The sequence below is a fragment of the Aquihabitans sp. McL0605 genome, from assembly GCF_049993875.1.
Lineage (GTDB): Bacteria > Actinomycetota > Acidimicrobiia > Acidimicrobiales > Iamiaceae > Aquihabitans.
This window is the reverse complement of the sequence record NZ_CP188252.1, coordinates 1650404-1707860: the sequence shown is the minus strand read 5'-3', so window position 1 is coordinate 1707860 and position 57457 is coordinate 1650404. Positions and strand designations below refer to the sequence as shown.

Sequence of the window (57457 nt, the reverse complement as noted above, 5' to 3'; positions counted from 1 at the left end):
TCATGGTCGCCGGCAGCTTCGGCATCGTCACGGTGGTGGGCCGCACGGGCGACAACGCCCACGAGCTGTCGCACTACGAGGGCCTCGCCAAGCGGTCCCCGCTGGTGGCCTTCTCGTTCCTGATCTTCCTGCTGGCCCAGGCCGGCGTGCCGCTCACCTCGGGCTTCCTGGCGAAGTTCGGGGTCATCGGGGCGGCGGTCGACGCCCACTCGTACTGGCTGGCGCTCATCGCGATGATCAGCTCGGTCATCTCGGCCTTCGTCTACCTGCGCATCGTGCTGGCGATGTACGACCGCGACACCGAGCCCAAGGGCTCGAAGATCCCCGTCCCGGTCGGCGCCCGCATCGCCATCTTGATCGCCCTCCTCGTCACCATCGGGGTCGGCCTGGTCCCCGAGCCGCTGATGCACGCCACCCGCACGGCGGTCGTCCTCACCGAGCCGCGGCCGGCTCCGGCGGTCGCCGCCAACCAGGTCTCCGCCGGGGGCTGACCCGCGGGTTCGCCGCTCGGCTCCGGCCGGCGGCTCCACGCAGCCGCTCGCGCCCTTGCCGGGTGCGCGCTCCGGCGCGCCCCGGCGACCGTCGGCCAGGGACGGCGACGGGGGCCGTCGTCAGCTCGCGAGCGCTGGCGGAGGGAATCCTTCGTCGATCCGTCATCCACGGGCCCGATCCGGGTTGGAGATGGGCCAGGCAGACCATGGCACCACCCCCGCCCCCTCCTCTGCACTCCGGATGTTGACGATGCCGCAACCGCCTGATCCCCAGGGCTCCCACCGTCGGCCGCGCCTGCGGCGGCGGGGCCGCCCGGCCCCGCCCGTGGGCGCCGCCCCGCTCGCGTCGAGGCTGACCCCCGGGCGGGCCCGGACCGTCCGCGTCATCCCCCCGGAGCCCGACGTGTCGATGGGCCACGCCAGCTGGGCCACGGCCGAGGTGCGTTCGCAGCTCGCCTCGTACCTGGCCCGCCACGCCGATGCGCACGGCTCGTTCTCCGGCCGGCTCGTGTTCGTCCAGGTCGACCACCTGGCCGAGGTCAACCGCGACCTCGGGCGGGCGGCGGGGGATCAGGTCCTCCTCCGGTTGGAGGAGCGCCTCCGGGCGAGCGTCGACGACCGCCTCGCGGTGGCCCACCTCGGTGGCGGCCTGTTCGTGGCGGTCGAGCCGTCCGCGCTCCCCGCGGCCCGAGACCTGCGCAGCGTCCTCGAACGGAACCTGCGCCACCCCACCGCCATCGACGGTGCGGTGGTCGCCCTCGTGGGATCGGTCCTCGAGGTGATCCTTACCAGCGCGCGGGTCGCCAGCGAGGTGGAGGCGCGCGCCGTGCTCGACGGGGCGGAGAACCGCGCTCGCCACGGTGCGGCCCTCGAGCCGGTCGAGGGCGTCACGAGCATCGAGTACGGCCTCCTGGTCCCCGCCATGGAAGCGCTGGAGCGCGCGGTCGGCACCGGAGAGATCGTCGCCCACTACCAGCCCATCGTGGAGCTGAGCACCGGTCGGGTGGTCGGTGCCGAGGCGCTCGCTCGATGGCCCTCTGCCCCCACGGGCATCGATGGCCCCGAAGACTTCCTGCTCCTCGCCAGCGCCGGTGGGCTGGAGACCCAGCTCACCGATCAGCTCCTCGACCAGGTGTGCCGAGACGCGGCGCTCGTGCAGCAGACCGCACCGGGCACCTGGTTCACGCTCAACCTGAGCGCCAACGAGGCCACCAGCCCGGACCTGGCCGACCGCATCGACGCTGCGATGCGGCGTCACGCAGTCGGGCGGGAGCACCTCGTCCTGGAGATCTCCGAGCGCATCGTCCCCGACCCCGTCACGTGCCGGGCGCTCGATCGGCTGCGAGAGCTCGACCTGCGCCTCGCCATCGACGACTTCGGAACCGGCTGGTCCAGCTTCGGCCAGATGACCTCGCTCTCGGTCGACCTGGTCAAGCTGGACCGGTCCCTCGTGTCCATCACCAGCCCCCACGCCACCGCCGATGGATCCCTCATCACCGCCGTGGCCTCCATGGCCCGGGCCCTCGGCATGCGGGTCGTCGCCGAGGGCGTCGAGACCGAAGACGACGCCGTGCACGCCCGGCTCGCCGAGATCGATTACGCCCAGGGCTTCCTCTGGGGCAAGGCGGTCCCGTTCGCCGACCTGGTGGTCGCGCTGTCGGAGCAGCCCGCATGAAGCGCCGCCGTCCGGCTCGTCGGTACCGCCAGGACGAAGCCGCGGTCCCGGCACCGACCGCGGGGGCCGATGGGCGCCGGGTGGCCGACCTCGACGACCTGCGCCACCAGCACGCCTCGTTCCGGGCGTGGCGCGGCCACGAGCTCGACCTGTTCGGTGCTCCCGCCGACGAGATCACGGTCGTCGAGGGGCTGCAAGCCGACCGGATCATCGACGCAGCCAACGTCGAAGCCCGTCGCATCCTGGCCGAGGCCCGGCGTCACGCCACCGTCCTCCTGGCCTCGCCGGACGCGGCGGCCGAGTCACCGTGGCACGGTCTCGGCGACCACATCGAGCGGGTGCTCGGCGATGCCGACGATCGGGCCCGCCACCTGGCCACCTCCACCGACGCCCAGGTCGCCGTGGCCCTGGAGCGGCTGGCCGCCGAGCGCCGGCGGCTCGACCAGTACCGCCGTCGCCTGGCCGAGGTCGCCCACCTCCTCCTGGCCGACGTGGCCGGTGGTCCCGATCTGCGGGGCGACCTCGATCGCCTCGACCCCACGCGGGTCGCTGGTCGCCCGATCACTGCCCCCGACGCGGCACCGTCTCCCTCCACGGCCGCCCCTTCCGTCATCGATCTCCGCGGCTGCGATCGGTGGCCCGGCCCCTGACCGACCCCTGGACCAGCGCGAGGACGTGTCGCCCCCCGACCCGAGGCCTCGTGAGCGGTGTCTACGATCCGGTCGTGGTCGATCGGCGTGACGTCAGGTGGTGCGGCGTCGCGGTCGTCGCCGTAGGAGCGGCCGTGGCCGTCGGCCTCCGGCGCCGCACCCGTCGTGACCGAGCCCCCATCCCGGGTCGCCCATCGAACCTCGTCGGGCGCTACGGCCCCCTCGCGGGTGGGGCCGTGCGGGTGGGGAGCGGGCTCGCCGCCGACAGCGCGCGCAAGCTGTTCGCGGATGCCGAGCGGCGCGACGCGATCGATCAGGAGCGGATGCTGCAGTCGGTCGAGCAGGTAGCCGTGATGCTGGGCGACATGAAGGGTGCCCTGATGAAGCTCGGCCAGCTGGCGAGCTTCCTCGATCCCAACATGGCGCCGAAGTACCGGGACCTGCTCCAGCGGCTCCAGCACGACGTCCCTCCCATGGCGCCCGCGCTGGCCGAGGCGACCGTGGAGCAGGAGCTCGGGGCGCCGCTCGCCGAGCTGTTCGCCGAGTGGGACCCCATGCCCATCGCCGCGGCCTCGATCGGTCAGGTGCACCGCGCCTTGACCCACGATGGGCGAGCGCTGGCGGTGAAGGTCCAGTACCCCGGCGTGGACGACGCCATCCGCACCGACCTGGCTGCGGCCGAGATCTTCGGCCTCGGCCTCCGGAAGATGTTCCCGGGTGTGAACGCGAAGGAGCTGCTGGCCGAGGTCCGCGAGCGGATCACCGAGGAGCTCGACTACCGGATGGAGGCCGACAACCAGGAGCGGTTCGCCGCTGCGTACGAGGGGCACCCCCACATCCACGTGCCGCGGGTGCACCGGGACCTCTCCACCGCTCGGGTGCTCTCGACCGACCTGGCGACCGGTCACCGCTTCTCGGAGCTGGCGAGCTGGAGCCAGCACGAGCGCGACCTGGCGGGCGAGACCATCTACCGGTTCGTCCTCGGGAGCCTGGACCGGCTCTACGAGTTCAACGGCGACCCGCACCCCGGCAACTACCTCTTCCACGGGGGCGGCCGGGTGACGTTCCTCGACTACGGGATGGTGAAGCGCTTCGAGCCGGACGAGCTCGCTCCGTTCACCGCCATGGTCAAGATGTTCGTGGTCGACCGGGACCTCGTGGGCTTCCGGCGAGCCGTCGAGGAGGCCGGGTTCCTGCCTCCGGACGCCGACCTGACCGACGACGAGATCGCCGACTACTTCGCCCACTTCTACGAGTACCTCTCCCAGGACGGTCCGTTCACCTTCACCCGTGACTACGCCCAGGAATCGCTGCGCCGCTACTTCCTGTCCAGCGCGGACCACCGGTCGCTGGTGGCGGTGGGAGACGTGCCCAAGGACCTCGTCATCCTCCAGCGGATCCAGCTGGGGCTGACCGCGCTCCTCGGCGATCTCAACGCCACGGCGAACTGGGTCGGGCTGTCGCACGAGTGGTGGCCGTGGATGGAGGGCGAGGCCGAACCGACGACGCCGCTGTCGATCGCCGACCACGAGTGGCGGGTCGCGAGAGGGGCTGCCCGGCTGCTGGTCGACGGCGCTCCCCGTCCCTTTGGCCCCTCGTGAGGCACATCACTAAGGTTCGAACTCGTGTCGGAGTTCTATCGCAACTACCTCACCGTCGCGGTCTTCGCAGGGATCGCGTTCGGCCTGCTCGCGGTGGTCCTCAGCCTCGGCAAGCTCATCCGTCCGGTCCGTCCGCAGGCCGACAAGTACATGAGCTACGAGTCCGGTGTCGACCCCGTCGGCGACGGCTGGGCCCAGAGCCCGATCCGGTACTACGTGTTCGCCCTGCTCTTCGTCCTGTTCGACGTCGAAGCGGTCTTCATCTTCCCGTGGGCGACGCGGCTCGAGGCGTACGGCTGGTTCGGCGCCATCGAGATGATCACCTTCATCCTCCTGCTCGCACTCGGGCTCCTCTACGCATGGCGAAAGAAGGTCCTGCAGTGGATCTGACCGAGCGAATCGTCCCGGTGACCTGATGGGCCTCGTCGAGAGCGGCAAGCTCCCCAAGCCGCTCACCTCCCTCCTGAACACGTCCCGCAAGTACTCCCTCTGGATCTTCCAGTGGGGCCTGGCCTGCTGCGCCATCGAGATGGGCGCCGCCCTGGGCTCGCCCCGGTACGACGTCATGCGCCTCGGCGTGATCCCGCTGCCCGCCAGCCCCCGCCAGGCCGACCTGGTCTGCATCTCCGGCACGGTCACCGACAAGATGGTCCCGGCCATCCGCCGCCTCTACGACCAGATGCCCGATCCCAAGTACGTGATCTCGATGGGCTCGTGCGCCAACTGCGGCGGCCCCTACTGGGACAGCTACTCGGTCACCAAGGGCATCGACCAGATCATCCCCGTCGACGTCTACGTGCCGGGCTGCCCGCCGCGGCCCGAAGCCCTGCTCGAGGGCATCGTCCTGCTGCAGGAGCGCATCGGCAAGGAAGACATGGCGACGCGCTGGAAGGGTGATCCCATTGTCGTCAGCTGACACGGTGGAAGAGACCCCGCCCGAGGCGCCCGTCGATGAGGCGCGTGCGGAGATCGTCGCCAAGCTCACCGAAGAGCTCGGCGCTGCGGTGCTGCAGAGCCACATCCGCGTCGGCGACGACCTCTGGGTCCGCGTGGCCCGGGATGCCTGGCGCGAGGCCGGCATCGTCGTGCGCGACGCCCTCGGCTTCCGCGCCTTCGAGTTCCTGTCGGCCATCGACTGGCTGCCCAGCCCGTTCGGCAAGGGCGAGGATTCGCCCACCGATGTCCGCGCCGAGCCGAGCACCGAGATCGTCACCGGCTACGCCGGGGGCGACACGCGGTTCCAGGTGATCGCCAGGGCCCAGTCCTACAGCCACAAGCTGGGGATCAACCTCAAGGTCGACCTCCCCGACGACGACCTCACGCTGCCCACGTGGCTCCCGGTGTTCGCCGGCGTCAACTGGCACGAGCGCGAGGTCCACGAGATGTTCGGCATCACGTTCACCGGGCACCCCTACCTGCTCAACCTCTACCTGCCCGGCGAGTTCGAGGGGTACCCGCTCCGCAAGGACTTCCCGCTGCTGGCCCGCCACGTCAAGCCCTGGCCGGGCATCGTCGACGTCGAGCCCATGCCGGCCGGCGATGACGAGGCCGAGCCCGAAGCTGCGGCAGAAGGGGAGGAGAGCTCATGACGGCGATCTCCGACCGTCAGAAGCTGGCCTACGCCAACGCGCAGGCCGCCGACGGGCGCATCAACCTCGAGTTCGAGACCGATGAGGGCATGACCCTCAACATGGGCCCCCAGCACCCCGCCACCCACGGCACGCTGCGCATCGTCGTCAAGCTCGACGGCGAGCAGGTCATCAAGTGCGAGCCGATCATGGGCTACATGCACCGGGGCTACGAGAAGCTCACCGAGGTGCGCACGTACCCGCAGGTCACCACGCTGGTCAACCGCATCGACTGGCTGGGCAGCTTCGCCAACGAGGTGCCGTTCATCCTGGCCGCCGAGAAGCTGATGGACGTCGAGGCCCCGCCCCGCGCCCAGTGGATCCGGACCATCCTCTTCGAGCTCTCCCGCATCGCCAACATCTCGCTGTTCGTCGGCGACATGGCCTTGCACATCGGCGCCATCACGGCGGCCTTCTACGCCTTCCGCGACCGGGAGTACGTGCTCAACCAGATCGAGGCGGCCACCGGTGGCCGCTTCCACCCCAACTTCGACCGCATCGGCGGCCTGAAGGACGATCTGCCCGCCGGCTGGATCGCCGACACCAAGGCGTCGATGTCCAAGCTCCGCGACTTCTGCGACCAGATGGAGACGCTGGTCGAGGGCAACGAGATCTTCCAGGCCCGCACCCGCGGCATCGGCGTCATCCCCGCCGACGTCGCCTTGGCCTACGGCCTGTCGGGCGCCAACCTCCGCGCCTCGGGCGTCGACTGGGACCTGCGCCGCGACCAGCCGGTCGGCCTGGCCTGGAACGAGGTCGACTGGAAGGTCTGGACCCACCCCGACGGCGACTCGTTCGCCCGCTTCTGGGTGCGCCTCCAGGAGATCCGCGAGGCCACCAAGATCGTCGACCAGCTGTGCGACGGACTGCCCAGCGGTGCGATCATGGCCAAGGTGCCGCGCATCATCAAGGTGCCCGAAGGCGAAGCCTGGGTGGCCACCGAGAACCCGCTCGGCGAGATGGGCTACTACGTGGTGTCCAAGGGCGACCTCGGCCCCTTCCGGGTCAAGATCCGCACCGCGTCGTTCAACAACGTGGCCGTGATCCCCTGGGTCACCCGCGGCGTGTACGTGCCCGACGTGGTCACGATCCTCGCCTCCCTGTACTTCATCCTCGGAGACATCGACCGGTGATCGCACCCGTGCTGGGCATCGAACTGAACTACTGGCAGGAGACCCTCCTGCGCAGCCTCGGCATCCTCGCCGTCGTGCTGCTCCCCGCCGGCACCTTCGTGTACCTGTTCCTGTTCAAGATGGTCTCGTTCATGCAGAGCCGTCTCGGGCCCATGGAAGCCGGGCCGTTCGGGTCCATGCAGCTGCTCGCCGAGGTCGGCAAGTTCCTCCAGAAGGAGGACATCGTCCCCGAGCGGGCCGACGCCAAGCTGTTCAAGCTGGCGCCCTACCTGGTGGTCAGCACCGTGCTGCTCGTCTACCTGGCGGTGCCGTTCGGGCCGCAGATGACCTTCGTGACCAACTTCAACGGGGGCATCTTCTACGTGCTCGCGGTGTCGTCGATCTCTGCGCTCGGCGTGCTGCTCGCCGGCTGGAGCTCCGCCAACAAGTACTCCCTCATCGGTGGCCTGCGGGCCGCCGGTCAGCTCATCGCCTACGAGCTGCCCATGGTCCTCGCCGTCATCGGCGTGGTCATCCAGGCCGGCACGATGAACATGTCGGGCATCGTGGCCGCCCAGGCCAACGGCTCGATCTTCGGGTTCGACGGCCTCGGCAACCCGTACTTCTTCACCCAGATCATCGGCTTCGGCATCTTCCTGATCGCCGTGCAGGCCGAGCTGGGCCAGACCCCGTTCGACATGCCGATCGCCGAGTCCGAGCTGGTCACCGGCTACATCACCGAGTACTCGGGCATGCGGTTCCTGCTCTTCTTCATCGGCGAGTTCGCCTCCGCCGGTGCCTTCGCCGCCGTCGCCGCCACCTTGTTCATGGGCGGCTGGGCCGTGCCCAGCGCCTGGGCCGACCTCGACAGCGCGTGGTTCAACCTGCTCGGTCCGCTGATCATGCTCGGCAAGATGATGCTCATCGGCGGGCTCATCTTCTTCGTGCGGTTCACCTTCCCCCGCTTCCGTGAGGACCAGCTCCAGAAGCTGGCGTGGACCGTGCTGATCCCGATCTCGCTGTTCAACATCCTGCTCACCACCATCTTGAAGGTTGCGTTCTGATGGCCGGCATCCCGAAGCCCAAGCTCCCGGGCCTGATCAAGGGCATGGGCGTCACCTTCTCGGAGATGACCCAGACCATCTGGCCGGGCGAAGGCGCCAAGCGGTTCATGCAGCCGCCGTCGCCCGCCAAGGGTGCGGCCACCGTGCAGTACCCGCGGGAGAAGGAGTCGCCGGCGCCTCGGGCCCGCGGCGTCATCGCCCTCAAGGAAGAGAACTGCACCGTCTGCATGCTGTGCGCCCGTAGCTGCCCCGACTGGTGCATCTACATCGAAGGCCACAAGGAGAAGGCACCGCCTCGCCGCCCCGGCGGCAAGGAGCGCACCGTCTCCGCGCTCGACCGCTTCGACATCGACTACGCGCTGTGCATGTACTGCGGCATCTGCGTCGAGGTCTGCCCGTTCGAGGCCCTGTTCTGGAGCCCCGAGTTCGAGTACTCCGAGCCCCGCATCGCCGACCTGCTCCACGACAAGGAGCGCCTCGGTGAGTGGATGGAGACCGTCCCCGACTTCGAGGCCTACGAAGCCGGCTCCGCCGCCAAGGTGAAGAAGGTTCCCCGGTGAACCTCCTGCTCCTCGCCACCCAGAACGCCGATGCGCCCGTGCTCGTGGCGCAGAACATCGCCTTCGGCATCATCGCCACGCTGATGATCGTCTCGGCCATCCGCGTGGTCACCGCATCCAACGTGGTGCACGCCGCCGCCTTCTTGGTGGTGGTGCTCGCCGGCGTGGCCGCCCTGTTCATCCTGCTGGGCGCCGAGTTCGTCGCCATCACGCAGGTGCTCGTCTACATCGGCGCCATCGTGGTCCTGTTCCTCTTCGGCATCATGCTCACCCGTGCGCCCATGGAGGGCGGCGAGAAGGTGTCGCGCGACAACTGGCTGCTCGGCGCCGGCAGCGGCCTCGTGCTGCTCGCCCTGCTCGGCTACACGCTGTGGGACGGGTTCGGGAAGGACAAGATCCCCTCCACCCTCCTGCCCACCGACACCGGGAAGCTGTCCGACGCCATCTTCGGCACCTACCTGATCCCCTTCGAAGTGGTCTCCCTGCTCCTGCTGGCCGCGCTCGTGGGCGCCATCGTGATCGCTCGGAGGGACTGACCCGTGTTCCTCAACCAGTTCCTCCTCCTCGCCGCGGCCCTGTTCTGCATCGGCGTGTACGGCGTGGTGTCCCGCAAGAACGGTGTGATGGTGCTCATGTCCATCGAGCTGATCCTCAACGCGGTGAACATCAACCTCGTCGCCTTCAGCGCCATGACCGGCGCCCTCTCGGGCCAGGTCTTCGCCCTGTTCATCATCGCGGTGGCCGCCGCCGAGGTGGGCATCGGGCTCGCCATCGTGCTGGCCATCTTCCGCAACTACCGCACGGTTGACCTTGACCAGGTCGACCTCATGAAGGGCTGACGCGCTGTGCTGACCCATGTGTGGATCATCCCGCTCATCCCCGCGCTGTCGTTCGTCCTCATCTTGGCGTTCGGCAAGAAGCTGCCCCACAAGGGCTCCGAGATCGGCATCGCCTCGGTCGCCATCTGCTTCGTGCTGGCCCTCACCGTCGGCATCGGCTGGATCAACCGGGTCAACCACCCGCCCGAGGCCGCCAACCCGGCCGCCCTCGAGCACGTGGCCGACGGCACCGGCGCCGATGTGTCCGTGACCGAAGAGGGGCACGTGACCAAGTCGGTCGAGGCCACCGAGGCGGGCGCCAAGGGCGAAGCGACCACCACCGAGGAGCACGAGTCGGTCACCCCGCCGGTCGAGCGCAGCGTCACCTGGTTCGAGACCGGGCCGCTCAAGGTCGAAGCGGGCACCCTCATCGACGGCCTCAGCGCCCTGATGCTCGTGGTGGTCACGCTCATCTCCCTGCTGGTCCACGTCTTCTCCACCGACTACGTCGGCGGCGATCGGCGCGAGACCCACTACTTCGCCTTCTTGAGCCTGTTCACCGCGGCGATGCTCTTCTACGTCATCTCCTCGAACACGCTGCAGATGCTCGTGGGCTGGGAGCTGGTGGGCCTCTGCTCGTTCGCGCTCATCGGGCACTGGTGGGAGGAGCAGGACAACTCCGACGCCGCCCTCAAGGCCTTCCTCACCAACCGCGTGGGCGACATCGGCCTGCTCATCGGCGTGAGCATCCTGTTCTTCTTCGCCGGGCACTCGTTCAACACGCTGCGGATCAACACCCTCGCCAACGCCGCCAACCTCAGCCAGGACCCGCACCACGCGCACTTCTTGCTGCTCGTGGCCTCGCTGTGCTTGATGACCGCCGTCATGAGCAAGTCGGGTCAGTTCATCCTGCACACGTGGTTGCCCGACGCCATGGCCGGCCCCACGCCGGTCTCGGCGCTCATCCACGCCGCCACCATGGTGGTCGCCGGCGTGTTCCTCATCGCCCGCCTCTACGGGGTGTTCTTCAACGGCTTCTCGATCGGCACCGCCAACATCAACGTGATGGCGGTCATCGGTGCCGTCACCGTGGTGTTCGGCGCCCTGCTCGCCTTCGTCCAGAGCGACATCAAGAAGGTGCTGGCGTACTCCACGATCAGCCAGCTCGGCTACATGGTCATGGCCCTCGGCGTGGGCGCCTGGACCGCCGGCATCTTCCACCTCTTCACCCACGCCATCTTCAAGGCCTGCCTCTTCCTCGGCTCCGGCTCGCTGGCCCACCACATCCACTCCTTCGACATGAAGAAGGACATGGGCGGGCTGCGCAAGAAGATGCCGAAGACCTTCTGGACGTTCGTGATCGGCACGGCTGCGCTCATCGGCCTGTTCCCGTTCGCCGGGTTCTGGTCCAAGGACGAGATCCTCGCCGGTTCCAGCGGCCTCGGCGGCCAGGGCGGCTACAAGCTGATGGTGGTCATGGGCCTCATCGGCGCCCTCTGCACCGCCGGCTACATGACCCGGGCCATCTGGTACGTGTTCTACGGGGAGTCGCGCGGGGCCTCGGCCACCCACGACATGCACGAGAACGGTCCGCGGATCACCGTCCCACTGATCATCTTGGCGGCGGGCGCGTGCGTCGTCGGCCTCTTCAACCTGCCGCACACGGGCATCTTCAGCCACCTGCCCGAGAGCTGGACGCTGCGCTTCGAGCACTACGTCCAGCCCACCGGGGCCTACTTCCCGAGCGCCGACATCTTCTTCCGGACGCCCAAGTTCACGCTGTGGATCGCCATCGCCTCCACGGTCATCGCGCTGGTCGTCATCTTCCTCACGTACCAGTGGTACTGGAACGACAAGGGCCCGCACGGCATCACCGAGCGCAACCGGTTCGCCCGCGCCGGCTACCGCGTGCTGGAGAACAAGTACTACCTGGACTGGCTCTACACCGACGTCATCGTCGGGTTCGTCAAGGGACCGCTCGCCAGGGCCACCAACTGGGTCAACCAGAACGTCATCGATGGCGTGGTCAACCAGGTCGGCAAGTCGGCCCGGGTGGCCGGCGGCTTCGTCTACAACCGGATCGATCAGGGCGTGGTCGACACCGTGGTGAAGGGCTCCGGCATGGCTGCCGAGGGCTCGGGCTCCGTGCTGCGCAAGACGCAGAACGGCAAGGTCCAGTGGTACGCCGCATACCTGTTCTTGGGGGCCACCATCCTGGCCGCCATCTTCGTAGTGATCGCTAGTTGAGGACGAGGGAGTCGAAACCGTGAAGGACCTGCTCAACGGCTGGGGAATCACCACCGCCGTGTTCCTGCCCCTGGTGGGAGCGCTGGTGTTGCTGGCGATCCCCAAGTCGGAGGAGACCCTGCACAAGGTGGTGGCCCTGGTCACCAGCCTGGCCGTGTTCGTGGTCGGCGTCGCACTGCTGTGGGACTTCGACTACGACCACACGGCCGTGCTGCAGTACGGACAGAACAAGTCGTGGATCGAGATGATCAACGCTCGATACATCGTGGGCCTCGACGGCATCTCCTTGCCGCTGATCGCCCTCACGATGCTGGTCGTCCCCCTCGTCATCATCTATTCGTGGGACCACTTCCCCGAGCCCCACAACCCGAAGGCGTTCCTGGCGCTGATCCTCCTGCTCGAGACGGGCATGATCGGCACCTTCGTGGCGCAGGACCTGCTCCTGTTCTTCGTCTTCTTCGAGCTCGTCCTGCTCCCGATGTACTTCATGATCGGTGTGTGGGGCGGCGAGCAGCGCAAGTACGCCTCGCTCAAGTTCTTCCTCTACACGGCGTTCGGCTCGGCCCTCATGATCGTGTCGATCCTGGCCGTCTACTTCCTGTCGCCCACGGTGCACGTCGCCGGCCAGGGCATGATGCACACCTTCTCGATCATCGAGCTGAGCCACTGGCACGGCGCCGGCCTGGCCAAGGCCACGGCCCTGCTGGTGTTCGGTGGCTTCTTCATGGGCTTCGGCATCAAGGTGCCGATGTTCCCGTTCCACACCTGGCTGCCCGACGCCCACACCCAGGCGCCCACCCAGGGCTCGGTCATCCTGGCCGCCGTGCTCCTGAAGCTCGGCACCTACGGCTTCGTGCGCATCGCCATCCCGATCCTGCCGGTCGGCGCCAAGTCGTGGGCCCCGGTCATCGGCCTGCTGGCGGTCATCGGCATCATCTACGGCGCCTTGGGCTGTCTCGCCCAGACCGACATGAAGCGGCTGATCGCCTTCTCGTCGGTGGCCCACATGGGCTACGTGATGCTCGGCATCTCCACGCTGACGTCGTTCGGCATCAACGCCGCCATCTTCGGCATGGTCGCCCACGGCCTCATCACCGGCATGTTGTTCTTCCTCGCCGGTTCGGTGAAGGACCGGTTCCACACTCTCGAGATCAAGCGCCTCGGCGGCCTGCTGCTGCAGGCGCCGCGGATGGGCTGGCTGCTCGGCTTCAGCGTCATGGCCTCGCTCGGCCTCCCCGGCCTCGCCGGGTTCTGGGGCGAGTTCCCGGCCATCCTCTCCGCCTACCAGCCCGGTGCCGGGCTCAGCGAAGAGCTCTTCCGGGTGTTCATGGTGGTCGCCGCCATCGGCACGGTGTTCGCCGCCGGCTACCTCCTCTGGCTGCTCCAGCGGGTGGCCTTCGGCACGCCCACCGAGGAGTTCGAGGGTGAGCACATCCACGACATGCACCTCACCGACTACATCGCCTGGTCGCCCATGGTCATCCTCATCGTCGTGCTCGGCATCTTCCCGGGCCTGATCTTCAAGGTCACCAACCAGGCCGTGATCCACAGCCTCATCCACCTGCCGGGGAGCTGAGGGTGCTCGCAACCGTCCTCGCCACCGCTGCGCCGGCCTTCGCCCGGCCTGCCATCGACTGGCATGCGCTCGCGCCCGAGCTGATCCTCGTCGGCACCATCGTGGTGTGCCTGCTCGTCGATCTGTTCACGACGGAGCAGAGCCGGTGGACGGCCTCGTCGCTCGCCGGCATCGGCCTGCTGGCGGCGCTGATCCCGGTGGCCACCCTCGCCCACGACAACACCGATCGGGTGCTGTTCGGCGGTGCGTTCGTGGTCGACGACTTCTCGCTGGTCGTCACCGGCCTCTTCCTGGTGGCCGGCTACCTCACCATCTTGCTGTCCACCAACGCCATCGCCGAAGGCGACTACGCCGAGGGCGAGTACTACCTGCTGGTGGTGTCGGCCGTGTTCGGCATGGTCATCATGGCGTCGGCCCGAGACCTGATCTCGATCTTCATCGCCCTCGAGATGCTGTCCATCCCGGCGTACCTGCTGGCCGGCTGGCGCAAGCGCACGCGCACCGGCAACGAGGCCGGCATGAAGTACTACCTGATGGGCGTGTTCGCCTCGGCGGTCATGCTCTACGGCATGTCGCTGATCTTCGGCGGCACCGGCACCACCCTGCTCAGCGAGATCGGCCGCCAGCTCCACGGATCGTTCGGCGAGGAGCCCGTCGCGGTGCTCGGCATCGTGTTCGTGCTGATCGGCTTCGCGTTCAAGATCTCGGCGGTCCCGTTCCACAACTGGGCCCCCGACACCTACGAGGGCGCGCCCACCCCGGTCACCGCCTTCTTGTCGGTGGCCTCCAAGGCGGCCGGCTTCGTCGCCATCTTGTCGCTGGTGTTCGTCGGGTTCTACGGCATGGCCGACACCATCCGCCCGCTGATGTTCATCCTCGCCGTCCTCACCATGACGGTGGGCAACGTCATCGCCCTGCGCCAGACCAACATCGTGCGGCTGTTCGCCTACTCGTCGGTGGCCCAGGCCGGGTTCATCCTGGCCCCGCTCGCCGTCTTCGGATCCGGTGACGGCGCTGCCGATGTGCTGCGCACCAACAACCAGGTGCTCACCTCGGTGCTCACCTACCTGCTGATCTACGCCATCGTGAACCTCGGCGCCTTCGCCGTGATCATCACGGTCAGCCGTCGCACCGGCACCGGCGAGATCAAGTCGTGGGGCGGCCTGTGGACCTATGCCCCCGGGCTCGCCGTCTCGATGGCGGCGTTCCTGTTCGCCCTGGCCGGGATCCCGCCGGCGGTCGGCTGGTTCGCCAAGTTCCAGTCGTTCACCGCCGTCGTCCAGCCGGGCACCACGCTCGGCTACACGATGGGTGTGGTCATGGCGATCAACTCCGTGATCGCGCTGGCGTACTACCTCAACGTGGTCCGGGTGATGTTCATGGACGACGTGCCCGACGGCGACGTGACGCCCATCAAGGTGCCCACCCCGCTGGGTGCGGTCGTGGCGATCGCCCTGGTGGCCACCCTCGTGGTCGGCGTGTTCCCCGGCATCGTCGGCGACATCGCCCACGGGGCCAACTTCGCCCTCGCCGGTCGCTGACCTGAACCATGCGGCCCCTCGAGCGGCTGCTCGTGGAGCACATCGCAGCGCACGGCCCCATCGGGTTCGATGAGTTCCAGGCCAACGCCCTCTACGCGCCGGGCCAGGGGTTCTACGTGGCGGGCGGCGGGGCCGGTCGCCGGCGCGACTTCCTGACCAGCCCCGAGGTGGGGCCGCTCTTCGGCGCGGTGCTGGCCCGGGCCCTCGATGCCTGGTGGGACGAGCTGGGCCGGCCCGAGCGGCTGCACGTGATCGATGCCGGAGCCGGTCCGGGAGGCTTGGCCCGCTCGCTCCTCGCAGCCTCCCCCGAATCGGGGACGGCCCTCCACCTGACGCTGGTCGAGGTGGGGGAGGCCCAGTGGGCCCTGCACCCCGGTGGCGTCACCAGCCGGGCCGACCTCCCCGCTCCCGGCGAGCTCGACGGGCCGGTGGTGGTGCTCGCCAACGAGCTGCTCGACAACCTGCCCGTCGCCTTGGTGGAGCGCACCGATGACGGGTGGCAGGAGGTGGTGGTGGGCCTGGCGGTCGACGGGTTCGCGTTCGGGCTCCGACCCCTGGCACCGGAGCAGACGGCGTGGTGCGACCAGCGGATCGGCCCGGTGCCCGTCGGCGCCCAGGTGCCGGTGCAGGCCGACGCCGCCGCGTGGCTGCGCGAGGCGCTCGACCTCCTCGCGCCCCGCGGCGGCCGGGTGGTGGTCATCGACTACGCCCGGACGTCCCAGGAGCTGGCGGCGCTGCCCCGCGACGCCTGGCTGCGGACCTACGCCGATCACGGGCGCGCCGGCGGCCCGCTGGAGGAGCCGGGGACCTGCGACATCACGTGCGACGTGGCCATCGACCAGCTCGCCGCCGTGCGCGAGCCGGCGCAGCGCCGCACCCAGCACGACTTCTTGACGGCGCACGGCATCGACGAGCTCGTGGCCGAGGGCCAGGCGGTGTGGGCCGAGCAGGGCATCGGCGGGGGACTGGCCGCCATCGCCGGCCAGAGCCGGGCGATCGAGGCCGAGGCCCTGCTCGACCCCGACGGGCTCGGCGGGTTCACCGTCCTCGAGTGGTGGTGACCTGACCTCCGCTCGGCCGCAGCCGCCGGTCGTCACAGGTCCGCCCGGCGGCTTCGTGCCAAAGGCCGGTCCGCCGCGCGTGATGCCAGTACGGTCAGCGTCGTGCTGACCACCCGCCGTGCCCTCGCCTGTTCGCTCCTCGTGCTCGCCGGACTCCTGGCCGCCTGCAGCTCCGGTGACTCGGACACCTCCACCACCGGTGCGAAGGGAACCACCACCACCGCCACGGCAGCAGCCGACGCCGCCAACCGGGCGTACGTGGAGGAGGGGCCGAACCCGGTGGGCACCTACACCATCGCCCTCGACGACGGCCGCCGGGTCGTCATCTGGTACCCGGCCGCGGCCGGCGCAGCCGACCTGCCGAAGGAGACCTTCGACATCGCCAGCCTCCTCTCGCCGGCGCTGCAGGCCAAGATCTCGGCCGACCTCCGCCCCCAGTACGAGATCAACGCCCACCCCGGCGCCGATCCGGCCACCGACGGGCCGTACCCCGTCGTGGTCTTCAGCCACGGCTACGCCGGGTTCCCCGAGCAGTCGGCCGACCTCGTCACCCACCTGGCCTCGTGGGGCTTCGTGGTGATCGCGCCCGACCACGTCGAGCGCAGCCTCGACGGCCTGCTCGGCACCGCCGCCCAGGGGGTCACCCCTCGGAAGGACCCCGAGGTGCTGTCCGCCTCGCTCGACGCCGCGATCGCCGACGCCAAGTCGTCGTCGTCACCGCTCAACGGGCTCCTCGACCTCGACGAGGTGGCGGTCGCCGGCCACTCGGCCGGCGCCGGTGCCGCCTACCTGGCCGCCTCGTCCGACAAGCGCTTCAAGGCGTTCATCTCGTACTCGGTGGGCACCGGTCAGGGCGCCGACGGCAAGGCCGTCGAGCGTCCCGTCCCCACCATCCCGGGCATGGTGATGCTCGGCACCAAGGACGGCATCATCCCGCCCGCGGCCAGCAAGACGGTCTACGAGGGCATGAACCCGCCGAAGTACCTCGTCCAGATCGCCGACGCCGGCCACCTTGTGTTCTCCGACATCTGCCTGATCGGCCGCGACAAGGGCGGCCTGGTGGCGCTGGTCAAGGCCGCCGGCCTCGACCTCGGGGAGCAGCTCCTCCGCCTGGCCAACGACGGCTGCCAGAAGGACCACCTCGATCCCGCCAAGGCCTTCCCGGCGATCGATCAGTTCAGCGTGGCGTTCCTGCGCTCGGCGCTGGGCATCGATCCCGAGCCCGTTGGCCTGAACCAGGCCACCGCCGACACGTTCAAGACCGCCGACGTCACGATCACGGGCGACACCGGCAACTGAGCCGGATGCCCGTCAGCGGGGCGGGAGCCCGGCCACCGGGGGCAGCACCGACCACGGGAAGTTGATCCACGCGTCGGTCTGCTTCCAGGAGTAGTCGGGCGCGATCACCGAGTGGCTCTTGTGGTAGAGCACGGCGGTCCGGGCCTCGTCGACGTGCTGGGCGAGGACCTCGCGCACGAGGCGCAGCGTGTGGCCGGTGTCGGCGACGTCGTCGACCACCAGGACCTTGAGCCCGGTGACATCGACCAGCTGGAGGCTCGGCGGGAGCACGACCGGGACATCGAGGCGCTCATCGACCCCCGTGTAGAACTCGACGTTGATCGTGCCGCAGTTCTTCACGCCGAGCGCGTACGACAGCGCGCCGGCCACGGTGAGCCCGCCGCGGGCCACGGCCACCACGATGTCGGGCCGCCACTCGTCGGCGGCGACCGCCTCGGCCAGGGCGCGGGTGGCGGTCCCGAACATCTCCCACGTGAGCTCCTCGCGGTCTTCGGCGTCGGTGGCATCGGTGGGGTTCACGCTCGTCATGGAACCGAAGCGTGCCACACCCGCAGCTGTCCCGAAGTCGGTCACTCCGACGACGGCGCCGGACCCCGTCAGTAGGGTGACGACCGCGCGGCGGCAGGATGCCGCGCCGGTTCAGGGGAATGGAGCACCAACCATGAGCGACGCCACCGATCCCGTCGGCGCCACCATCGAGGACTACCTGCTCGAAGAGCGGATGTTCCCGCCGTCGGAGGCGTTCAAGGAGCAGGCCCTGGTGGCCTCCAACTTCCTCCACGACGAGGCCGATCAGGACTACCAGGGCTTCTGGGCCCGCCAGGCCGTAGAGCTCCTCGACTGGCAGCAGGAGTGGGACACCATCTGCGACTGGCAGCTCCCGAACGCCAAGTGGTTCGTCGGCGGCAAGCTCAACGTCAGCGAGAACTGCCTCGACCGGCACGTCGCCGCGGGCAAGGGAGAGCGGGTCGCGTTCCACTGGGAGGGCGAGCCCGGAGACACCCGGGCCATCACCTACGCGGCCCTCCTCGCCGAGGTCGAGCGGTTCGCCAACGTGCTCAAGGGCCTGGGCGTGGCCAAGGGCGACCGGGTGGCCATCTACCTGCCGATGATCCCCGAAGCGGTGGTGGCCATGCTGGCCTGCACCCGCGTCGGCGCCGCCCACTCCGTGGTGTTCGGCGGCTTCTCGGCCGACTCGTTGTCCGACCGGATCAACGACGCCGAGTGCAAGGTGCTCATCACCGCCGATGGCGGCTGGCGCCGGGGCAAGCCCGGTCTGCTCAAGCCCACCGCCGACCTGGCGGTGGCCAACTCGCCGTCGATCACCGATGTCGTGGTGGTCGACCGGATCACCTCGTCGGGTGGAGACGCCCCCATCGACTGGGTGGACGGCCGCGACCACTGGTACCACGAGCTCATGGAGGCCGCCGAGGCCTCGTGCCCGCCCGAGCCCATGGACAGCGAGGACCTCCTGTACCTGCTCTACACCTCGGGCACCACCGGCAAGCCCAAGGGCATCATGCACACCACCGGCGGCTACCTCACCCAGGTTGCCTTCACCCACAAGTACGTGTTCGACCTGCACCCCGAGACCGACGTCTACTGGTGCACCGCCGACGTCGGCTGGGTCACCGGCCACAGCTACATCGTGTACGGACCGCTGGCCAACGGGGCCACGTCGGTCATGTACGAGGGCACGCCCGACACGCCCGGCAAGGACCGCTTCTGGGACCTCGTCGAGCGCTACGGGATCACCATCCTCTACACGGCGCCCACCGCCATCCGGACCTTCATGAAGTGGGGCCAGCAGGAGCCCGAGAAGCACGACCTCTCCTCGCTCCGCGTGCTGGGCTCGGTGGGCGAGCCCATCAACCCCGAGGCCTGGATCTGGTACCAGCAGGTGATCGGGGGCGGGCGCTGCCCGATCGTCGACACGTGGTGGCAGACCGAGACCGGCGCCATCATGATCTCGCCGCTCCCCGGCGCCACCACCACCAAGCCGGGCTCCGCCACCTTCCCGCTCCCGGGCATCGGAGCCGAGCTGGTCGACGAGGCCGGCAACGTGGTGCCCAAGGGCGGGGGCTACCTGACGCTGACGCGCCCCTGGCCGTCGATGCTGCGCGGCATCTGGGGCGACCCCGACCGCTTCCTCGCCACCTACTGGAGCACCTACGAGGGCCGGTACTTCGCCGGCGACGGCGCCAAGATCGACGATGACGGCTACCTGTGGGTGCTCGGGCGGGTCGACGACGTCATGAACGTGTCGGGCCACCGCATCTCCACCACCGAGGTCGAGTCCGCGCTGGTCGACAACCCGAAGGTGGCCGAGGCCGCCGTGGTCGGTGCCAAGGACGACACCACCGGCCAGGCCATCGTGGCGTTCGTGACCCTCCGCGGCACCACCACGGCCAGCCCCGAGGTGGGTGAGGAGCTGCGCCAGCACGTGGCCACCAAGATCGGCGCCATCAGCCGGCCCAAGCTGATCATCTTCACCGATGACCTGCCCAAGACCCGCTCCGGCAAGATCATGCGCCGCCTGCTCCGCGACGTGGCCGAAGGCCGCGAGCTGGGCGACACCACCACGCTCGCCGACCCCGGCGTCGTCGAGGAGATCCGCAACCGGGCCGCCTCCAACACCAAGGACGACTGACCCGGTGGCGGGGCTGCGTGCCGCGGGCCTGACCGGTCCGTGCCGCCCAGCTGACGTGGGGATGTGGCGGGTGTCGCACCGCCGCCTTAGCTGTGCTTTCGGGGGCCATCGGTAGGTTGGCTCACGTACCGATCGTGCCGGTTCGCCCCTCCCGCCAGGCGAGCCGGCACGGCGGTCATCGCAACCACACCTCCCGGACCCGCCATGAAGAACAACCTGAAGACCGCAGTGATCCTCGCCGGCATCGGCGGGCTCATGATCATCGTCGGAGGCGCCATCGGCGGCACCGGCGGCGCCGCCATCGGGATGGCCATCGGCTTCGTGTTCGTCGGCGGCTCCTACTGGTTCAGCGACAAGCTCGCCATCAAGTCGGCGAAGGCCGTCGAGGTGTCGGCCGAACAGATGCCCCGCTACCACGCCATCGTCGCCGACCTCGCCCAGCGCGCCGACATGCCGATGCCCCGCCTCTACGTGTCGCCCGACCCCCAGCCCAACGCCTTCGCCACCGGCCGCAGCCCCCAGCACGCCGCGGTCTGCGTGAACCAGGGCATCCTCGACGTGCTCACGTGGGAGGAGCTCCAGGGCGTCCTGGCCCACGAGATCAGCCACGTCCGCAACCGCGACATCCTGATCAGCTCGGTGGCGGCTGCCGTCGCCATGGGCATCACCTTCCTGGCCCGCATGGCCATGTGGGGCGCCATGTTCGGTGGCGGCAACCGCGACCGCCGGGGTGGCCTGCTCGGCACCCTGGCCCTCGTCATCCTCGCCCCGATGGCGGCGCTCTTCCTGCAGAAGGCGCTCAGCCGCAGCCGGGAGTACGAGGCCGACCGCAGCGGCGCCCGGCTCCTGGGCGACGGCGAACCGCTCGCCCGTGCCCTCGAGAAGCTCGACCGCGGCACCAAGCTCATCCCGAGCACGGTCAACCCGGCCCAGGCCGGCGCCTACATCGCCAACCCGCTGGCCAGCCAGCTCGCCGGCGGAGGCCAGAAGGCCAGCCTGTCCGCCCGCTTCAGCACCACCCACCCTCCGATGGAAGATCGCATCGCCCGGCTCCGCTCCGGCGAGTGGCGGAACTGACCGCCGCCTCTTCCACCCCAAGCCTGGGTCGACGGCATCCCGCCGCCGGGCGACCCAGTTAGGCAGCGTCCCGCTCTCCCACCCGAGCGGGGCGCTGCCGCGTCCGGGCTCAGTCGCGGAAGTTGTTGAACTGCAGGGGGATGCCGAGGTCGGCTTCCTTGAGCGCCGTGATCACGCCCTGGAGGTCGTCGCGCTTCTTGCCGGTGACCCGGAGCTGGTCGCCCTGGGTGGAGGACTGGATGCCCTTGAGGCCGAGGCCCTTGATGAACTTGTTGAGCTCGCGCGCCTTGTCGGACGAGATGCCGGCGACGATCGACGCCACCTGGCGGACCGTGGCCCCCGATGCCTCCTCCACCTTGCCGTAGTCGATCGACTTCAACGACACCTGGCGCTTGACCAGCTTCTCCTCGAGCATGACCTTGAGGGCGTTGAGCCGGTCCTCCGACGCCGTGGCCATCTTGATGGTGTCGTCGGCGAGCTCGATCGAGGAGTTCGTCCCCTTGAAGTCGTAGCGGTTGGCGAGCTCCCGAGACGCCTGGTCCACGGCGTTGCGGACCTCCTGCATGTCGACCTCGGACACAACATCGAAGCTGGGCATGGGCCTGACAGTACCGCCGCAAGGGGCGGCCGTTCCGCTTGCCGACGGGGTGGGGGAGGACGCTACGATCGTTCGTCCTGGGTCGGTGCCCGAGTGGCCAAAGGGAACGGGCTGTAAACCCGTCGGCTTATGCCTACGTTGGTTCAAATCCAACTCGGCCCACCAATGAAGAAAGCCCCGCCGACGGCGGGGCTTTCTTCATTCGTGGGCCGAATCCTTCCTTGGTCTTCTCGTTCTCTCTGCCTCTTCCGCGGTGAGCTGGACCCCTTGCCTGCGGGCTTCGCCCTGGGCTCACCCCTGCCCTCTCCTCCGGCTCTGCGGCCTCCTTCGTCGGCCGGGGCCGCTTGGGCCCTCGCCTTCGGCGAAACCGCTGGCGCTCGCCGGCCGCGCCTTGCTGGCGCCCCGCCTTGGGCTGGCCTCGCGGTGCGCTCGCCCGCTCGGTCGGTCAGGGCTTGAGCTTGTAGGTGTACTGGTCGGTGTGGAGGAAGCAGGGGGGCGGGGGGATGACCGCCACCCGGAGGAGGTTCGTGACCGGGTCGAAGTCGACGCCCTCGGCCTCGAAGCCGTGCTGGCACGTGCTGAACAGCGGCAGCTTCCCGAGCTGGGTCACGGTGCCCGTGGTGTCGGTGCCGTCGAGCGCGGCGGGGAGGGTGATGCGGACCAGCCGCTTCTGCGCGTCGTCCACCGAGCACAGGAGCGAGGTGGGGGTCTGGAAGTCGCAGCCCTGCACCTGGTCGAGCGGGGTCGAGAGCGAGATCTGGGCGGCCAGCGCGAGCGGCCGGTCGCCGCTCGGGACCGAAGGGTTGAGGATCGGCATCGGGAACACGAGCAGCCGGCCCTCGGTGTCCCACTCGCCCGACACGAGCCACTGCCCGTCGGGCGAGATCGAGGCGAAGCTGTTGTTGCCCTCCTCGCCACCGTCGAGCGCGTGGGTGTACCGGAACGAGCGGTGGTTCGGCGTGACCACCCGGAACATCTTTCCGGCGGTGAAGTCCGACGCCTGGTACGGGTACACCACGAAGCCGCGGAGCGAGTCGGGATCGCCGACGTGGGTCCAGCCATCGTCGCTGAACGCCTTGTCGATCACCTCGCCGCCGTACACCAGGCTGAGCGTCGGCTTCCCGGTGGTGGGGGAGGTCCGGTACACGGTGGCGACGCCCTGGTCCTGGGTGATGCTGTTCAGCACGTGGTGAGCCGCGGGGGTGAAGCCGGTGATCGTCACCTTCGTCCACGGCTCCGGTGGCTGGCACGCGGCGAGCAGCAGCACGAGCACGCCTGCGATGGCGGCCGCCGGCGCGGCCCGTCGGCACCTCGATCGTCCCATGCGTCTCCCCCTCGTGGCCGACCCACCCTAGATGGGCGACCGGGTCTCGGCCCCCCGGCACGTGCCGCCGAGCCGAGGCGGTCAGCCGGGGTGGATGATGACCAGCTGGTGGGCGGCGCGGGAGGCGGCGAGGTAGATCTGGGCGGCGTCCATGCCGTCGGTGTCGACCACGACGGCGTCGTACTCCACGCCCTTGTGGCTCCAGGTGTCGTCGCTGGTGATCAGCGCCGTGTTCGGCCACTCGGCGGCCAGGTGGTCGAGGCGGGTCGAGGCGGTGGCCCGGTCGCCGGGCGCCTCCTCCACCGCCACCCCGGTGGGGCGGATGCCGAGGAGGTGGACGGCGTCGATGCCGTGGGCGGCGGCGTGGTCGTTGAGCCAGTCGGCGATCTCCGCCGACATCCGGTACGCCGTGGCCATCTCAGCGGGCGGAACCTCCAGCAGGTCGGCGGCGGCTCGCAGCCCGAGCCCGTTGGGGGTGGATCGCTGGGCGTCGTCGCCGACGAGGGTCAGGCCGGTGGACCGGCGCTGCACGGCCCGCAGCTGCAGGAGGCTGAGGTCTTGCGCCTCATCGACGATGACGTGGCCGTAGGTGGCCGGCACGCCTTCGACCCGGGCCCGCACCTCGTCGAGGAGCGCTCCGTCCTTGGGATGGGGGAGCCAGGCGTCGATCAGATCGGCGTCCATGCCGAGCGACTCGAGCACCGGCCGGGAGCGCAGGCGGCGCATGGCCTGGTCGGTGGTCATGGGGGGCCAGACCTCGGCGGCCGCCTTGCTGACGTCGCCGACCTTGAGACCGTGGGCGTTGGCCAGGCGGCCGACGAACGCCTTGCGGCGGTCTCGCCAGGGGATGGCGCGGCTGCCGATGCGCTCCATGAGCTCGGTGACCTCGTCGATGCGGATGCGGGTCAGGCCCACCCGGATCTCACCCGGCTCGAGCAGCCCGGCCTCGAACCGGTCGAGCACGTCGAGCCAGCGCGGGTCGCTGCCTGCGGCGGTGGACGCGCCGAGCAGGCGGTCGAACGTGGTCTGGACGATGCGGGCCTCGCCCAGGGTGGGCAGCACGGCCGACACGAACCGGAGGAACTTGTCGCTGGGGCCGACGACCAGGATGCGCCCGGCGGTGAGGCGGCGGTCGTTGTAGACGAGCCACGCCGCCCGGTGGAGGCCGACCACGGTCTTGCCCGTGCCCGGCCCGCCGCGCAGCACCAGCTTGGCGGTGGGGTCGAGGCGCACCAGGGCGTCCTGCTCGGACTGGAGCGTGGCCACGGCGGCGCGCATCTCGGTGCCGCGGCTGCGGGACAGCTCGCCGAGCAGCGGAGAGGACCCGCTCACCTCGCCCGAGGTGAAGTCCTCGATGAACAGGTCGGTGATGGAGCCGACGTAGGTGACGCGGCGCTCGAGGCCCATCGGGTGGTCGAGGCCGGCCTGGTAGAAGCCGCCCGCGAACGGCGCCCGCCAGTCGATCACGAGCTGGTCGCCGTCCTGATCGATCCCGTAGAGCCCGACGCGCCAGGGCTGGTCGTCGTCGATGCGGCCGAACACCACCAGCTCCTGCTGGAGCTTCTCGATGGCGCCGCGGACCACCGCGTCGATGTACTCGTCGGCCAGGGCGTCGGCGCCGCCGCCGGAGATGCCGTCGAGCGCGACCAGCTTGGCCTGCACGGCGGTGCGGGCGCGCACCAGCGCGTCGCGCTCGCCGTCGAGGTCGACGGTGGTGCTCGCGGTCGGGCCGGTCATGCGTCAGGTCCTCGGGACGGGTTCAGACAGGGCGAGCGACGCTACTCCCCGCGGTCGACCGGGGAAAGGGGTGCCAGGGAGCGGCCGCTCAGGCGGACCGGCGCGAGACGGAGCGCCTCGCCTTGTGCACCGCCCGCCGCCCGAGGCGGCGCCCGGCCGTGGACGCGCTCCGGACCCTGTCGCCGGCCGTCGTGAGGACGCCCCGGACGCCGTACAGCTCGGGGTGCTCCGATCGGCGGTTGGCCTCGTACGCCGGGTCGACGATCCCGGTCCGGAGCCGGTCCGGATCGTCGCGGATCGACGCCGGTGAGTTCCACGGCGTCAGCTCGACGCGATCGAAGAACCAGTGGGGGGTGCGCCGCACGCGGTCGCCCCAGGCCGCGGATGCGGGGCGACGGTTGCAGCGGAGCGCGGCCAGCAGGTCGTCGCGGCTGTACCCGGCGTGGGCCTGGGTGTCGAGCTTGCGCATGACCTCGTCGGTCGGCAGGCACGACGAGTACTCGAAGCCGATCACGTCGGCATCGCTGGCCGATGGCAGCTGCAGGTTCCGTCCCTGGCGCACCGCCCCCACCGTCGTCCCGGCCCGGAGGTGGCCGACGCGTACGGCCGCGCAGCCGAGGATGGGCTCGTAGCGGTTGTCGATGTCGTACCAGTAGCGGATGAACGGGATGTCGACGATGGTGTCGCCGTTCGTGAGCAGGGTGTCGAGCGCGGCCCGGCGGCGGTCGTCCCGCCCGTCGAGGTGCTCATCGGTGTCCGAGCAGAAGACCCAGGTGTCGTCGTCGAGGGCGAGGACGTCCGCCATGGCGAGGTCGCGCTGCCAGCGCTCGTGCTCGAAGGCGTCGGTGTCTCGGCCGCCGCCGTGATCGGGTGGCGTCAGCGGGCGGTCGGCGGTGATCACCTGGATCCGGTCCCGGTACGGCGCGAAGCGGTCGTCGCCGGCGATGAGGTCGGCGGCGTGCAGGCCCTTGTACGCACCCTGGAAGGTGTACGAGTTCTCGACGATGATCCACCGGTCGACGAGGCCGTCCTCCGCCTCGAGCTTCAGGAGGAGCAGGTCGGCTTCGTACGGCTCGCTGAACGGGAACGTGTCGACGAGCCGGACCGCAAGGGGGATGGGCACCCGCGGATGATAGGTCTGGCCCCTCGGCGGGAAGTCAGACCGCGAGGTCTCGGGAGGCCGCGCCGGGGCGCTGGCTGGGCTGCGTCGAGATCGACGGCTCCACCAGCGCCACCTCGCCGGTGAGCGCCTCGAGGCGGGCCCAGGAGGCGACCTCGTCCTGATCGGTGAGCAGGATCACCTGCGGCGTGCCGGCCGATCGGGCGAGCAGCTCCATCAGCGTGAGCTTCGTCGACGGCGCCACCTCGGTGAACGGGTCGTCGAGGATCAGGGGCAGGCTCTCGCCGCCCGATCCGAGGGTCCGGAGCCGTCCGAGGTGGCTGATGAGCGACTGGGCGAGCGCCGTGGTCTCCTCGTCGAGCGCCGGGGCGGTGGTGGAGATCTGACCGAGGTTCGAGAGCTCGCGGCGCAGGCGGGCTGCGGTCTCGATCTCCTCGTGGTGGGAGAGGGCCCACTCGACGCTCACGTCGCCGGCCAGTCGAGTCCAGCGCATGGCCGCGGCCCGGTGGTCCTCGGCGACGGCGAGGCGCCGGCGGCGCGACTCGGTGTCGTCCATCATGTCGTTGACCCGGCCGACCACGTAGCCGAGGTAGGAGTTCACGCCGGCGTCGGCGAGCGCGCTCTGCTCCTGGCGCTGCACCGCCTCGACCCGGGCCCGCAGCATGAAGGCCATGAGGACGGTGATGAGGCCGATGGCCAGGATCGGTACGGCCATCCCGGGGCGCACGAGGGCGACGGGCATGGCGGCGAGGAGGGAGACGGCGCAGACCATCGACGCGTCGCGGCGGAGCCGGCGGTGCTGGTCGAGGACCGCCTCGAGGGTGTGGTGGTGGCGCTCGATGCGGGCCACCAGCTCGGCGTCCTCGTCGAGGTCGCGGGACTCGCCGAGGGCCCGGAGCTCGTCCTCGGTGATCCGCACGCGGGCGGCGGTGGACCAGAGCTCGGTCTGATCGAGCTCGCTGAGGCGCTGGACCACGTCGTCGCGCTGGGCGTCGCGGTTGAGCCCGATCCGGTCGAGGTGCAGGGCGTCGTTGGCCTTGCGGGCGTCCATGCCGTACCGGCCGAGGACGTCGAGGCGGCCGTCGCCGCCCCGGAACTCCTCGCTCACATCGGAGCCGCTGGTCAGGTCGATCACCCGGTGGCCGCCCGAGGCGGGCCGCAGGACGGCGAGACGTCGGCCACGGTCGTCGGTGAGCTCCAGGTTCACGCCCGTGCGGGTGCTCCCGAGGCCGCCGATCAGCTCTGCGACCAGGCCCTTTCGTGCAGACGCGTCGACGCCGGCGACCACCGTCAGGCGCGGGTGGAAGCTGAGCGAGAACGTGGTCGCGCCCTCCTCGATGACCAGACGGGTGTACTGCACCGCGCACCATCGGCCTCCCGACCTGGATGTTGAGCGGTTGGTGGGCCGAACGGCCCAGATTCGTGCCCCTCGCGGGTGACGCCGGCATCACCTTCGGAACCGGCTTTCGTCCTCCTGGGGACCCCTGGCTATGCTGACGAACCGGTCCGAGCGCCCCTTGGGTGCGCGGCCCTCGCCTCCTTAGCTCAGTCGGCAGAGCGCTTCCATGGTAAGGAAGAGGTCGTGGGTTCGATTCCCACAGGAGGCTCGCAAGCCAGTACCTGGCGGCGTAGCTCAGTTGGTCAGAGCACTCGGCTCATAATCGAGTTGTCGCCGGTTCGAACCCGGCCGCCGCTACCAATCGCCCGTGTGCCGTCGCCGGTGCCGGGGGAGACGTCAAGCAAGTCCGTCATCTCGCAAGGAGCATGTCATGGGTAAAGAGAAGTTCGAGCGGAACAAGCCGCACCTGAACATTGGCACGATGGGTCACATCGACCATGGCAAGACGACGTTGACGGCGGCGATCACCAAGACGCTCCATGATGCGGATCCGACGACGGCGTTCACGCCGTTCGACATGATCGACAAGGCTCCGGAGGAGCGGCAGCGGGGGATCACGATCAACATCTCGCATGTGGAGTACGAGACGGCGAACCGTCACTACGCGCATGTGGATATGCCGGGTCACGCGGATTACATCAAGAACATGATCACGGGTGCGGCGCAGGTCGATGGGGCCATTCTCGTGGTGGCGGCGACGGATGGTCCGATGCCTCAGACTCGTGAGCATGTGCTGTTGGCTCGTCAGGTCGGGGTGCCGTCGATCGTGGTCGCGTTGAACAAGTGCGACATGGTCGATGATGAGGAGCTCCTCGAGTTGGTGGAGATGGAGGTCCGTGAGCTGTTGACGGAGTACGAGTTCCCTGGTGATGACACGCCGGTGGTTCGGGTGTCGGCGCTCAAGGCGCTCGAGGGTGATGCGGATGCGGCGGCGCAGGTGTTGGAGTTGATGGCGGAGGTCGATTCGTTCGTGCCGGAGCCGGTGCGTGACATCGATAAGCCGTTCTTGATGCCGATCGAGGATGTGTTCTCGATCACGGGTCGTGGGACGGTGGTGACCGGCAAGGTGGAGCAGGGTCAGATCCACACGGGTGATGAGGTGGAGATCGTCGGGATCAAGCCGACGCAGAAGACGACGTGCACGGGTGTGGAGATGTTCCGCAAGCTGCTCGATGAGGGCATGGCGGGCGACAACATCGGTGCGCTGCTTCGTGGCACGAAGAAGGAAGAGGTGGAGCGGGGTCAGGTGCTGTGCAAGCCGGGCAGCATCACGCCGCACACCGACTTCGTTGGTGAGGTGTACGTGTTGACGAAGGAGGAGGGTGGTCGTCACAAGCCGTTCTTCGCGAACTACCGGCCGCAGTTCTTCTTCCGGACCACGGATGTGACGGGGACGATCACGTTGCCGGAGGGCACCGAGATGTGCATGCCGGGTGACAACACGTCGATGACGGTGGAGCTGATCGCGCCGATCGCCATGGATGAGGGCCTTCGGTTCGCCATCCGTGAAGGTGGCCGCACCGTGGGCGCCGGCCGCGTCATCGAGATCCTGAAGTAGCCCGTCGCTCGCCTCGGCGAGCACCGGCCCGCAGGACCGAACGAAGCGAAGGGGCGCCTCCGGGCGCCCCTTCGTCGTTCCCGCCCACGAGGTCGTCGCGCCGCCCGGCCAACAGGTCGATGACCGCGGCGCGCACCCGGGGGCCGAGGGCCGCGGTGGGCGGGTCGCAGAAGGGTCGCGAGATGCCGGGGCTCAGCCCGCGAGGGGCAGTCGGCCCTTGCGGCCGCGGCTCACGAGCACGATCGCCGCCCCGGCGCCGGCCGCAGTGGCGGCGGCGGCGATCCCACCGATGTAGGCCACCTTGCGGCCCGTGAGGGTGGCGCGGACGGCGCTGCGCTCCCCGGCGGCCTCGAGGGTGGCGATCACCTCGGTGACCAGCCCGGTTGGCACCGCCATGGGGGAGGTGCGCAGCGCCTGCATGGCGCGGAGGAGCTTGCGGTACTGGGCCAGCTCGGCCTGGCAGCGCAGGCAGCGCTCGACGTGACGGCGATCGGTGCGGTCGAGCTTGCTGGTGCCGTCGACCACGCCCGGCAGCAGGTCGGCCATGGCCTCGCAGGACGCCGGCGCGGCGGTGCCTCGATCTCGGATCAGTTCAGACAGCACGGGCGTGCTCCTCGGGGTCGAGGTGGGTGGCTTCCCCGGCGAGGGGGAAGACCTGGGCCCGCAGGCGCTTGCGGGCCCGGTGGAGGCGGACCTTCGCCGCCGACTCCGAGATGCCGAGCTCGTCGGCGATCTCGGCGTGGTTGAGGTCGTAGATGTCCCGCAGCACCACCACGGCGCGCAGGCGCGGCGGTAGGTCGGCGATGGCGGCCTCGAGCTCCTGGCGCAGCAGGGAAGCGTCGGCCGCGATGGCCGGATCGTGTTCGGGCTGGGAATCGGGCACGTCTACCTCCTCGTCGAGCTCGTCGTGCCGGTGCCGGCGCCGCCGCCCGAGGTGGGTGGAGGCGCAGTTGGCGGTGATGCGGTAGAGCCAGGTGGAGAACTGGGCGTCACCCCGGAACTTCCCGATCGACCGGTAGGCCCGCAGGTAGGCCTCCTGGACGACGTCTCGGGCGTCCTCGTCGTCGGAGACGAGGCGACGGGCCAGGGTGAACGTGTCGGCACTGGTGCGCTTGACCAACTCCTCGAACGAGGCCGCGTCGCCAGATCTGGCCGCTTCGACCAGCTCGTCGACGCTTGCGCTCGGGGGGTGGACCAACCGCATCGGCGGTTCAGACCCCGGAGTGACCGAGAGGGTTACCGCGTCTGACCCCGCATCAGGGCGAGCATCGTCGGTGGCGTCCACCCGTCCAGCCTGGCACGAAATCGGGCCTGGTCCGAAGCCCCGTCGGACCTGGCCGCGAGTTGGTCGCCCCCTGGGTTCGGCGTAAGGTGGTCAGCCGAGCAAGAACCCCCAAGGGCAGTAGCTCAATTGGTAGAGCACCGGTCTCCAAAACCGGCGGTTGCGGGTTCGAGTCCCTCCTGCCCTGCTTTTCAGATCCAGTCCCCCACGCGCCGAGGCCAGCCATGGCGATGAACCGAGAGCACAAAAGACTCCTCCAGCGCCAGGGTCAGCTTGACGCGGAAGGGAACCAGAAGGCCACGCGCCGGCCCGCGCCGTCCGCCACCGCGCCCAAGGAGCCCCGCACCAAGCCGCGCGAGTTCGTGCGCGAGGTGAACGCCGAGCTGCGCAAGGTGGCGTGGCCGTCGCGCCGCGAGACCCTGAGCCTCTCGTTCATCGTGCTCATCTTCCTGATCGTGATGACCACCTTCATCGCCATCCTCGACTACGGCTTCTCCAAGTCCGTCCTCTGGATCATCAACCAGTGACCTCCGGGTCTCGCCCTCTGCCAACGGTGCCAACCACATGAGCTTCGACAACAACGACACGCCCAGCGAAGACGCCCCCGAGGCGGTCGACGCCGTCGACGCGCCTGCCGAGGGCACCGATGTCCTCGTCGACGCCGAGGCCGCCCCCGCTGGCGAGCCGGCCGACGAAGCCGCGCCGCTGGTCGATCCCGAGACGGGCGAGATCCTCGCCCCGGCCCCCGCCGCCATCGACGCCGAGGACCTCATCGCCGAAGAGGCGCCCGTCGTCGACAACCCGGCCAACCGTCCCGGGAAGTGGTTCGTCGTGCACACGCAGTCGGGCTACGAGAAGAAGGTCAAGCAGAACCTCGAGGCCCGCACCTCGTCGATGAACATGGAGGGCCGCATCCACGAAGTGGTCATCCCCATGGAAGAGGTCACCGAGTTCAAGGGCGGCAAGAAGGTCGTCGTCCAGAAGAAGATGTTCCCGGGCTACCTCCTGGTGCGCTGCCACCTCGACGACGACTCCTGGTACGTGATCCGCAACACGCCCGGCGTCACCGGCTTCGTCGGTCAGGGCACCAAGCCCTCGCCGCTGCGCCGCAAGGAGGTCGAGACCTTCTTGTCCATTCCGGTCGAGGGCGACGAGCGCCAGGCCGCCGGCACCAAGACCCGCACCCGCCTCGAGTGGGAGATCAGCGAGACCGTCCGGGTCAAGGAAGGCCCCTTCGCCGACTTCAGCGGTGAGATCGTCGAGATCAACGAGGACCAGCTCAAGGTCAAGGTCCTGGTCAACATCTTCGGCCGTGAGACCCCGGTCGAGCTCGACTTCAGCCAGATCGCCAAGCTCTAGCCCACGCGGCTTGGGCAACTTCTTGCCCGCGCGCTTAGGCTGACCCGTCCCCAAAATTTCGTAGGAGCACTGAACCCCCATGGCCAAGAAAAAGGTCAAGGCCGTCGTCAAGATCCAGATCCCCGCTGGACAGGCCACCCCCGCACCGCCCGTCGGCACCGCGCTCGGCCCGCACGGCGTGGCCATCATGGACTTCTGCAAGGCGTACAACGCCCAGACCGAAGCCAACCGGGGCACCATCATCCCCGTCGAGATCACCATCTTCGAGGATCGCTCGTTCACGTTCGTCACCAAGACCCCGCCGGCCGCCGTGCTGCTGCGTGAGGCCGCCGGTGTCGCCAAGGCGTCGTCGAACCCCGGCAAGGAGTCCGGTGGCTCGGTCACCGCGGCCCAGATCGAGGAGATCGCCAAGATCAAGCTCCCCGACCTGAACGCCAACGACCTCGACGCCGCCAAGAAGACCGTCGAGGGCACCGCCCGCTCGATGGGCCTCTCGGTCAACTGATCCCCGCACCCGCAGCCGCGGGTGCTCCACCAACGGCTCGACCGGGACGACCTCGCCCGGCGGCCTTACCCCTGAGGGAGCCAACCATGGCGCAAGGCAAGAAGTACTCCGACGCGATCAAGCGCTACGACACCGAGGCGCTGCACGGCATCGCCGAAGCCCTCGGCCACGTGAAGGCGCTGGCCCCGGCCAAGTTCGACGAGACCGTCGAGCTCGTCGTGCGCCTCGGCGTCGACCCCCGCAAGGCCGACCAGATGGTGCGCGGCACCGTCGCCCTCCCGGCCGGCACCGGCAAGGACGTGCGCATCGCGGTGTTCGCCACCGGCGACGCCGCGGCCGCCGCCCGCGAGGCCGGCGCCGAGTTCGTGGGCGCCGACGACCTGGCCGCCGAGGTCGAGGGCGGCATGCTCGACTTCGACCTGGCCATCGCCACCCCCGACCAGATGCCCGTCGTCGGTCGTCTCGGCCGGGTGCTCGGCCCCCGTGGCCTCATGCCCAACCCCAAGACCGGCACCGTGACCACCGATGTGGCCAAGGCCGTCGCCGAGTTCAAGGGCGGCAAGGTCGAGTACCGCACCGACCGCTACGGCAACGTCCACGTGCCGCTCGGCAAGGTGAGCTTCAGCCCCGATGCGCTCGAGGAGAACTTCCGGGCCGTGCTCGACGAGCTCCAGCGGGCCAAGCCGGCGTCGGCCAAGGGCCGCTACCTCAAGAAGATCTCGGTCAGCTCCACCATGGGCCCCGGCATCAAGATCGACAGCGGCCGCCTCAAGCCCGAGGTCGCCGTCTAGGACTTCCCGGGGGTCACCGTCTACGGTGGCCCCCGCACAACCTGCAGTACGCCGAAGACCTCCGGTGCGCCCTCGGGCGCTGAAAGGGCCCACGGGCCCGCCAGATGAGGCGGACGACATCTCGATCTCGTCTGTTTCATTGGGTGTTCGCGCATTGCGGACACCCAATTCGCATTTTCGGAAGCGACTGCCTCCGAAACCCAACACAGACAGATGAGAGGAGGTGCCCATGGAGAACCCGAGACCCGAGAAGGTCGCTGTGGTCGACGAGGTCCGAGCCAAGCTCGAGGAGTCGTCGGCGGCAGTGCTCACCGAATACCGGGGGCTCAACGTGTCGGCAACTGCCGACCTCCGTCGTGCGCTGCACGACGCGGGGGGCGAGTACAAGGTCTACAAGAACACCCTGGTCCGCATCGCGGCCCGGGACCTGGGCTTGGAGCTCGACGACCTGCTCACCGGCCCCACAGCCATCGCCTTCGTGTCCGGAGACGCCGTCGGCGTCGCCAAGGCACTCCAGGACTTCGCCAAGACCAACCCGGCCCTCGTGGTCAAGGGTGGCCTGCTCGGCGATCAGGTCCTGAGCGAAGGCGATGTGAAGGCGCTGGCAGACCTGGAGCCCCGAGAGGTGCTCCTCGCCAAGTTCGCCGGCTTGCTCGCAGCCCCGCTGCAGCAGTTCGCCGGTCTGCTCGAGGCCCTGCCCCGCAACTTCGCCTACGGCCTCAAGGCCCTCATCGACCAGGGCGGCGCACCCGGCGCTCCTGCCGATGCTCCGGCCCCCGCAGCGGAGGAGGCCCCCGCGGCCGAGCCCGAAGCCGAGGCTGCCACCCCCGAGGCTGAGGCTGACGCCCCCGCCGAAGAAACCCCTGCGGAGGCTCCGGCCGCTGCAACCGAAACCGATACCGATCAGGCCGAGGACTCGGCCGACACCGAACAGGAGAGCTGACCATGGCTACCCAAGAAGAAATCCTCGACTCGATTGCCAACCTGTCCGTCCTGGAGCTCTCCGAGCTCCTCAAGGCGTTCGAAGACAAGTTCGGCGTGACCGCTGCGGCTCCCGCCGCCGTGGCCGTGGCCGGCCCCGCCGGTGGCGGCGCCGCTGCTGACGCTGCCGAAGAGCAGGACGAGTTCGACGTGATCCTCACCGCTGCCGGTGAGAAGAAGATCAACGTCATCAAGGAGGTGCGCTCGCTCACCAACCTCGGTCTCAAGGAGGCCAAGGAGCTGGTCGACGGCGCCCCCTCGCCCATCCTGGAGAAGGCTTCCAAGGACGACGCCAACAAGGCCAAGGAGGCCCTCGAGGCCGCCGGCGCGAGCGTCGAGCTCAAGTAGCACCGAGCGGGCCTGCCCGCTCTGCAATCCTGAACCGAACTTTCTGTGCTGCTCGTTGCCTGGCAACGGTCCGCACAGAGAGTTCGTTCGGTTTTGGGCGAGGGTTCGGGTCAGCCCGGGGGCGGGCCGAGCTCCTTGGCGATGCGGTGGCCGCTGCGGACGGCGCTCTCCATGTAGCCGGCCAGGGTCTCGGTGTGCTCGCCCGCGAGGCGGATGCGGCCGGTGCCGGAACGGATGGCCGGCCAGAACGGTGCCATCTGCCCCGGGTGCGGCACCGCGTACCCACCGCCCGTGTAGCGCTCGTCGGCCCACGCCGTGGTGGCCTGCCGGTGGGCGTCGGCGGCAGGGGCCTCGGGGTACACGGCGGCGAACTGCCGGCGGACCGCGGCGATCCGGTCGTGCTCGGACTGGCTGGCGGCCTCGTCGGCTCCGTCGCCGGTCATGAACGCGGTCAGCAGCGCCTGGCCGCCGGGCCCGGCGTAGGAGTCGGTGGGGGACCAGGCGATCCCGAACGGTTCGTCGGTCACCGTGAAGCCCGAGAGGCGGCCGGCCGGGTCGTGGGCCCAGAACGCCGACCGGTACTGCACGGTGACCTTGGCCGCCTGGCCCAGATCGAGCCCGTCGATCGCGTCGGCCAGGGCGGCAGGCAGCGGCGGCGTGAACGCGACCCGTCGCAGGGGCACGAACGGGCACGCCACCACCAGCCACGCCCCGGCGTACGCCTTGCCGCCGGCGGTCACCGTCACGCCCTCCGGGCCGTGGACCACCTTGGTCACCGGTGCGCCGAGCACCACCCGGTCGCCCAGCTCCTCGGCCATGGCGGCCGGCAGCTGGTCGTTCCCGCCGTGGACGCGCATGGCCTCGACGCCGCTGTCCTCGATGTCCTCGCCCACGGCCGCTTGCTGGGCTGCGAACAGCAGGGACACGTCGTCCATCTCGGCGTTGAACTCCCCGCGGCTGTCGGTGTCGACCAGGAAGCGGGCCTCGGGGAGCAGGTCGAGCCCGTCGACGAAGTCGGCGAGTGATCGGGCGTCGAGCTCGGCGGCGTGCTCGAACGCCTCGGGGTGCTCCGGGTCGATCCCGGCGGCCAGGTCGTCCAGCTCCGTGTAGAAGCGCCCGTAGTCGGCGGCCACCGCGCCGTCGCGGCCGGCCGCGAACGCCGATGTCGTCTGCCGCCGGCCGTGCCACGAGGTGAGGCCGTCGAGGATCTTGTTGGGCGGACGGGCCTCGGTGCGGAGGTGGAAGCGCTCGAGCATCGCGAGCAGATCGTGGTGGTCGATGTCGATCGACTCGCCGCCGGTCTCGGCGTGCAGCCCCTCGGTGAACGAGGTGCGATCGGTGTGGACCCGCCCGCCGACGCGGGTGCGGGCTTCGAGCACCACGACCTGCCAGCCGGCCGCGGTCAGGTCGAGCGCCACCGTGAGCCCGGCCAGCCCCGCCCCCACGACCACGACGCGCTGGGCGGACCGGGCGTCGGGGGTGAGCATCTTGTCCTGGATGCCGGCGCCCTCGGACGGACCGTCTGAGCTGCAGGCCGCCAGGCCGACAGCCGCGGCTGCGGAGAGGCCCAGCGCGATGGCCTGCCGTCGGGTCGGATCGTGCGGCGCGCTCACGGGTGGGACCCTACGGGTCGATCAGGACCACACGGCCGTGTCGCCGCGCACCGGGTGGTCATCGGCGGAGGTGCGGCCGCTCGTCGCGCGCGTCCGGTGCCCCGGTCCCACGCGATCCGAGGACTGAGCCGGCCGCGTTTGGGACCACGTTGGGACCGCCGAAGGCTGGGAACGGGGCGAGGAGGTGGGGATGATGGGCCTTCCGTCCCGGCGCACCCTCGAGGAGCCCACGTGCCCGCTCTCCCCCTTCGTCGCACCACCTTGATGGCACTGGTGGTCGCCGGCTGCCTGGCGGTGAGCCTCACGCCGACGCCGGCGTCGGCCGCCACCGACTGCGCGCACGACTGGGTGCCGACGCCGCCGAGCAACGACAACAAGGCGAACCCGAAGGACTTCGGGGGACCGATCTTCTCGACGAGCGGCCACACCTGCTGGGCCACCAAGGAGGCGGGAGAAGCGGCCCACGCCGGCCAGCCGGCGGCCAAGTCGGTGTGGCTGACGATGGACACCTTCGAGGCCTACACCCAGCGCATCGACGTCTACACGGCCGGGAGCGACTTCGACACCCGACTCGCCGTGTACAGCGAGACCGGTGCCCTCGTCGCCGCCAACGACGACGCCACCAGTTCGAACCGGACGAGCAAGGTGTCCTGGCTGCAGACCCGGGTGCGCGACGACTACCGGGTGGCGATCGACGGCTACACGAACGCGAGCTCGGTGACCGCCGACGGCACCTACATCATCAGCTACTCGCTGCCGCTCGTGGCGTTCACGTCGACGACGCACCTCACCCGGGCGACGATGAAGATCTACGCCGACCGGGCCCCGACCTCGGCGGAGATCAGCAAGACCGTCGACGAGTACCGGAACGGCCACTACTTCCAGCCCGGATTCATCATGGTGCACCGGGCGAGCGCGTCGATCTCCGAGGCCATGCCCGTCGCCCGGCTCTACACCGCGGTGTTCAACCGGCTGCCCGACCCGAGTGGGCTGGCCTACTGGATCAAGAAGCTCCGGACCGGGGCCTCGCTCAACACCATCGCCGCCAACATGACCACGTCGAGCGAGTTCAAGAACACCTACGGGAGCCTTGGCAACGGCCAGTTCGTCGACCTCGTCTACAACAACGTGCTGAAGCGGGCGCCCGACAGCAACGGTCGCACCTACTGGGTGAGCAAGCTCGACGGCGGGTTCAAGCGCTCGGCGATGATGGCGCAGTTCTCCGAGAGCAACGAGTTCGTCACCAAGTCGGCCAACCTGATGTTCACGGCGATCATCTGGCGGCTCGGCCACGGCTCCAAGAACGACGCCCAGCTCAAGGCGATGATCGACGGGGGCGGTGCTCAGTTCAACAGCGTCGACTCGTTCGGCCTGCTGCTCGAGGACGCCGGCTTCAAGAGCTACGTGGCCGGCCTCTGATGGGTGGAGGAGGGCGCAGGCCGACGGCTCCCAGCGCCGCTGCTTCAGGCCCTGGCCACCGAGAAGGTGACCTCGACCCCGTCGAGCGCGCACCCGCTCGGCTGCGGCTCGTCGACGTAGGACACCGAGGTGGCCAGGACGCTGTCGGCGAGGTGCTGCTGGTTCGCCGCCACCATCGCCTGCACCTCGTCGGGGAGCTGGAGACGGAGGCTGATGCGGTCGGTGACGTCGAGCCCGCCGTCCTTGCGGGCCTGCTGGACCGCTCGGACCAGGTCTCGGGTGATGCCCTCGGCGTGCAGCTCGGGCGTGACGTTGGTGTCGAGGGCGACGACCAGGCCGGTGTCGATCGTGCGGCCCTCGGGGTCGACGTAGCGGACGGGCGCCGCGGCCACGTCGTCGGCGGTCTGCAGCACGAGCTCGTACTCGCCCTCCTGGAGTGCGTGACCCCCCACGACCACCGATCCGTCGGCAGCCCGTGACCAGTCGCCGGCCTTGGCGGCCTTGATGACCTCTTGCACCTGTTTGCCGAGGCGGGGTCCGAGGACGCGGGGGTTGGGCCGCACGACCTCGGTGCCGTAGGCGGTGCGGTCACCGGAGACCTCGACGGCCTTCACGTTGAGCTCGTTGGCGATCAGGTGGGAGAACGGGGCCAGCGCCGCGGCGCGGTCGCCGGCCACCGCCAGCGACGGGAGGGGCAGCCGGCTGCGGAGCTTGCGCTCCTCGCGCAGGCCGAGGGCGGTGGAGCACACGGCCCGGACCTCGTCCATGGCCCGCACCAGCTCGGGGTCGGCCGGCAGCACCGACGCGTCGGGCCAGTCCGCCAGGTGGACGGACCGCTCGCCGGTGAGCCCGGTGTGGATCTCCTCGGCCAGCATCGGCAGGAGCGGGGCGACGACCTTCGAGAGGGTCACCAGCACCGTGTAGAGGGTGTCGAACGCGTCGGCCTTGTCGGCCGACGCGGCCCCGCCGTCGGCGGCCACGGCACCCGGCGCCCAGAAGCGCTCGCGGCTGGAGCGGATGTACCAGTTGTTGAGGGCGTCGAGGTACGACGTGATCTGGTTGCAGGCGCCGGCGATGTCGTAGGCGTCCATGGCGGTGGTTACGGCGTCGACCAGCGTGCGCGTCTTGGCCAGGAGGTAGCGGTCCAGCTCGCCGGTGGCGTCGGTCCGGAACCGGGCCTGGTACCCGTCGGCGTTGGCGTAGAGCGTGAAGAAGTGGAAGGCGTTCCAGATCGGGTTGAGCACCAGGCGCACCATGTCGGTGATGCCCGAGCCGTCCTCGGCGATCTTGAGGTCGCCGCCGCGCAGGATCGGCGAGGACATCAGGTACCAGCGCAGCGCGTCGGAGCCGATCTCCTCCATGATCTCTTCGGGGTCGGGGTAGTTGCGGAGCTTCTTGGACAGCTTCCGTCCCTCGGCATCGAGCACCACGCCGTGGCAGTTGACGTTGGCGAAGGCCGGGCGGTCGAACAGCGCGACCGACAGGACGTGCAGCGTGTAGAACCAGCCGCGCGTCTGGGCGATGTACTCGACGATGTAGTCCGCCGGGGCGTGGGAGTCGAACCACTCCTTGTTCTCGAACGGGTAGTGCACCTGGGCGTAGGGCATGGAGCCGGAGTCGAACCAGCAATCGAGCACCTCGGGCACCCGCCGCATGGTGGACCGCCCGGTGGGGTCGTCGGGGTTGGGCCGGGTCAGCTCGTCGACGACCGGCCGGTGCAGGTCGTCGGGACGCACGCCGAAGTCGGCCTCGATCTCGTCGAGGCTGCCGTAGACGTCGGTGCGCGGGTAGGCCGGGTCGTCGCTCTGCCAGATCGGGATGGGCGAGCCCCAGAACCGGTTGCGGCTGATGGACCAGTCGTGGGCTCCCGCCAGCCACTTGCCGAAGGACCCGTCCTTCACGTGCTCGGGGATCCAGTTGATCTCCTGGTTGTGGGCCAGGAGCCTGTCGGTGAGGTCGCTCACGCGGACGTACCAGGACGACATGGCCCGGTAGATGATGGGCGTGTCGGTCCGCCAGCAGTGCGGGTAGTTGTGGTCGTACGTCTCGTGCCGCAGGACCCGGCCCTCGGACTTGAGGTGCCGGATGATGTCGGGGTTGGCGTCGAACACGTTGACACCGGCCCAGTCGGGCACGTCCTCGGTGAACTGGCCCTTCTCGTCGACCGGGACGACGAGCGGGATGCCGGCGGCGTTGCCGACGCGCTGGTCGTCCTCGCCGAAGCCGGGGGCGATGTGCACGACGCCCGTGCCTTCTTCGGTGTCGATGAAGTCGCCGGCGAGCACCCGGAAGCTGTGGGGGTTGTCGGCGAAGTAGCCGAACAGCGGCGCGTAGCTGCGGCCGACCAGCTCGGCCCCGGTGAGCGTGGCCACCGGGGTGGCCTCGCCCAGCTCGGCGGCGTAGTGGGCGAGGGTGGCCTCGCCGAGGACGTAGTGCGTGCCGTCGTGCTCGACCACGGCGTAGGTGAGGTCGGGGCCCACGGCGAGCGCCAGGTTGGACGGCAGCGTCCACGGCGTGGTGGTCCAGGCCAGGAGCTTGAGCGGGCCGGGATCGCCGTCGACGGGATCGAGGTCGAACGCCACGGTGATGGCTGGGTCCTGGCGGGGACGGGTGGCGTCGTCGAGGCGGATCTCGAAGTTGCTCAGGGGCGTCTCGGCCCCCCAGCTGTAGGGCAGCACGCGGTAGGCCTCGTAGATGAGGCCCTTGTCCCAGAGCTGCTTGAAGGCCCAGATCACGCTCTCCATGTAGGAGAGGTCCATCGTCTTGTAGTCGTCCTGGAAGTCGACCCAGCGGGCCTGGCGGTTGACGTAGCGCTCCCACTCGGCGGTGTAGCGCAGGACCGAGGTGCGGCAGTAGTCGTTGAACTTGTCGATGCCGAACTCGTTGATGGCCTTGTGGCCGGCGATGCCCAGCTCCTTCTCGGCCTCCATCTCGGCGGGCAGGCCGTGGGTGTCCCAGCCGAAGCGGCGGGCGACCCGGTGGCCGCGCATCGTCTGGTAGCGGGGGACGACGTCCTTCACGTAGCCGGTGAGGAGGTGCCCGTAGTGCGGGAGGCCGTTGGCGAACGGGGGACCGTCGTAGAAGACGTACTCCTGGTCGGCGGGGCGCTGGGAGACCGAGGCCTCGAACGTGCCGTCGGCCGCCCAGAACTCCAGGATCCGGCGCTCGATCGCGGGATAGTCCGCGCGGCTCGGAACCTTCGGGTACGGGGGCTGGGCGTCGCTGCTCACGACCGGTGAGCCTACCGACCACCCCTGTCACCTCCCGAAGCCGTTCCGGGCGATGATGGCGCCATGCGCCACGCCCGCTTCGACGTCGCCCACCTCGCGATCGAGCAGGTGCCCGTGATCCTGAAGGCGGCCTACCTGCTGGTGGCCGAGCAGGACGGCATCGACGCCCTGCAGTGGGAGTGCCTCGCCTATGCCCTCGACCCCGCTCCCATCCCGCGGGGCACCTACCGGGTGGAGATCGACACGCTCGACGGCCGCCGGCTCTCGGGCACCGCGGTGCTGGTCCGGTCGGTCGACGGGGCCCACGTGCTCCGCGGCGATGGTGCGCTCGACGGCGTCACCGCCGACGATCTCAGCTGAGCGCCCAGCGCTCGGAGGCGTCAGAGCGCCTGGATGGCGAGCGAGAGGAACGCCAGCGACGCCATCACCGCCGAGATCAGCCAGGCCCACAGTCCGATGGTCACCGCCAGCCAGAGGTTGCGGAGGCGGTCGGGGGTGAACGGGATCAGCAGGTCGTGGCGCTTCGGGTCGGGGGAGGCCAGACCGATCACCGAGCTGACCAGCTGCCCGGTCCGGACCGCTCGCCGCATCCGGCCCAGCCCGGCGTTCTTGGCGGCCTTGCGATCGCGCAGGCGGCCGGCCAGCTTGTGCAGCTCGGGGCTGCCCTTGGCGCGCAGCACCAGGTCCTGGGCCTGGGCCAGCACCTCGTTGGGGCGCCGGATGGCCGCCGCCAGCGCCCGCGTCCGCATCCCCACGTACCCGGCGATCACCAGCGTGGGCAGGCCGGCGGCCACCGCGATGGCCGCACCGGGCAGCGAGTGGTGCCAGGCCCAGACGCCGAGGAGCAGCGCCACCAGCCCGGTCAGCCCGGCGGCCACGCAGATCAGCTCGATGGTGCGGTGCAGGGCCCCGATGACCACGCTCAGGGTCCGCGGCCCCGACCGGGTGAGCAGCCGAGTGACGAACGCGACGTCGTCGGTCCCGTCGCCCTGCACGTCTCCGCCTCGCGGCGCGCCGTCGCTCACGACGGCCACCCTACGGTCGGCCGGGTCCGTCAGGGACGGCCGCGGCCGAGCACGTAGCAGGCGATGGCCGCGGCGGCGCCCACGTTGAGCGAGTCGACGCCGTGGTGGATCGGGATGCGCACGCGGCGCCCGACCCTGGCCATGGTCTCCTCTGTCAGGCCCGGTCCCTCGGCGCCGAGGACCAGGGCGACCTTCTCGTCGGGAGCGAGGACGACGTCGTCGATGGGCTCGGCCGCCCTTTCTGGGGTGAGGGCGATCAGGGAGAAGCCGGCGTCGGTCACCTGGTCGATGCCCTCGGGGAACCGCTTGGTCCGGGCCCAGGGGAGCGCGAACACCTCGCCCATCGCCACCCGCGACGCCCGGCGGTAGAGCGGGTCGCAGCACGAGGGGTCGAGGAGGAGGGCATCGGCGCCCAGCCCGATCGCGCTGCGGGCGATCACCCCGAGGTTGGTGGGGTTGCTCACGTTCTCGAGCACCACCGCCCGGGTGGCGCCGGCCAGCGCCTCGGCCACGCTGCGCTCCTCGCGGCGGTCGAGGGCGGCGATGAGCCCGCGGTGCATGGCCATGCCGGTGATCTTGAGCACCACGTCCTCGCCGGCGGCGTAGACGGGCACGGCGGCGTCGAGCGCGGCGGGCAGGGGATCGGTGCGCCGGGCGTCGACCAGGACCGCCCGCACCCGGTAGCCGGCCCGGATGGCCCGCTCGACCACCAGGTCGCCCTCGGCGATGAAGATCCCGGCCATGTCGCCGCCGGGGGCCTCGCGCCGGCGCCGCAGCTCGTGGTCGCGCAGCCCGACGAACTCCTCGATGCGCGCGTCGGCCACGTCGGTGACGGGGATCCAGCCTGCGGTGCTGGTCACGGGCTCAGCCACCGACGGTGATGAGGTGCTCGGCGCCGTCGGTGGCGACCTCGGTGATGGTGGGGGCGACGAAGCTCGACACGTAGAGGGTCCCGTCGTCGGCGAACGACAGGTTGTCGAACGGCGCGCCGTGCTTCACCGTCCGGACGACCTTCGACGTCTTGTGGGCGAGGTCGACGGCGATGACCTGCCCGGTGATGTTGGCGAGCACGTAGGCGCGGCCCTGGGCGTCGGTCGTGCCGGCGGCGACAGGGGGCAGGCCGCCTGCGATCGTGGTCACCTTCGCGGTGTCGGGGTCGATGGCGACCGCCGCGCTGGGCCCGGTGAGCCCGCCGGACGGGGCCACGATCGTGCCGTCGGCGACGATGCCGAAGGCGTTGATGTCGGGCAGGCCGGAGCCGATGGCGACCGCCGCCACCGGATCGGCCGTGGTGTCGATCGCCGACAGCACCCCGTCGGGGCCGAGGGTCCCGATGTAGAGGGTGCCGTCGGGCGCGAACTCGATGGGGTTGATGCCCGCCTCCATCCTGGTGGCCACCGAGTAGCGCCCGTCGACGATGTGGCCCACGTCGCCGTTGACGAAGCCGGCCGACCAGATCGAGCCGTCGGGTGCGATGGCGATGTCGTCGGGTCCGGCCCCGCGGGTGTCGAACCGCTGGAGGATGGTCCCGTCGGCCCGGTCGATCTGGAGGATCTCGTCGTCCTCGATGCTGGCCACCCAGATCGTGTCCCCCTGCACCGCGATGCCGTTGATCGTGCTCGGCGGCGTCTGGTCGTCGGCCGGTGCCGGCTCGGAGGTGGTGGTGGCCGCCCCGCTCGTGGTGGTGGCCTTCGCCGAGGAGCCGCCCGAGCCGTCCGAGCCGCCCGACGAGCACCCGGCGCCCACCACCGCCACCACGGCCAGCCCGACCAGGAGTCGCTTCATGGCAGCGCAACCTACGTGGTCGTCCGCGAACCACGCCGGATCCGGGGTCGGTCGGTACCTGACGAAATCCTTGACCTGTGGAGGCACTCGGTTTACCGTCACCCGGAACTCAGCAGCCCAGCCCGGAGACCTCAGGTCCGGGTTGTATTCGCGTGCGACCGTCGCTAGGATCGCCCCTCGCCGTGGTGCAGCGTGCTGGCTCTCAGAAATGGTTGATCGAAGCGACGCGCCCTGCCACCGCCACTCACCGCGTCACCACCATCTGCTGAGGAGCCTGCGTTGTCCTCTCGTTCCACCATCCGGGACCGTTATTCGTTCGCGAACCTGGAGGATGTCCTCCCGCTTCCCGACCTGATCGCGATCCAGCGCGAATCCTTCGACTGGTTCCTCGATCAAGGCCTGGCGGACACGTTCCGCGACATCTCGCCGATCAAGGACTTCACCGAGACCCTGCAGCTCGAGCTGGAGTTCGACCCCAGCGACGAGGACCTGCGCCCCACCCCCAAGTTCACGGTGGAGGAGTGCAAGGAGCGGGACATGACCTACTCCGCACCGATCTTCGTGCGGGCCCGGTTCATCAACGCCAACACCGGTGAGATCAAAGAGCAGACGGTCTTCATGGGCGACTTCCCCAAGATGACCACCAAGGGCACCTTCGTCATCAACGGCACCGAGCGCGTCGTGGTGTCGCAGCTCGTCCGCTCGCCCGGCGTCATCTTCCAGCCCGGTGAGCGCTTCCGCCTGCGCAACCTGGCCAAGCACCAGCTGGTCACCGGCACCATCCACCCCTACCGCGGCGAGTGGATCGAGTTCGACGTCGAGCAGAAGCCCGGCAAGGACGTCACCGCCGGCACCCGCGTCGCCCGCAAGCGCCGCCTCGGCATCTTCGTGCTGCTGCGGGCCCTCGGCTACGACGAGGAGAACGCTCCGGGCTTCCTGGAGGCGTTCGTCCGCCACTTCGACTTCCTCGAGGGCCAGTGGGAGAAGGAGCGAGACATCGCTCCCACCCAGGAAGAGGCGCTCGTCGAGATCTACAAGCGCGCTCGCCCCGGCGAGCCGCCGTCGGTCGAGTCGGCCAAGGCCTACTTCCGCAACGCGTTCTTCGAGAGCCGCCGCTACGACCTCAGCCGGGTCGGCCGCTACAAGCTCGACCGCAAGCTCGGCCACGAGATCGACAAGATCGCCGAGCTCTTCCCGATGCTCGAGGGCCGGGGCAAGGCCTCCGAGGCCGTGACCGGTGGCCTGATGGCCGATGGCGTCACCCCGCTGCTCGACCGTCCCGAGCCGGGCCAGCCCGTGCTCAGCCGCTGCGAGGTCCTCGCGGCCTGCACCTACCTCCTGCACCTCGTCCAGGCCACGCCGGGCTACCGCCTCGACGACCAGGACCACTTCGCCAACCGCCGCATCCGGTCGGTGGGCGAGCTCATCCAGAACCAGGTCCGCATCGGCCTCTCCCGCATGGAGCGGGTGGTGCGCGAGCGCATGACCACCCAGGACGTCGAGGCCATCACGCCCCAGACGCTCATCAACATCCGTCCCGTGGTGGCTGCCATCAAGGAGTTCTTCGGAACCTCGCAGCTGTCGCAGTTCATGGACCAGGTCAACCCCCTGTCGGGCCTCACCCACCGCCGCCGCCTCTCGGCGCTCGGCCCGGGTGGCCTCTCCCGTGAGCGGGCCGGCTTCGAGGTCCGAGACGTGCACTTCAGCCACTACGGCCGCATGTGCCCCATCGAGACCCCAGAAGGCCCGAACATCGGCCTGATCGGCGCCCTGGCCACCTTCGCCCGGGTCAACGAGTTCGGCTTCATCGAGTCGCCGTACCGCCGGGTCGTCGACGGTGTCGTCACCGACGAGATCATGTACCTCGCTGCCGATGAGGAGGAGGAGTACGTCGTCGCCCAGGCCAACACCCCGGTCAACGCCGACGGCACCTTCGCCGAGGATCGCGTGCTCGTGCGCCGCTCCCCGCAGGCCGCCTCCCTCGAGGACCTCCGCCTCCAGCTCGAGCGGGACATCTTCTTCGGTGCCACCACGGACATCCAGTTCGTGCCCGGCGCCGAGGTCCAGCTCATGGACGTGTCGCCCAAGCAGATCGTCTCGGTCGGCGCCGCCCTCATCCCGTTCCTCGAGCACGACGACGCCAACCGTGCCCTCATGGGCGCCAACATGCAGAAGCAGGCCGTGCCGCTGGTCAAGGCGGAGGCGCCCTACATCGGCACCGGCGTCGAGAGCCGTGCGGCCCGAGACGCCGCCGACATGATCATCGCCACCGATGACGGCGAGATCATCGAGGTCGACGGCACGCTCATCAAGGTCGCCTACAAGACCCAGGGCAACGTCACCTACAAGCTCAACAAGTTCGAGCGGTCCAACCAGGACACCTGCATCAACCAGCGGCCCATCGTGTCCGCCGGCGAGAAGGTCAACGCCGGTGACATCCTGGCCAACGGCCCGAGCACCGACAACGGCGAGCTCGCCCTCGGCAAGAACCTCCTCGTGGCCTTCATGCCCTGGGAGGGCTACAACTTCGAGGACGCCATCATCCTCTCGGAGCGCCTGGTGAAGGACGACGTGCTCACGTCGATCCACATCAAGGAGCACGAGATCGATGCCCGTGACACCAAGCTCGGCCCCGAAGAGATCACGCGGGACATCCCGAACCTGAGCGAGGACATCCTCGCCGACCTCGACGAGCGCGGGATCATCCGCATCGGCGCCGAGGTCGAGGCCGGCGACGTGCTGGTCGGCAAGGTCACGCCCAAGGGCGAGACCGAGCTCACCCCCGAAGAGCGCCTCCTGCGGGCCATCTTCGGCGAGAAGGCCCGTGAGGTCCGAGACACCTCCCTGAAGGTGCCGCACGGCGAGACCGGCAAGGTCATCGACGTCCGGGTCCAGACCCGCGAGGACGGCCACGAGCTGCCCCCCGGCGTCAACCAGCTGGTCAAGGTCTACGTCGGCCAGCGCCGCAAGATCTCGGTGGGCGACAAGCTCGCCGGTCGCCACGGCAACAAGGGCGTCATCTCCCGGATCCTGCCCATCGAGGACATGCCGTTCCTCGCCGACGGCAGCCCGGTCGACATCATCCTCAACCCCCTCGGCGTGCCCTCCCGCATGAACGTGGGCCAGGTCATGGAAGCCCACCTGGGCTACGCGGCCCGCTGGGGCTGGGACACCGAGAAGTCCGGCAAGGTCGGTGACGAGGCCTGGCGTACCGAGCGCAAGACCCGTCCCGCCACCCCGCCGGCCAAGCTCATCGCCACCCCGGTGTTCGACGGTGCCTTCTGGGACGAGGAGACAGCGGCCAAGAAGCACCCCACCATCCAGCAGATCCTCACCAACCTCACCCCGGAGTCTCCCTACGAGGAGTACGGCGACGGCGGCCGGTTGATCCAGGACAACGGCAAGACCACGCTCTACAACGGGCGCACGGGCGAGGCCTACGACAACCCGATCACCGTCGGGTACATGTACATCCTCAAGCTCGCCCACCTGGTGGACGACAAGATCCACGCCCGGTCCACCGGCCCCTACTCCATGATCACCCAGCAGCCGCTCGGTGGTAAGGCGCAGTTCGGTGGCCAGCGCTTCGGCGAGATGGAGGTGTGGGCCCTCGAGGCGTACGGCGCCGCCTACTGCCTGCAGGAACTGCTCACCATCAAGTCCGACGACGTCCTCGGCCGCGTGAAGGTCTACGAGGCCATCGTCAAGGGCGAGAACATCCCCGAGCCCGGCATCCCCGAGTCCTTCAAGGTGCTCATCAAGGAGATGCAGGCCCTGTGCCTGAACGTCGAGGTCCTCGCCAAGTCCGGCGAAGAGATCGAGATGCGCGAGCTCGACGAAGACATCTTCCGTACCGCTGAAGAGCTCGGCATCGACCTCTCTCGGCCCGAGCGCGGGTCCGATGAAGAGGACGAGCGTCGCCGGGCCGAGCGGGCCTGACCGGATCGACTGAGAGAAGAGAAGAGAACAACATGCTCGACGTCAACAACTTCGACCAGCTCCGGATCGGCCTGGCCACCGCGGATTCCATCCGCATGTGGTCCAACGGCGAGGTCAAGAAGCCGGAGACCATCAACTACCGCACGCTCAAGCCGGAGAAGGACGGGCTCTTCTGCGAGAAGATCTTCGGTCCCACCAAGGACTGGGAGTGCTACTGCGGCAAGTACAAGCGGGTGCGCTTCAAGGGCATCATCTGCGAGCGCTGCGGCGTGGAGGTCACCCGCTCCAAGGTCCGGCGCGAGCGCATGGGCCACATCGAGCTGGCCGCCCCCACCGTCCACATCTGGTACCTCCGCGGCACCCGTTCGTGGCTGGCCTACCTGCTCATGGGCACCGAGCCCCGTGAGGAGCTGAAGGCCAAGCAGCTGGAGAAGGTCATCTACTTCGCCGCCAACCTCGTCGTCTCCGTCGACGAGGAGAAGCGCGACCAGGACCTGCCCAGCCTCGAGGCCGAGGTGCTCGCCGAGCGCGAGGACCTCGAGAAGGAGCGCGAGCTGGAGCTGGCCCGCCGGCTCGAGGATCTCGAGAAGGAGATCACCGAGCTCGAGGGCGAAGGCGCCAAGGATGCCGACATCAAGGCCCGCCAGAAGCAGGCCGACAAGGACCTCACCGCCATCCGTGAGCGCTGGGAGCTCGAGCTCGACGTCCTGAACCGGGCGTTCGACGAGTTCAAGACCATGTTCTCCCGTCAGATCATCGAAGACGAGATGCTGTGGCGTGAGCTCGAAGACCGCTACGGCGACTACTTCGAGGGCGGCATGGGCGCCGATGCGATCAAGTCGCTCATCGCCAAGCTCGACTTCGACGAGGAGGAGATCAAGCTCCGCGCCGCCATCGACCCGCAGGAGGGCCAGCGCCCCCTGTCGGCGCAGCGCAAGCAGAAGGCCATCAAGCGCCTGAAGATCGTCTCGTCGTTCAACCAGCGCGACGAGAACGGCAAGCGGATCAACGATCCCGGCGCCATGATCCTCGACGTCGTCCCGGTGATCCCGCCGGAGCTGCGTCCCATGGTCCAGCTCGACGGTGGCCGCTTCGCCACCTCCGACCTGAACGACCTCTACCGCCGGGTGATCAACCGGAACAACCGCCTGAAGCGCCTGCTCGACCTCGGGGCTCCCGAGATCATCGTGAACAACGAGAAGCGGATGCTCCAGGAGGCGGTCGACGCCCTCTTCGACAACGGCCGTCGCGGCCGTCCCGTCACCGGCCCGGGCAACCGCCCGCTGAAGTCGCTGTCGGACATGTTGAAGGGCAAGCAGGGCCGGTTCCGCCAGAACCTCCTCGGCAAGCGCGTCGACTACTCCGGCCGTTCGGTCATCGTCGTCGGCCCCACGCTCAAGCTGCACCAGTGCGGCCTGCCCAAGCTCATGGCGCTCGAGCTCTTCAAGCCCTTCGTCATGAAGAAGCTGGTCGACGCCGAGCTGGCGCAGAACATCAAGAGCGCCAAGCGCATGGTCGAGCGCCGTCGGCCCCAGGTGTGGGATGTCCTCGAAGAGGCCATCAAGGAGCACCCGGTCATGCTCAACCGTGCCCCCACGCTCCACCGCCTGGGCATCCAGGCCTTCGAGCCGGTGCTGGTCGAGGGCAAGGCCATCCAGATCCACCCGCTGGTGTGCACCGCCTTCAACGCCGATTTCGACGGCGACCAGATGGCTGTCCACCTGCCGCTCTCGGCCGAGGCCCAGGCTGAGGCCCGCGTGCTGATGCTGTCGGCCAACAACGTGCTGTCGCCGGCCCACGGCCGGCCGCTGGTCACGCCCACCCAGGACATGATCATCGGTGCCTTCTACCTCACCGAGATCGTGCCCGACGAGAAGGGCAACGGCCGCGTGTTCCGCCACCTCCACGAGGTGGAGCGGGCCTACGAGGCCGGCGACCTGGAGCTGCACGCCCCCATCCAGTTCCGCGGGCTCGGCGAGGACGGCGAGCGGATCATCACCGATGACACCACCGCCGGCCGGTTGTTCTTCAACCGCACCCTGCCCGAGTCGTTCGAGTACATGAACAAGCGCATCTCCAAGAAGGAGATGGGCGAGATCGTGGACCGCCTGGCTCGAGGCGAGGCCAAGAACGTGGTCTCGAGCAGCCTCGACGCCATCAAGAACCTGTGCTTCCGCTACGCGGCCCAGTCCGGCATCACCATCTCCATCGACGACGTGAAGACGCCGCCGGAGAAGGCCGGGATCATGGAGGACCACGAGCTCCAGGCCCAGAAGGTCGAGGACCAGTTCCGTCGGGGCATCATCACCGACGGTGAGCGCCGCCAGAAGGAGGTGGAGATCTGGACCGATGCCACCGACATGGTGCGTACCGCGATGGAGCTCAACCTCAAGAAGCAGAAGTTCAACCCCATCGAGATGATGGTGGGCTCGGGCGCTCGAGGAAACATGATGCAGGTCCGGCAGATCGCCGGCATGCGTGGCCTCGTGGCCAACCCTCGTGGCGACATGATCCCTCGTCCCATCAAGTCCAACTTCCGTGAGGGGTTGGAGATGCTCGAGTACTTCATCGCCACGCCTGGTGCTCGGAAGGGCCTCGTCGATACGGCCCTCCGGACCGCCGACTCCGGCTACCTCACCCGTCGCCTCGTCGACGTGGCCCAGGAACTGATCATCAACGACGAGGATCCGTTCGAGAAGGCCGAGGCCTCCGGGTCGCCCATCCGCGGCATCTGGCTCGAGGACATCGGTCCCGACACGGCCAACAAGCGCTCGTACATCGAGACCACGCTCTACAGCCGCACCCTGGCCAACGACGTCACCTGCGAAGACGGCACCGTGTACCCCAAGGGCACCATCGTCAACGAGCCGATCATGGAGCACCTCCGTGACGACCCGACGGTCACCCGGGTCCGCGTGCTGTCGCCGCTCACCGACGACTCCGCGGCGGGCATCTCGGCGGCGAGCTACGGCATGTCGCTGGCCACGGGCAAGGACATCGAGGTCGGCGAAGCCGTCGGCGTCATCGCGGCCCAGTCCATCGGCGAGCCCGGCACGCAGCTCACCATGCGTACCTTCCACACCGGCGGCATCGCCGGCTCCGACATCGCCGGCGGTCTGCCCCGGGTGGTCGAGCTCTTCGAAGCTCGCTCGCCCAAGGGCAAGGCCACTCTGGCCCGCACCACCGGTGTGGTCCGGATCGGCGAGGACGAGGGCAAGGGCCGCGTCATCACCATCGTCGGCGACGATGGCACCGAAGACCAGGTGATCGTGCCTTCGCTGGCCCGGCTCGAGGTCAACGACGGTGACGAGGTCGAGGCTGGCGACGCGCTGGTCGAGGGCGCCCGTGACCCCAAGGAGCTCCTCGAGATCCGCGGTGTCCGTGAGACCCAGAGCTACCTCGTCGCCGAGGTCCAGAAGGTGTACCGCGAGCAGGGCGTGTCGATCCACGACAAGCACATCGAGCTCATCGTGCGCCAGATGACCCGTCGGGTCACGGTCCTCGAGACCAACGACTCCGACTTCCTCCCCGGGGAGCGCGTCGACCAGAAGGCGTTCGCCGATGCCAACAAGCTCCTCGTCGAAGAGGGCAAGCGCCCGGCCGAAGGCCGCGTGGAGCTGATGGGCATCACCAAGGCATCGCTCGCCACCGACTCGTGGCTCTCGGCGGCCTCCTTCCAGGAGACCACCCGGGTCCTCACCGAAGCGGCGATCGACTCCCGGTCCGACTCCCTCGTCGGCCTCAAGGAGAACATCATCATCGGCAAGCTCATCCCGGCCGGTACCGGCAAGCACGTCTACCGAGACATCGAGACGCACGCTCCCGACTACCAGCCGATGGCCTTCTACTCGTCCGACGGCGAACAGCTCGACGACAGCGAGTACCTGGCCGGCCTCGTGGCCGATGCCCAGGCCGAGGAGCCGGTGGCCCAGGTCATCGACCTGCCCACCCCCACCGACGCCTGACGCCCGCCGGCTCCGGCCGGTGGACCGAACGTGCTGCGAAGGGCGCCTCCGGGCGCCCTTCGTCGCGCTCCGGGACGGTGCCAACCGGGCCCTGGATCACCTCGGGGCGGCCGCGGGCCGGCTCCTACACTGCCCCGATGCCCAACGCCGCCCCCGGGACCACCGCCGATCGGGCCTGCCTCGTCCTCGGCGGCGCCACCCACAGCACCCTCGGTGCGGTGCGCTCGATCGCCCGGCTCGGGATCCCCACCTTCGTCGCCACCATCGACCGTCGGGCCGTCCCCGTGTTCGCGGCCAGCCGGGCCTGTGCCGGGGTCCGGCGCGTCGCCGCCGGCAACCCGGGCGAGCTGGCCGGTGAGCTCCTCGACTTCGCCCGAGCCGAGCTCCCCTGGGCCGCCCACGTGCTGGTGATCAGCACGAGCGAGCGCGTCATCGACCACCTCGACGCCGGCCGGGACCGCCTCGACCCCCGCTTCGAGCTGGCCATCCCGCCCGCCGCGGTCTGCCGGGCGCTGCTCGACAAGGCCCAGTCGCTGCCCCTCGCGGAGCAGGCCGGGCTGCAGGTGCCTCCGTGGGCGTGCGTCGCGTCGGTGGCCGACATCGAGGCGCTGCCCCGGTTCGGGTTCCCCGTGTGCGTCCGCCCGACGGCGTGGGACACGGTCGGCGCCCACTTCTTCAAGATCGCGATCTGCGAGACGCCCGAGGCGCTCCGCTCGTGCCTCCTGGCCGCCGTCGCCGACGGCGGGACCTTCATCGTCCAGGAGTACAAGGGCGATGCCGACGGGCTGGACGTGGGCATGGTGTGGGTCGCTCCCGACGGATCCGACGTGCGGACCTGGACCGGACGCAAGCGGCGGTCCTCGTCGCCCGAAGGAGGCGTGCTGGCCTGGGGCGAGGCCCGGGCCCTCCCCGATGTGGAGGCCGGCGTGCGGGCGTTCGCCGCGTCGATCGGGTACCGGGGGATCGGCGGCATCGAGTTCCTCCGTTCCGGTGACGACCTGTGGTTCATCGAGTTCAACCCCCGTCTCGAAGCGTTCCACCGGCTGGGCGCCATCTCCGGCTTCGACGCGCCCGCGCTGCTCGCCGGGGCGTGGATCGGGCGGGAGCCCGGGCCTCCGGAGCGTTCCTCGCGTGCGGCCATGTGGGTCGGTGAGGCCTGGTCGCAGCGGGCCACCCACGACCGGCGGGGGCCGGCCCTGCTGGTCGGCGATGGTGCCCGGTTCCTCTCGCACCGGCGCCGGGTCTGCTCGCTGTGGTCGTTCCGGGACCCTGGCCCGGCGCTTGCGTCCGCTCGGGCCGCGCTGTCGCGCCGCGCTCGCCAGGGCGCGGCCTCGGTCCGCGGTCGGTTCCGGCGGGCCCGCCCGGCCGACTAGCCCCGCTCAGCTCCCGGGAGCCGCAGGTGCCGGAGGGCGGCGGCGCAGCTTGCGCAGCAGGCGTTCGGGGCGGACCCGGTAGACGAGCCGATCGGGCCGCAGGCGCAGGTGCTTCAGGTCGACCACGGTCTGCGAGCGGCCCATCGCCAGGGTGTGCAGGCCGATGAACGGGGGTGGCGGCTCGACGACCGGACCATCGACCAGCAGGGGCTCAGGGGCGAGTCGCAGCTCGCACAGGGCGAGCTCGGAGCCGTACCCCCGGGAGCTGCCCTGCATCGGGGCGATCCACGCATCCGGGCCGGTGCCGTCGCCGGCGGGCCGCGGAACGAGCGATCCTCCGGGTCGGACGTAGCTGGTCCGGTTCTCGATCGGGATCTGCTCCCACGTGGTGAGCGGATCGTCCGTGACGTACAGGACGAGGTGCCAGGCCGGCAGGGCCCCGGTGCCGAGCAGGTACCAGCGTCCTCCGTGCTCGAAGATCACCGCGTCTCGGACCGGCACGTCGATGATCGGGCCGACGTGGCGGGAGGCGCCCTCGTCGGGTCGGTACTCCCAGAGGTGGGTCGCGCCGCTCTCGTGCGCCTCGGGGACGATCCAGGTGCGGCCATCGTGGCGGAACGTGGTCGGGAACGAGAGGTGGAACGGAGCGTCGATCACGCCCTCGCGGAGCTCGGCTCCACCATCGGGGGTGAAGCGGAGGTGGGAGATCACCCCCCGACGGGTCGCGAACCGGTACTGCTCGACCAGGTACTCGTCGTCCGCTCCCACCAGGGCGACGGGGTCGGCGAGGAAGTCGTTCCGAGGGTTGCGGAGCCGCGAGAGCCCCGCCGGGTCGAGCCCTTCGGGCTCCGACGGGGGACCGGTCGCGATCCACCAGCTGTCATCGACCAGCCCAGGGCTGCGGCGCCGGAGCTGCTCCAGGCGGCCGTCGACGAAGGCGCGCCACCGAGGATGGTTCCGGCGGACGCGTGCAAGCGGCCGCCACGGGCCACCGGCCTCCCAGGTACCTTCCCCCACCTCCACGAAGCGTCACCGTATCCGCCGGGCGCGAGCCGCCCGATCATCCGCGGGGGACGCCCACCAGCTCCACGATCTCGTCGGTGAGGCGCCGGCAGCTCTCGCCATCGCCGTGGGTCAGCACCGCGGTCACCAGGTCGGCACGCGCCTCGCGCCCGAGGGACGGGTCGGCCAGGTGGGCGGTCACCGCCGCGACCAGAGCATCGAGGTCGGTGACCTCGTCGACCGCACCGGAGGCGGCGATCGGCGCCCAGTGCTCCTGGCGGTAGAACGCCCGGAGCCGCCGCATGCCGCGCCAGCCGATGCCCGGGATGAACACCGGCGCGACCGTGGGCCGGTCGACCGCCGCGCCGTCGATGGCCATCGACGAGCAGATGCTGAGGTGCACGACGGCGTGGGTGAGCGTCGAGATCTGCAGCGCGGTGTCGTGCGACGAGGGCCAGGCGCGGCCACCGTCGACGCGGCCCCAGCCCGGGTCGACGACGACGTGGTCCGAGGCGGCCGCCTCCCACCGGCTGCCCGCCTCCGCGGGGTGGCCGCGCACCAAGACGACGGGGGAACCGGGGATCCGGCCCTCGTCGATGGCGGCAGCGATGGCGGCCACGAGCCGCTCCTCGCCGGGGAACAGCAGCTCGGGACCAGCGGCGTAGAGGAGGACCGGGCGGTCGGGCGGCAGCCCGAGCTGGCGCCGCCAATCGGCCTCGTCCACCACCAGCGAGCGGTCCTGGTGCAGGTCGAACTGCGGCGCCCCGATGATGCGGACGTCGTCGCCGCTCAGCCCGGGATAGCTGCGCAGCAGCTCGCCGCAGTTGAACCGGTTCCAGACCAGGATCCGATCCGGCAGGACCGGCATGCGCCCTCGTGTGGTCGGGTTGTCGAACGAGATGATCGAGGCCAGGGTGGGCACGCACAGGGTCCGGGCCGCGAGCAGGGTGAGGTGGTCGCTGCGGTGGTAGGGCGTGAGCGAGATGACCGCGTCGGCGCCCTGCGGCTCCAGCCAGCGGATGAAGGCGTCGACGTTGGTGCCCGTTGCGGCCATCGCCTCGGCGGCGGCCTCCCGGCGAGCGGTCACCCCGGGCACGCGGAACACGACCTCGCCCCACGCCTGGCGGATCGTGGTGATGATCGTCTGCTGGGTGGTGCCGACGGCTCGGCGCCAGCGCCGGTTGATGGGCGTGGTGGGGCTCTTGAGGCGGTGGTCGAAGTTCAGGTCCGCGAACCGTTCGAGGCGGCGGTACTCGTGGCTCACCTCGGGGTCGGGCAGGCGAGCGGCCGTGGCGCCGGTGGCCTCCACCGCCTCGACCAGCTCGGGGTCGTCCCAGCTCAGGGCCACCGTGGTGTCGGCGACGGCGGCGAGGCGGTCGAGCAGGCCGGTGGGCAGCAGGTACCGAGCCGAGAACCCATAGGACGCCACGACGATGATGCGGGGTCGCAGCGCAGGCACCGAGCCGATCATACCGGCCTCCCGAACGGGCCCGCCGGCGATGCGGGTACGGTGGGCCGGGCCGGCAACGAGGGAGAGGGGCCCCGGTCATGCTCGTCGACGATGGCCCCGAGCCGAGCTGGGTGGTCGTGGGGTCGGGCAGCGCCGGCTACCGCCATGCCGCCGCGCTGCGCCGCCGCGACCGGTCCGCCACGATCACCGTGGTCCGTCGGCCCGAGAGCCACCAGCCGCGGGCTCGTCTCGATGCGCTCGACGTGCGGTACGTGCCCACGGTCGACGCCGCGCTGGACGCCGCCCCAACGGTGGCGGTCGTGGCCGGACCGGCGCCACGCCACGAGGCGGCGGTCGCCGCGCTGCTCGGCGCGGGGGCCGATGTCCTCGTCGAGAAGCCGCTCGCCGCCACCGCCGCAGCCGGCGCGGCGATCGACGCCGCGGCCCGGCAGTCGCCGCGGTCGGTCTGCGTCGGCTACCACCTCCGCGGCGACGAGCTCACCGCCGCCTTCCGGTCGGCGGTCCAGGGCATCGGTGAGGTCGAGGCGTTCGATCTCCACGTGGGCCAGCACCTCGATCTCTGGCGGCCCGGGGTCGACCCGGCTCGCTCGGTGAGCGCTCGCCAGGAGCTGGGCGGCGGTGTGCTCCTCGAGCTGAGCCACGAGCTCGATGCCGCGTCCTGGTGCTTCGGAACGATCGCGGCCGTGGCCGCTCGCACCCGGACCGACGGTGCCCCGACGGACGGTCGGGTCGAGACCGTGGCCGACGTCGAGGTGACCTCGGCCACCGGTGCCCTCGGCACGGTGCACCTCGACATGGTGAGCCGGTCGCCCCGTCGGACGTGGCGCGCCGTCGGCGCCACCGGCACGGTCGAGGCCGACCTCCTCGCCGGCACCATCCGGGGCACGGGCACCGCGGCCCGCTCCTCCCGAGACGTGGCGCCCGGCGGCCGGGACCGAGCCGAGGCCCGCCTGATCGACAACCTGTTCGAGGTGCACACCGGCGCCGCGTCGGCGATGTGCACGGTTGCCGAGGCCCTGCAGGTGCTCCACGTCATCGACGCCATCCGCGCCAGCGCCGCCGGTGGCGGCACCCGCACGACTGTCGCGGCGCCGGTCGGCGCGCCAGGGGGTGGCGCCCGATGAGGGTCGTCGGCGCCGTCTTCGCCCGCGGGGGGTCCCAGGGGATTCCGAACAAGAACCTCGAGGAGCTCGGTGGCCGGTCCCTCGTGGCCCGCGCCGTCGACGCCGCCCGAGCGTGTCCTGGTGTCGAGCGGGTGGTCGTCAGCACCGACTCGCCGCAGATCGCCGAGGTGGCTCGAGCGGCGGGTGCCGAGGTGCCGTGGCTGCGGCCCGCCCACCTGGCCACCGCGGAGGCCCACGAGTGGGACGCCTGGCAGCACCTGGTCTCCTGGCTCCAGGAGCAGGGCGAGCTGCCCGACCGGTTGCTGGTGGTGCCCGCCACCGCGCCTCTTCGCTCCGGGGCCGACCTCGAACGCTGCCTCGCCGCATCGGCGGAGCCCGGCGTCGATGTCGTCATCACCGTGAGCCCTGCGGCCCGCAACCCCTGGTTCAACATGGTGACCGTCGATGAGCGCGGTCAGGCCCGGCTGGTGCTCGAACCGCCCGAGCGCATCCACCGGCGCCAGGACGCTCCGCCCGTCTACGACGTGGGCACGGTCGCCTTCGTCGTCGATCCCCGCTTCGTCCAGCGGGCCACGTCCCTCTACGACGGCACGGTCCGAGCCGTCGAGGTGGCGCCCACCACCGCGGTCGACATCGATACCCTCGTCGACCTGGAGGTCGCCCGCACGCTCCACTCGCTCTCCGAGGAGGCCCCGTGACCCGGCCCACCCCCCACCCGCACCGAACGGTCGCGGAGCTGTCGAGGCTGGACGGCCGGGTCGTCCTCGTGACCGGCGGGGCCGGGTGCATCGGGCAGGTGGCCGCAGCAGGGCTGGCCGAGCAGGGCGCCCACGTGGTGGTGATCGATCGCGACCCGAGCGTGGTCGACGAGGTCGCGGCGCTCCTGGAGGCCCAGGGCGGCCGCGCCACCCCGCTGGCCGTGGACCTCGAGGACGAGGACCAGGTCGTGGGGATCGTGCCCCGCGCGCTGGCGGCCGCCGGCCGCATCGACGGGCTCGTCCACCTGGCGTCGCTCGTGAACGCCGAGCCCCTGCCCGGCTGGACCTCCGACGTGGTGCACCAGTCCACGGCCACCTGGCGCCGCGCCCTCGAGGTCAACCTCACCGCGGCGTTCACCCTGACCCGGGAGTGCATCCCGGCCCTTCGCGAAGGCGGGTTCGGGTCAGTGGTCTTCACGGGCTCCACCTACGGCCTGGTCGGTCCCGACTGGGGGGTGTACGAGGGCACCGACATGGGCAACTCGGCGGCGTACGCGGTGAGCAAGGGAGGGGTCAGCCAGATGGCCCGCTGGTTCGCCACCACGCTCGCCCCGGCCGTGCGGGTCAACACCCTCGTGCCCGGCGGCGTCGAGCGGGGCCAGCCGGCCTCGTTCGTCAGCCGGTACGAGGCGCGCACGCCGATGGCCCGCATGGCGGTCGAGGAGGACTACAAAGGGCCGATCGTCTTCCTCATGAGCGAC

The 57457-nt window shown here is 70.0% G+C and carries 49 protein-coding genes and 4 tRNA genes (2 of these 53 cut by a window edge); 38 read left to right on the top strand and 15 right to left on the bottom strand.

Translation table 11 applies throughout. The annotated features are described in order from the left end of the window. The 17 genes from ACPPVX_RS07710 to ACPPVX_RS07630 form a co-directional block, all read left to right on the top strand. Nucleotides 1-491: the 3' portion of an NADH-quinone oxidoreductase subunit N gene (locus ACPPVX_RS07710; protein WP_426574312.1), read on the top strand. It extends 1045 nt beyond the left edge of the window; the window shows 491 of its 1536 coding nt (coding positions 1046-1536); its start codon lies off the left edge, out of view; its stop codon occupies nucleotides 489-491. Between the two features lie 250 nt (nucleotides 492-741). Continuing rightward, entirely contained in the window at nucleotides 742-2166 is a 1425-nt protein-coding gene (locus ACPPVX_RS07705; RefSeq protein ID WP_426574311.1) for a GGDEF domain-containing phosphodiesterase, read from the top strand. Beyond that, nucleotides 2163-2816 carry a hypothetical protein gene (locus ACPPVX_RS07700; protein WP_426574310.1) on the top strand — a complete coding sequence of 218 codons (654 nt, stop codon included), beginning with the start codon at nucleotides 2163-2165 and terminating at the stop codon, nucleotides 2814-2816. Before ACPPVX_RS07705 ends, ACPPVX_RS07700 begins: the two co-directional genes overlap by 4 nt. A 74-nt stretch (nucleotides 2817-2890) precedes the next feature. Then, nucleotides 2891-4417 carry an ABC1 kinase family protein gene (locus tag ACPPVX_RS07695; protein WP_426574309.1) on the top strand — a complete coding sequence of 509 codons (1527 nt, stop codon included), beginning with the start codon at nucleotides 2891-2893 and terminating at the stop codon, nucleotides 4415-4417. A 24-nt stretch (nucleotides 4418-4441) separates the two neighbouring features. Further along, nucleotides 4442-4807, top strand: coding sequence for an NADH-quinone oxidoreductase subunit A (locus tag ACPPVX_RS07690; protein WP_426574308.1), 366 nt, complete (start codon nucleotides 4442-4444; stop codon nucleotides 4805-4807). Between the two features lie 25 nt (nucleotides 4808-4832). Continuing rightward, the gene (locus ACPPVX_RS07685) at nucleotides 4833-5333 is read left to right on the top strand and encodes an NADH-quinone oxidoreductase subunit B (RefSeq protein ID WP_426574307.1); all 501 of its coding nucleotides are present in this window, start codon (nucleotides 4833-4835) and stop codon (nucleotides 5331-5333) included. A 4-nt stretch (nucleotides 5334-5337) separates the two neighbouring features. Continuing rightward, the gene (locus ACPPVX_RS07680; protein WP_426574306.1) at nucleotides 5338-6006 is read left to right on the top strand and encodes an NADH-quinone oxidoreductase subunit C; all 669 of its coding nucleotides are present in this window, start codon (nucleotides 5338-5340) and stop codon (nucleotides 6004-6006) included. After that, nucleotides 6003-7178 carry an NADH-quinone oxidoreductase subunit D gene (locus ACPPVX_RS07675; protein WP_426574305.1) on the top strand — a complete coding sequence of 392 codons (1176 nt, stop codon included), beginning with the start codon at nucleotides 6003-6005 and terminating at the stop codon, nucleotides 7176-7178. Before ACPPVX_RS07680 ends, ACPPVX_RS07675 begins: the two co-directional genes overlap by 4 nt. Then, nucleotides 7175-8221 (top strand): complex I subunit 1/NuoH family protein, encoded by a 1047-nt coding sequence (locus tag ACPPVX_RS07670; RefSeq protein WP_426574304.1) that lies wholly within the window; start codon nucleotides 7175-7177, stop codon nucleotides 8219-8221. Before ACPPVX_RS07675 ends, ACPPVX_RS07670 begins: the two co-directional genes overlap by 4 nt. Further along, nucleotides 8221-8781, top strand: a complete 561-nt coding sequence (locus tag ACPPVX_RS07665; RefSeq protein ID WP_426574303.1) for a NuoI/complex I 23 kDa subunit family protein — start codon at nucleotides 8221-8223, stop codon at nucleotides 8779-8781. The genes ACPPVX_RS07670 and ACPPVX_RS07665 overlap by 1 nt, the downstream gene beginning before the upstream one ends. Further along, a complete protein-coding gene (locus tag ACPPVX_RS07660; RefSeq protein ID WP_426574302.1) occupies nucleotides 8778-9317 on the top strand; it encodes an NADH-quinone oxidoreductase subunit J family protein in 540 nt (179 codons plus the stop codon). Before ACPPVX_RS07665 ends, ACPPVX_RS07660 begins: the two co-directional genes overlap by 4 nt. A gap of 3 nt (nucleotides 9318-9320) precedes the next feature. Further along, complete coding sequence (nuoK, locus tag ACPPVX_RS07655; RefSeq protein WP_426574301.1) at nucleotides 9321-9620, top strand: NADH-quinone oxidoreductase subunit NuoK; 300 nt, start codon at nucleotides 9321-9323, stop codon at nucleotides 9618-9620. 6 nt (nucleotides 9621-9626) lie between these two features. Beyond that, a complete protein-coding gene (locus ACPPVX_RS07650) occupies nucleotides 9627-11846 on the top strand; it encodes an NADH-quinone oxidoreductase subunit L (protein ID WP_426574300.1) in 2220 nt (739 codons plus the stop codon). 19 nt (nucleotides 11847-11865) lie between these two features. Next, nucleotides 11866-13422: a complex I subunit 4 family protein gene (locus ACPPVX_RS07645; RefSeq protein ID WP_426574299.1), complete on the top strand. Its 1557-nt coding sequence runs from the start codon at nucleotides 11866-11868 to the stop codon at nucleotides 13420-13422. Nucleotides 13423-13424: 2 nt separating this feature from the next. Further along, nucleotides 13425-14963, top strand: a complete 1539-nt coding sequence (locus ACPPVX_RS07640) for an NADH-quinone oxidoreductase subunit N (protein WP_426574298.1) — start codon at nucleotides 13425-13427, stop codon at nucleotides 14961-14963. 8 nt (nucleotides 14964-14971) lie between these two features. After that, complete coding sequence (locus tag ACPPVX_RS07635; protein WP_426574297.1) at nucleotides 14972-16024, top strand: SAM-dependent methyltransferase; 1053 nt, start codon at nucleotides 14972-14974, stop codon at nucleotides 16022-16024. A gap of 102 nt (nucleotides 16025-16126) precedes the next feature. Further along, a complete protein-coding gene (locus ACPPVX_RS07630) occupies nucleotides 16127-17323 on the top strand; it encodes an alpha/beta hydrolase family protein (RefSeq protein WP_426574296.1) in 1197 nt (398 codons plus the stop codon). 12 nt (nucleotides 17324-17335) lie between these two features. Here ACPPVX_RS07630 and ACPPVX_RS07625 read toward each other — a convergent pair whose 3' ends face one another. Next, nucleotides 17336-17851 (bottom strand): phosphoribosyltransferase, encoded by a 516-nt coding sequence (locus tag ACPPVX_RS07625; protein ID WP_426574295.1) that lies wholly within the window; start codon nucleotides 17849-17851, stop codon nucleotides 17336-17338. Nucleotides 17852-17984: 133 nt separating this feature from the next. Here ACPPVX_RS07625 and acs point away from each other — a divergent pair, with 133 nt between their 5' ends. Both acs and ACPPVX_RS07615 read left to right on the top strand, forming a co-directional pair. Beyond that, nucleotides 17985-19973, top strand: a complete 1989-nt coding sequence (gene acs, locus ACPPVX_RS07620) for an acetate--CoA ligase (protein ID WP_426574294.1) — start codon at nucleotides 17985-17987, stop codon at nucleotides 19971-19973. Nucleotides 19974-20177: 204 nt separating this feature from the next. Beyond that, complete coding sequence (locus ACPPVX_RS07615) at nucleotides 20178-21050, top strand: M48 family metalloprotease (protein WP_426574293.1); 873 nt, start codon at nucleotides 20178-20180, stop codon at nucleotides 21048-21050. A 109-nt stretch (nucleotides 21051-21159) separates the two neighbouring features. On the opposite strand, the gene ACPPVX_RS07610 is transcribed toward ACPPVX_RS07615, so the two are convergent. Beyond that, on the bottom strand, nucleotides 21160-21648 hold the full coding sequence (locus tag ACPPVX_RS07610) for a YajQ family cyclic di-GMP-binding protein (protein WP_426574292.1): 489 nt from the start codon (nucleotides 21646-21648) through the stop codon (nucleotides 21160-21162). 79 nt (nucleotides 21649-21727) lie between these two features. On the opposite strand from ACPPVX_RS07610, the gene ACPPVX_RS07605 reads away from it, so the two are divergent. After that, a tRNA-Tyr gene (locus tag ACPPVX_RS07605) sits at nucleotides 21728-21813 on the top strand. Nucleotides 21814-22093: 280 nt separating this feature from the next. On the opposite strand, the gene ACPPVX_RS07600 is transcribed toward ACPPVX_RS07605, so the two are convergent. The 4 genes from ACPPVX_RS07600 to ACPPVX_RS07585 form a co-directional block, all read right to left on the bottom strand. Then, on the bottom strand, nucleotides 22094-22972 hold the full coding sequence (locus ACPPVX_RS07600) for a hypothetical protein (RefSeq protein ID WP_426574291.1): 879 nt from the start codon (nucleotides 22970-22972) through the stop codon (nucleotides 22094-22096). 81 nt (nucleotides 22973-23053) lie between these two features. Continuing rightward, nucleotides 23054-24709, bottom strand: coding sequence for an AAA family ATPase (locus ACPPVX_RS07595; protein ID WP_426574290.1), 1656 nt, complete (start codon nucleotides 24707-24709; stop codon nucleotides 23054-23056). 88 nt (nucleotides 24710-24797) lie between these two features. After that, complete coding sequence (locus ACPPVX_RS07590; protein WP_426574289.1) at nucleotides 24798-25832, bottom strand: hypothetical protein; 1035 nt, start codon at nucleotides 25830-25832, stop codon at nucleotides 24798-24800. 34 nt (nucleotides 25833-25866) lie between these two features. After that, entirely contained in the window at nucleotides 25867-27189 is a 1323-nt protein-coding gene (locus ACPPVX_RS07585; RefSeq protein ID WP_426574288.1) for a hypothetical protein, read from the bottom strand. Between the two features lie 174 nt (nucleotides 27190-27363). Here ACPPVX_RS07585 and ACPPVX_RS07580 point away from each other — a divergent pair. The 3 genes from ACPPVX_RS07580 (at nucleotide 27364) to tuf (ending at nucleotide 28786) form a co-directional block, all read left to right on the top strand. After that, nucleotides 27364-27436 (top strand) — tRNA-Thr (locus ACPPVX_RS07580). A gap of 15 nt (nucleotides 27437-27451) precedes the next feature. Then, a tRNA-Met gene (locus ACPPVX_RS07575) sits at nucleotides 27452-27528 on the top strand. A gap of 70 nt (nucleotides 27529-27598) precedes the next feature. Beyond that, nucleotides 27599-28786, top strand: a complete 1188-nt coding sequence (gene tuf / locus ACPPVX_RS07570; RefSeq protein WP_426574260.1) for an elongation factor Tu — start codon at nucleotides 27599-27601, stop codon at nucleotides 28784-28786. Nucleotides 28787-28978: 192 nt separating this feature from the next. Here tuf and ACPPVX_RS07565 read toward each other — a convergent pair whose 3' ends face one another. Further along, nucleotides 28979-29389 (bottom strand): anti-sigma factor family protein, encoded by a 411-nt coding sequence (locus tag ACPPVX_RS07565; protein WP_426574287.1) that lies wholly within the window; start codon nucleotides 29387-29389, stop codon nucleotides 28979-28981. Continuing rightward, the gene (locus ACPPVX_RS07560) at nucleotides 29379-29990 is read right to left on the bottom strand and encodes an RNA polymerase sigma factor (protein WP_426574286.1); all 612 of its coding nucleotides are present in this window, start codon (nucleotides 29988-29990) and stop codon (nucleotides 29379-29381) included. Before ACPPVX_RS07560 ends, ACPPVX_RS07565 begins: the two co-directional genes overlap by 11 nt. 192 nt (nucleotides 29991-30182) lie before the next feature. Here ACPPVX_RS07560 and ACPPVX_RS07555 point away from each other — a divergent pair. The 7 genes from ACPPVX_RS07555 (at nucleotide 30183) to rplL (ending at nucleotide 34052) form a co-directional block, all read left to right on the top strand. Then, nucleotides 30183-30255 (top strand) — tRNA-Trp (locus ACPPVX_RS07555). Between the two features lie 37 nt (nucleotides 30256-30292). Continuing rightward, complete coding sequence (gene secE / locus ACPPVX_RS07550) at nucleotides 30293-30595, top strand: preprotein translocase subunit SecE (RefSeq protein ID WP_426574285.1); 303 nt, start codon at nucleotides 30293-30295, stop codon at nucleotides 30593-30595. A 37-nt stretch (nucleotides 30596-30632) separates the two neighbouring features. Then, nucleotides 30633-31427 carry a transcription termination/antitermination protein NusG gene (gene nusG, locus ACPPVX_RS07545; RefSeq protein WP_426574284.1) on the top strand — a complete coding sequence of 265 codons (795 nt, stop codon included), beginning with the start codon at nucleotides 30633-30635 and terminating at the stop codon, nucleotides 31425-31427. A 79-nt stretch (nucleotides 31428-31506) separates the two neighbouring features. Next, nucleotides 31507-31932, top strand: coding sequence for a 50S ribosomal protein L11 (gene rplK / locus ACPPVX_RS07540; RefSeq protein ID WP_426574283.1), 426 nt, complete (start codon nucleotides 31507-31509; stop codon nucleotides 31930-31932). An 86-nt stretch (nucleotides 31933-32018) separates the two neighbouring features. Next, nucleotides 32019-32723: a 50S ribosomal protein L1 gene (rplA, locus tag ACPPVX_RS07535; protein ID WP_426574282.1), complete on the top strand. Its 705-nt coding sequence runs from the start codon at nucleotides 32019-32021 to the stop codon at nucleotides 32721-32723. Nucleotides 32724-32952: 229 nt separating this feature from the next. Further along, complete coding sequence (rplJ, locus tag ACPPVX_RS07530) at nucleotides 32953-33666, top strand: 50S ribosomal protein L10 (RefSeq protein WP_426574281.1); 714 nt, start codon at nucleotides 32953-32955, stop codon at nucleotides 33664-33666. A gap of 2 nt (nucleotides 33667-33668) precedes the next feature. Further along, complete coding sequence (gene rplL / locus ACPPVX_RS07525; protein WP_426574280.1) at nucleotides 33669-34052, top strand: 50S ribosomal protein L7/L12; 384 nt, start codon at nucleotides 33669-33671, stop codon at nucleotides 34050-34052. A gap of 110 nt (nucleotides 34053-34162) precedes the next feature. Here the strand turns inward: rplL and ACPPVX_RS07520 are convergent, their stop codons facing one another. Then, nucleotides 34163-35665 (bottom strand): flavin monoamine oxidase family protein, encoded by a 1503-nt coding sequence (locus ACPPVX_RS07520; RefSeq protein WP_426574279.1) that lies wholly within the window; start codon nucleotides 35663-35665, stop codon nucleotides 34163-34165. Nucleotides 35666-35896: 231 nt separating this feature from the next. On the opposite strand from ACPPVX_RS07520, the gene ACPPVX_RS07515 reads away from it, so the two are divergent. Further along, nucleotides 35897-37084 carry a DUF4214 domain-containing protein gene (locus tag ACPPVX_RS07515; RefSeq protein WP_426574278.1) on the top strand — a complete coding sequence of 396 codons (1188 nt, stop codon included), beginning with the start codon at nucleotides 35897-35899 and terminating at the stop codon, nucleotides 37082-37084. A gap of 44 nt (nucleotides 37085-37128) precedes the next feature. On the opposite strand, the gene ileS is transcribed toward ACPPVX_RS07515, so the two are convergent. Further along, a complete protein-coding gene (gene ileS / locus ACPPVX_RS07510; RefSeq protein WP_426574277.1) occupies nucleotides 37129-40314 on the bottom strand; it encodes an isoleucine--tRNA ligase in 3186 nt (1061 codons plus the stop codon). Between the two features lie 63 nt (nucleotides 40315-40377). Between ileS and ACPPVX_RS07505 the strand changes: the two genes are divergently transcribed. Next, nucleotides 40378-40674, top strand: a complete 297-nt coding sequence (locus tag ACPPVX_RS07505) for a hypothetical protein (RefSeq protein ID WP_426574276.1) — start codon at nucleotides 40378-40380, stop codon at nucleotides 40672-40674. Between the two features lie 20 nt (nucleotides 40675-40694). On the opposite strand, the gene ACPPVX_RS07500 is transcribed toward ACPPVX_RS07505, so the two are convergent. The 3 genes from ACPPVX_RS07500 to ACPPVX_RS07490 are packed head-to-tail and all read right to left on the bottom strand — an operon-like array spanning nucleotide 40695 to nucleotide 43124. After that, nucleotides 40695-41339 (bottom strand): hypothetical protein, encoded by a 645-nt coding sequence (locus ACPPVX_RS07500; protein ID WP_426574275.1) that lies wholly within the window; start codon nucleotides 41337-41339, stop codon nucleotides 40695-40697. Nucleotides 41340-41368: 29 nt separating this feature from the next. Continuing rightward, nucleotides 41369-42199, bottom strand: a complete 831-nt coding sequence (locus ACPPVX_RS07495; protein ID WP_426574274.1) for a TrmH family RNA methyltransferase — start codon at nucleotides 42197-42199, stop codon at nucleotides 41369-41371. A 4-nt stretch (nucleotides 42200-42203) separates the two neighbouring features. After that, complete coding sequence (locus tag ACPPVX_RS07490; RefSeq protein ID WP_426574273.1) at nucleotides 42204-43124, bottom strand: hypothetical protein; 921 nt, start codon at nucleotides 43122-43124, stop codon at nucleotides 42204-42206. Between the two features lie 231 nt (nucleotides 43125-43355). Here ACPPVX_RS07490 and ACPPVX_RS07485 point away from each other — a divergent pair, with 231 nt between their 5' ends. The 3 genes from ACPPVX_RS07485 to ACPPVX_RS07475 all read left to right on the top strand — a co-directional run bounded on the left by ACPPVX_RS07485 (nucleotide 43356) and on the right by ACPPVX_RS07475 (nucleotide 52401). Beyond that, nucleotides 43356-47063 (top strand): DNA-directed RNA polymerase subunit beta, encoded by a 3708-nt coding sequence (locus ACPPVX_RS07485; RefSeq protein WP_426575007.1) that lies wholly within the window; start codon nucleotides 43356-43358, stop codon nucleotides 47061-47063. 32 nt (nucleotides 47064-47095) lie between these two features. Then, a complete protein-coding gene (rpoC, locus tag ACPPVX_RS07480; RefSeq protein ID WP_426574272.1) occupies nucleotides 47096-51028 on the top strand; it encodes a DNA-directed RNA polymerase subunit beta' in 3933 nt (1310 codons plus the stop codon). Nucleotides 51029-51165: 137 nt separating this feature from the next. Beyond that, nucleotides 51166-52401 (top strand): hypothetical protein, encoded by a 1236-nt coding sequence (locus ACPPVX_RS07475; RefSeq protein WP_426574271.1) that lies wholly within the window; start codon nucleotides 51166-51168, stop codon nucleotides 52399-52401. A gap of 6 nt (nucleotides 52402-52407) precedes the next feature. On the opposite strand, the gene ACPPVX_RS07470 is transcribed toward ACPPVX_RS07475, so the two are convergent. Next, the gene (locus tag ACPPVX_RS07470) at nucleotides 52408-53418 is read right to left on the bottom strand and encodes a glucosamine inositolphosphorylceramide transferase family protein (protein WP_426574270.1); all 1011 of its coding nucleotides are present in this window, start codon (nucleotides 53416-53418) and stop codon (nucleotides 52408-52410) included. A 43-nt stretch (nucleotides 53419-53461) separates the two neighbouring features. Then, a complete protein-coding gene (locus ACPPVX_RS07465; protein WP_426574269.1) occupies nucleotides 53462-54862 on the bottom strand; it encodes a hypothetical protein in 1401 nt (466 codons plus the stop codon). Between the two features lie 89 nt (nucleotides 54863-54951). Here ACPPVX_RS07465 and ACPPVX_RS07460 point away from each other — a divergent pair, with 89 nt between their 5' ends. The 3 genes in view from ACPPVX_RS07460 to ACPPVX_RS07450 are tightly spaced (each overlapping or abutting the next) and all read left to right on the top strand, a layout consistent with a single transcriptional unit that may run on beyond the window. Beyond that, entirely contained in the window at nucleotides 54952-55998 is a 1047-nt protein-coding gene (locus ACPPVX_RS07460) for a Gfo/Idh/MocA family protein (protein WP_426574268.1), read from the top strand. Then, nucleotides 55995-56696, top strand: coding sequence for a cytidylyltransferase domain-containing protein (locus ACPPVX_RS07455; RefSeq protein ID WP_426574267.1), 702 nt, complete (start codon nucleotides 55995-55997; stop codon nucleotides 56694-56696). Before ACPPVX_RS07460 ends, ACPPVX_RS07455 begins: the two co-directional genes overlap by 4 nt. Then, nucleotides 56693-57457 carry the 5' portion of an SDR family NAD(P)-dependent oxidoreductase gene (locus ACPPVX_RS07450; protein WP_426574266.1) on the top strand. It continues 60 nt past the right edge of the window, so only the first 765 of its 825 coding nucleotides appear in the window; its start codon is at nucleotides 56693-56695; its stop codon lies off the right edge, out of view. The genes ACPPVX_RS07455 and ACPPVX_RS07450 overlap by 4 nt, the downstream gene beginning before the upstream one ends.

What these genes read in the sequence shown, in the direction of transcription:
- ACPPVX_RS07705 (WP_426574311.1), top strand. Translation starts at nt 742, where the DNA reads ATGCCGCAACCGCCTGATCCCCAGGGCTCCCACCGTCGGCCGCGCCTG.
- ACPPVX_RS07700 (WP_426574310.1), top strand. Translation starts at nt 2,163, where the DNA reads ATGAAGCGCCGCCGTCCGGCTCGTCGGTACCGCCAGGACGAAGCCGCG.
- ACPPVX_RS07685 (WP_426574307.1), top strand. Translation starts at nt 4,833, where the DNA reads ATGGGCCTCGTCGAGAGCGGCAAGCTCCCCAAGCCGCTCACCTCCCTC.
- ACPPVX_RS07675 (WP_426574305.1), top strand. Translation starts at nt 6,003, where the DNA reads ATGACGGCGATCTCCGACCGTCAGAAGCTGGCCTACGCCAACGCGCAG.
- ACPPVX_RS07665 (WP_426574303.1), top strand. Translation starts at nt 8,221, where the DNA reads ATGGCCGGCATCCCGAAGCCCAAGCTCCCGGGCCTGATCAAGGGCATG.
- ACPPVX_RS07635 (WP_426574297.1), top strand. Translation starts at nt 14,972, where the DNA reads ATGCGGCCCCTCGAGCGGCTGCTCGTGGAGCACATCGCAGCGCACGGC.
- ACPPVX_RS07625 (WP_426574295.1), bottom strand. Translation starts at nt 17,851, where the DNA reads ATGACGAGCGTGAACCCCACCGATGCCACCGACGCCGAAGACCGCGAG.
- acs (WP_426574294.1), top strand. Translation starts at nt 17,985, where the DNA reads ATGAGCGACGCCACCGATCCCGTCGGCGCCACCATCGAGGACTACCTG.
- ACPPVX_RS07615 (WP_426574293.1), top strand. Translation starts at nt 20,178, where the DNA reads ATGAAGAACAACCTGAAGACCGCAGTGATCCTCGCCGGCATCGGCGGG.
- ACPPVX_RS07610 (WP_426574292.1), bottom strand. Translation starts at nt 21,648, where the DNA reads ATGCCCAGCTTCGATGTTGTGTCCGAGGTCGACATGCAGGAGGTCCGC.
- ACPPVX_RS07600 (WP_426574291.1), bottom strand. Translation starts at nt 22,972, where the DNA reads ATGGGACGATCGAGGTGCCGACGGGCCGCGCCGGCGGCCGCCATCGCA.
- ACPPVX_RS07595 (WP_426574290.1), bottom strand. Translation starts at nt 24,709, where the DNA reads ATGACCGGCCCGACCGCGAGCACCACCGTCGACCTCGACGGCGAGCGC.
- tuf (WP_426574260.1), top strand. Translation starts at nt 27,599, where the DNA reads ATGGGTAAAGAGAAGTTCGAGCGGAACAAGCCGCACCTGAACATTGGC.
- ACPPVX_RS07560 (WP_426574286.1), bottom strand. Translation starts at nt 29,990, where the DNA reads ATGCGGTTGGTCCACCCCCCGAGCGCAAGCGTCGACGAGCTGGTCGAA.
- secE (WP_426574285.1), top strand. Translation starts at nt 30,293, where the DNA reads ATGGCGATGAACCGAGAGCACAAAAGACTCCTCCAGCGCCAGGGTCAG.
- nusG (WP_426574284.1), top strand. Translation starts at nt 30,633, where the DNA reads ATGAGCTTCGACAACAACGACACGCCCAGCGAAGACGCCCCCGAGGCG.
- rplK (WP_426574283.1), top strand. Translation starts at nt 31,507, where the DNA reads ATGGCCAAGAAAAAGGTCAAGGCCGTCGTCAAGATCCAGATCCCCGCT.
- rplA (WP_426574282.1), top strand. Translation starts at nt 32,019, where the DNA reads ATGGCGCAAGGCAAGAAGTACTCCGACGCGATCAAGCGCTACGACACC.
- rplJ (WP_426574281.1), top strand. Translation starts at nt 32,953, where the DNA reads ATGGAGAACCCGAGACCCGAGAAGGTCGCTGTGGTCGACGAGGTCCGA.
- rplL (WP_426574280.1), top strand. Translation starts at nt 33,669, where the DNA reads ATGGCTACCCAAGAAGAAATCCTCGACTCGATTGCCAACCTGTCCGTC.
- ACPPVX_RS07505 (WP_426574276.1), top strand. Translation starts at nt 40,378, where the DNA reads ATGCGCCACGCCCGCTTCGACGTCGCCCACCTCGCGATCGAGCAGGTG.
- ACPPVX_RS07490 (WP_426574273.1), bottom strand. Translation starts at nt 43,124, where the DNA reads ATGAAGCGACTCCTGGTCGGGCTGGCCGTGGTGGCGGTGGTGGGCGCC.
- rpoC (WP_426574272.1), top strand. Translation starts at nt 47,096, where the DNA reads ATGCTCGACGTCAACAACTTCGACCAGCTCCGGATCGGCCTGGCCACC.
- ACPPVX_RS07475 (WP_426574271.1), top strand. Translation starts at nt 51,166, where the DNA reads ATGCCCAACGCCGCCCCCGGGACCACCGCCGATCGGGCCTGCCTCGTC.
- ACPPVX_RS07460 (WP_426574268.1), top strand. Translation starts at nt 54,952, where the DNA reads ATGCTCGTCGACGATGGCCCCGAGCCGAGCTGGGTGGTCGTGGGGTCG.
- ACPPVX_RS07455 (WP_426574267.1), top strand. Translation starts at nt 55,995, where the DNA reads ATGAGGGTCGTCGGCGCCGTCTTCGCCCGCGGGGGGTCCCAGGGGATT.